This is a genomic window from Rhodococcus maanshanensis NBRC 100610, assembly GCF_001894865.1.
GTDB lineage: Bacteria > Actinomycetota > Actinomycetes > Mycobacteriales > Mycobacteriaceae > Rhodococcus_G > Rhodococcus_G maanshanensis.
In genome coordinates this window covers 111,604-158,270 of record NZ_BCXA01000017.1, presented here as the reverse complement: position 1 = coordinate 158,270, position 46,667 = coordinate 111,604, and the positions used below count along the sequence as shown (strand labels likewise).

Here is a 46,667-nt window from a genome sequence, read left to right as displayed (position 1 = left end):
CAGTTCATATCAGGGTGGCGGGGCCCTTCGCGTCCTACGGACCGGTCTGCCGGGTCAGGGGAGGCGTGCAATGCCCCGGAAACGGAAAACGCCCCCCGACCGGAGTCGGGGGGCGTTCCCTTCGGGTGACTGACGGGACTCGAACCCGCGACAGCCAGGATCACAACCTGGTGCTCTACCAACTGAACTACAGTCACCATCGCCGTCAGGTTTCACCCTCGCGGGCTGCTCCGTAGCGGCGTGCACGATATTAGCCTGACTCGTCGCCGGAATGCCAATCGATATCTATTCGGCGACCAGATCCTCGACGACCGCGGCGATATCGCCGGTAGAGGGACCGGGATCCGCGACGAACGCGGTCCGGCGGTAGTACTTGAGCTCGCGGATGGATTCCTGGATGTCCGCCAGCGCCCGGTGCGCGAGCCCCTTCTCCGGCTGGCCGAAGTAGATCCGGGGATACCAGCGGCGGCACAGCTCCTTGATCGAGCTGACGTCGATCATCCGGTAGTGCAGGTATTCGTCGAGCGCGGGCATGTCCCTGGCGAGGAAACCGCGGTCGGTGGCGATCGAGTTGCCCGCCAGCGGCGCGGTGCCTGCGGTGGGGATGTGCTCGCGGATGTAGGCGAGCACCTGCTGCTCGGCCTCCTCGAGTGTCACCGTGGACCGCCGCACCTCCTCCGTCAGCCCGGAGCGCTCGTGCATCTCCTTGACCACGTCGGGCATGTCGGCCAGCGCGGCGTCGTCGGCGTGGATGACGATGTCCACACCGTCTCCGAGCACGTTGAGATCGCTGTCGGTGACCAGCGCGGCCACCTCGATCAGCTTGTCCGTGCCGAGCCGCAGTCCGGTCATTTCGCAATCGATCCACACAAGTTTGTCCTGCACCAGGAACACAGTAGTCAGCCGATGGTCGGGTTAAGGTCAACTGGTCGCTTCGCGGGCCCACTCGGCTGGGCGGCGGCGGACACATCCGAAGACGTTTGTCGCTCCGAGGAGGGCATGAATGACGGTGGATCCAACCTCATCCGGCGAATCCGCTCCACAGGTGGACTCGGTATCGCTCGAGGAGAAGGCCAAGGCGGCCAAGGCCGCCGCCGAGGAGGCCGCCCGAGTTGCGGCGGAGGCGCTGGCGGCGGCGCAGGCCGCGGAGCAGGCAGCCGCCGAGGCCGCGCGGATCCATGCGGCGAAGACCCCGGCCAAGCCGGCGCCGGTCGAGGTCGCTCCTGCCGAGGCTCCTGCGGCCGACGCAGCACCCGCAGCTCCTGCTGCGGCCGAGACAGCGCCCGCACCGAATCCGGCGGCGCAGGAGATCGCCGCGGGCTATGCGTTCGAGGGCGCGGCGCTGGAGCTCGGCACGGTGATCATCGACGACGTCGTGGATCCCGCTGCGCGCGTCCGGATCCCGCTCGCCACGATCAACAGGCACGGACTGGTGGCGGGTGCGACCGGCACCGGCAAGACGAAGACGCTGCAGGGCATCTGCGAGCAGCTCTCGGCCGCGGGCGTGCCCGTGGTGATGGCCGACGTCAAGGGCGACGTGTCCGGGCTCTCCGCGCCGGGTGAGTCGAGCGAGAAGATGGTCGCGCGGGCCGTCTCGACCGGCATCTCGGACTGGGCGCCGACCGGGTTCCCTGTCGAGTTCCTCTCGCTCGGCACCGAGGGCATCGGTATCCCGGTGCGCGCCACCATCACCAGCTTCGGGCCGATCCTGCTGAGCAAGGTGTTGGGGCTCAACGAAACCCAGGAGTCCACGCTCGGGCTGATCTTCCACTGGGCGGACACCCAGGGCCTCGCGCTGCTCGACCTCAAGGACCTGCGCTCGGTCATCGCGCACCTGACCTCCGACGAGGGCAAGGCCGACCTCAAGGGCATCGGCGGGGTCTCCTCGGCGACCGCGGGCGTGATCCTGCGCGCGCTGGTCAACCTGGAGGCGGACGGCGGCGACACGTTCTTCGGCGAGCCGGAACTCGAGACCGAGGACCTGCTGCGGGTGGGCCCGGACGGCAAGGGCGTCATCACGCTCTTCGAGCTGGGTGCGCAGGCGGCCCGGCCGGTGATGTTCTCCACCTTCCTGATGTGGGTGCTCGCCGATCTGTTCCAGACGCTGCCCGAGGTCGGCGACGTGGACAAGCCCAAGCTCGTCTTCATCTTCGACGAGGCGCACCTGCTGTTCGCGGACGCGTCGAAGGCGTTCCTGCAGCAGGTGGAGCAGACCGTCAAGCTGATCCGCTCGAAGGGCGTCGGTGTCTTCTTCTGCACCCAGCTGCCAACGGACGTGCCCAACAACGTGCTCTCGCAGCTCGGTGCCCGGATCCAGCACGCGCTGCGTGCGTTCACCCCTGACGACCAGAAGGCGCTGAACAAGACGGTTCGCACCTACCCGAAGACGGAGCACTACGACCTGGAGAAGGCGCTGACCTCGCTCGGCATCGGAGAGGCGGTGGTGACCGTGCTGTCCGAGAAGGGCGCGCCGACGCCGGTGGCCTGGACGAAGATCCCGCCGCCTCGTTCGCTGATGGACACCATCGGCGAGCCGGCGATCAGGGCGGCGGCCGTCGCGAGCCCGCTGCACGCGAAGTATGGCCAGACCATCGACAGGGAATCCGCCTACGAGAAGCTGACGGCCAGCGTGTCCGGAGCGCCGAACGCGGACGGTATCGACCTGCCGCCCGCCCTGCCGGACCTGCCCGACCTGCCGCCCCCGCCGCCGGACGAGCCGAGCGCCGTGGAACGGATCATGGAGAACCAGGCGGTCAAGAGCTTCCTGCGCTCGGCGGCCACCGTTGCCGGCCGCGAGATCTCGCGCTCGATCTTCGGCACCGGTCGCCGCCGCAAGCGCTGACGCACCCGTGCGCGGTTGACGAGTCCAGGGACTCGTCAACCGCGCACAGGCGGCGCAGCCGCCTTAGCTCTTCGGGAGCAGGCGGGGGACCACCTTGCCCGCCGGGTTGCGGGGGAGCTCGTCGAGGAACGCGACCTCGCGCGGGACGCAGTGCCTGGCCAGGTGCGCCTTCACGTGCGACTTGATCCCGTCCTCGGTCAGGCCCGCGCCGTCGGGGTCGTCGGTGCGAACCACGTAGGCCGCCAGCCGCGCGCCGAACTCCGGATCGTCGATGCCGACGACCGCGTTCTCCAGCACCCCTGGGAGCTCGCTGAGCAGGTTCTCCACCTCGCGTGGGTAGACGTTCTCGCCGCCCGAGACGATCATGTCGTCGCTGCGGCCGTCGAGGAACAGCAGGCCGCTCGGGTCGAAGTGCCCCAGGTCGCCGGTGGACATCAGTCCGCCGCTGATCTCCTTCTCGCTCCCGCTGCGGGTATAGCCCTCGAACAGCATCCCGTTGCCGACGAACACGCGGCCGACGGTGCCGTGCGGCACCTCGTTGCCGCGATCGTCGAGGATCCGCACGACGGTCCCGAGCGGGGGACGACCGGCGGTGGTGGGGTGCGCACGCAGCTCGTGCGGTTGCGCGATCGACGCCCAGCTCACCTCGGTGGAGCCGTAGAAGTTGTACAGCACGGACCCGAACACCTCGAAGGTCTTGTGCACCACCCCGGTCGGGATCGCCGAGCCGCTGGCGGCGATCACCCGCAGCGTGGAGAGATCGGCGTCCCGGTCGCCTGCCGGCAGGTCGGTGATCCGCTGCAACATCGTCGGCACCACCCACAGCGCGGCGGCGCGGTGCTCGGCGATCTGGGCGACGGTGGCGGCCGGGTCGAACCGGCGGGCGAGCACCATGGTCGAGCGCAGGGCCAGGCCCACCTGGGCGGCGGCCAGGCCCCAGGTGTGGAAGATCGGCGATGCGACGACGGTCGTCTCGGCACTGCGCAGGGGGAGCCGGGAGAGCAGCGCGGACGCGGGCATCCAGCTGCGCGGTTCCGGCCGGTTCGCACCCTTCGGGGTGCCCGTCGTGCCGGAGGTGAGGACGACGATCCGGCCACGCCTCGGGCGGCGGGCCAGCGGCGCGGTGCTCCGCCGCCCGCCGGCGAGCAGATCCTCGAAGCCAACCCGGTCCGTGTCCGCGGGGGCCTCCGCGGGTTCCGCGTCGGCAAAGACCGCGACATCCGGGGCGGAGTCCGTCAGCAGCGGGGTGAACTCGGAGTCGACCAGCAGCCAGTCGATCTTCTGCTCCGCCAGCACCTCGGCGAGCTGGGTGGTCGACGCCCCGGTGTTCAGCAGCACCAGGTCGGTGCCGAGCCGGGCGGACGCGCCCATCGCGATCAGGAAGCCGCGGTGATTGCGGGCCAGGATGCCGATCCGTCCGCGTTCGCGCAGCCCACGCCCGTGCAGCGCGGCGGCGAGTGCGCGGGCGTCCTCGTCGAGCTGCCGGTAGCTGATCGGCCCGCGGTCGTCGATGACGGCGATGCGGTCGCCGTCGCGGCGTGCGGCCACCGCGAGCAGGCCACCCGCGGTGAAGTCCCACTGGAACCAGGCGGAGACCACGCCTGCGAGCCTGCTCGGGCCCATCGGGCCGACGATGCCTGCCTTGGTGACGGGGACGAGTCCCTTGAGTAGGTCGGTTGCTCCGGTAACGCTCGGCATCTCGGCGGGTCCTCCTGGCTCTGGGGTGTATGGCGGCGGCCACAGCCCCCCGGTAACTTACTCGGCGGTAAGGATGATGCCAATGGGTACCCGACGGCTCACGCCGGTGATCGATGACCGGCGGGTGGACACCGGCTGGGGCATGGCCGACCATGGGGCGATGACACTCAGTGCCGATGAGGCCGATCTGTTCGAGGGCTTCAGGGGTCGTCTGGAGGCGATCGCCTACCGGATGCTGGGGTCCGCAGGGGATGCCGAGGACGCGGTGCAGGATGTGTTCCTGCGCTGGCATGCCGCGGACCGGGAATGGATCGAGACGCCCGAGGCCTGGCTGACGAAGGTGCTCACTAATCTCTGCCTCAATCAGCTCACCTCGGCGCGGGCCAGGCGGGAAACCTATGTGGGGCAGTGGCTTCCGGAGCCGGTCCTGGGCGGGGACCGGATGCTCGGTCCGGCCGACACCGCCGAGCAGCGCGAGTCGGTCTCCCTCGCGATGCTCACGCTCATGGAGCGGCTCTCGCCCAACGAGCGCGTGGTCTACGTGCTGCGCGAGGCGTTCGGCTACCCGCATCGCGAGATCGCCGAGATCCTCGACCTCAGCGAGTCGAACTGTCAGCAGATCTACCGGCGGGCCAAGCAGCACGTCGCCGGGCGTGCCCGCACCACGGTCGACGCGGTCGCCGCGCGGCGGATCGTCGAGGAATTCCTCGCCGCGGTCCTCAGTGGTGACACCGACCCGCTGATCCGTCTGCTCGCCGACGACGCGGTCGCCGTCGCCGACGGCGGAGGCCGGATCCCGGCCCGCAAGACGCCGGTCCTCGGTGCGTTCGACATCGCGCGCTACCTGAGCCATGTGTTCCACCTGACCGATGCCAAGCGCCGCTACGTCGGTGGCGATCCGGTGTTCTACGCCTGCACGGTCAACGGTGGTCCCGGCGTGCTGGCGCAGGTCGGTGAGCGGGTCATCGCCGTCCTCGACCTCGAAGCGACGCAGGACGGCATCGCGGCGGTCCACATCCAGGTCAACCCCGAGAAGCTGGATCGCATCACCCGCCAGTGGCTGGCCGAGGGCCCGCACAGCCCCCTCGATGTGACGCGGTGACCCACATCACACACGCTTCGTGTCAGGGATGGCGCGCCTGTCCGGTTCAGGAGGTGAGTCCACACCGATAGGAGCGAGCCATGAAGCACCGCATTGTCGTCCTCGGAGCCGGGTACGCCGGAGCCACCGCCGCCGGTCGTCTTGCGAAGCGGCTGCACCGCGACGACGTCCAGATCACCCTCGTCAACGCCGACCCCGAGTTCGTCGAACGGGTGCGCATGCACCAGCTCGCGAGCGGCCAGGAGCTGCGCCCCCGCCCGCTGCGCGAGGTCTTCGCGGGCACCGGTGTGCAGGTCAGGATCGCGCGGGTCGCCGCGGTCGACGTCGGTCGCAAGACCGTCGATCTCGGCGGCGACGAGACCCTCGGCTACGACAGCCTCGTCTACGCCCTCGGGAGCACCGGTGCCGACCACGGCGTCCCCGGTGTCGCCGAGTACGCGCACAGTGTCGCGGGAAAGCAGGCCGCGTTGCGGCTGCGGGCGCGGTTGAGCGAACTGGCGCCCGGTGCAACGGTTGTGGTCGTCGGAGGCGGCCTGACCGGTATCGAAGCGGCCACCGAGATCGCCGAGTCCCGCCCGGATCTCGCGGTCTCGATCGCCGCCAGAGGAGGCGTCGGCGACTGGCTGAGCGAGAAGGCCCAGCGTCACCTGAACGGTACCCTCGACCGGCTCGGTATCACGGTCCACGAGCACCTCGACGTCACGCGGGTCACCGCGAGCGCCGTGATCGACGGCGCCGCAAGGGAGATCCCGGCCGAGCTGACCGTGTGGACCGCGGGCTTCGCCGTGCACCCGATCGCGGCCGCCACCGAGCTGACGGTCTCCGATGCCGGGCAGATCGTCGTCGACGCCAGCATGCGCTCGATCTCGCACCCCGAGGTGTACGCCGTCGGCGACGCCGCGCTCGCCGAGGGTGCCGGCGGCAAACCGCTGCGGATGTCCTGTGCCTCGGGCGGACCGATGGCGTGGCAGGCCGCGGATGCCCTCGCCGCACGTCTGACCGGTCGCAAGGTTCCCGAGACCACGATCGGCTACAACTTCCAGTGCATCAGCCTGGGGCGCCGTGATGGGATCATCCAGCTCGTGACCCCCGACGATCAGGCCAAGTCCACCGCCGTCACGGGCAGGGCCGCCGCGCGCATCAAGGAACTCGTCTGCGCAGGCGCGGCCTGGAGCATCGGCCACCCGACCATGCTGATGCCGAGCCGCCGCCGACACGTCGTGGCAACCGGCGAAGTGGAGACCGACCTCGTCACCCCGCGACGCGGCTAGAGCGAGGATTCCCTTCGGAGCAGGTCGTCGATGGTCTCGCGACGGATCAGTTCGCGGGCCGAGCCGTTGCACACCGCGATGATCGGCGGCCTGCCAACCGAGTTGTAGCTGGACGCGAGGCCGTGGTGGTAGGCGCCGGTGCCGGGGATCGCCAGCACATCGCCGGGACGCACGTCCGCGGGCAGCGGCACGTCGACCGCCAGTTCGTCACCCGATTCGCAATGCCGTCCCGCGACGGTGACCGGGACCTGGGCGCCAACCGGATGCCGGTTGGCCAGGGCAACGCTGTACCTGGCCGCGTAGAGGCAGACTCGGGGGTTGTCGCTCATGCCGCCGTCGACGCAGACGAAGGTGCGCCCGCCCTCGATGTGCTTGACGGACACGACCCGGTACACCGTCACCCCCGACCTGGCGACGATGGCGCGGCCCGGTTCGAGGGTGATCTTCGGCCGCGGGAACCGGTGCCGCGCGCAGGCCTCGTCGAGCGCGTCCTCGACGGTCGAGGCCAGCTGGGTGAGGTCCAGTGGCACGTCGTCGAACCCGTACGAGACCGCATGGCCGCCACCGAGATTGAGCTCGGTCAGGATCAGTCCGTGATCGTGGTACACCTGCGCCATCTGGGCGATCATCCGGTGCACCGCGGCGCCGAAGTGCTCGGGATCGGTGATCTGCGACCCCAGGTGGCAGTGCAGCCCGATCAGGTTCAGGTGCGGCTGGTCGAGCACCCGCTTGATCGCGGCATCCGCCTGGCCGTGGTCGATGGGGAACCCGAACTTCTGGTCCGCGACGCCGGTCCGGACCGCGCGGTGACCGTGCACGTCGATGTCCGGGGTCACGCGGACCAGGACGTCCTGCTTGTGGTCGAGCGCCGAGCCGAGGACCACGATCTCGGTGTACGAGTCGATGACGATGCGGCCGACGCCCGCGTCGATCGCGGCGGTGAGTTCGGCGGGGGTCTTGGCGTTGCCGTGCATGATGATTCGGCGCGGGTCGACGCCCGCCGAGAGGGCGATGGTCAGTTCCCCTGCCGAGCACACGTCGAGGGCCAGCCCCTCCTGGCTCACCCAGGAGGCGAGCGCCCGGGTCATCAACGCCTTTCCGGCGTACGCGATCTCGGCCTCGGGGAAGATCTCGCGGTAGGTGCGACAGCGGTGCCGGACATCCAGTTCGTCGATCACGTAGCTCGGTGTTCCGTACTGGTCGGCGACATCGGACAACGCGACGCCGCCGACGGTGATCCGTCCGTGCTCGTCGTGGTGGGTGTTGATCGGCCATACCGCGGGATCGAGCCGCGGGGACATGGCCGAGCGGAGCGACGGGAAGATGTCGAGAAGGGTCACCGGGTTCTCCTAGGGGTGATGGTTCACCCTCCGGAGTACTCGCGTTCCGGCGCCGTGCCGCGGCCCCTGACGCGACCTTGACGCCGATCGGTCGTGGCTTGACGTCATGCTGACGAATCGAACTTTGCGGGCAGCCTGACCACCTGTGCGGCGTAGGACAGCCCGGCCCCGAACGCGATCAGCAGCGCCGTGCCGCCGGCGGGGGCCTCGCCGGTTCGGAGCAGTGTGTCCATCGCCAGGGGGACCGAGGCCGCCGACGTGTTGCCTGCGTCGACGATGTCGCGCGCGACGGCGGCATCGGGCGAGAGCGCCAGCCGCTTGGCGATGATGTCGGTGATCCGGAGGTTCGCCTGGTGTGGGATGAAGGCGTCCAGCTGCTCGGGTGGGACGCCCGCCCGGTCCAACGCGGCCCCTGCCACCTTCTCCATCTCGAATGCCGCCCAACGGAACACGGCCCTTCCGTCGAACTTGACGGTCGGCCGCGGCCCGGTCGGATCGTCGCGGTAGACATCCCAGGACGGGGCCTGGCAGATCGCGTTCGACTGTGACCCGTCCGAGCCCCACTCGACCGGTCCGATCCCCGGGCTCTGCGACGGTCCCACCACCACTGCCCCCGCGCCGTCGGCGAAGATGAACGCGGTTGTCCTGTCGGTCATGTCGAGGCACTCGCTCATCCGCTCGACGCCGATTACCAGTACGTGCTCCGCGCTGCCGCCCCGGACCATGTCGGAGGCGACGGCCAGGGCATGGCAGAAGCCGGCGCACCCGGCCGAGACGTCGAACGCGGCGCCGTAGATGCCGAGTCGGTGGGCGATCTGCGGGGCGGCGGCGGGGGACTGGTAGAGGTAGGTCGACGTCGCGACGATCACGCAGCCGATCTGCTCGGCCGCCACCGCGGACGACGCCAGCGCTCGGTGGCCCGCCGCGACGGACATCTCGAGGATCGACTCCTCCGGCCCGGCGAACCGCCTGGCCTTGATCCCGGAGCGGGTCTGGATCCACTCGTCGGTGGAGTCGATACTCCGGCAGATCTCGGCGTTGTCGACGACGCGGGACGGGCGGTACACCCCCAGACCGACGATCGCGCTGTGCGGTGAGCCGGTGGTGGCGGTGATCGGGGCGGCCATCGTTCATCTCCTGAGGCGGCGGATGTTCCTTGCCGCTCCAGCGTCGGTCCTGGCCGGGCCCGACGATAGGCACCCTAGGGTGCGGCGACCACCCCCTGGTGCGACAGATGCGTCGACCGGATTCGGCTCGCGGGTATCGAGCCGAATCCGGTCGTGGGCTCACCAGCCGGAGCCGGAACCTCCCGATCCGGTGTTGGCGAGGATGGTGCCGATGACCATCTGTGCGATACCGGCGACAGAGCCAACAAATTCCACGGTGTCCTCCGACTTTCGTCATCGCCGATTGTCCGGCGTAATCGTGAACTTAGCCGAACTATCTTCTGAAGCGGTGTGTTTCCGGAGTTCCCGGCGCAGGGTGGAAGGAGCGTCGGCCGTGGGGGGCCGCTAGCCCCCCAGCTTCTTGTAGAAGGTGCCGACGATCGGCGCGACCACCGCGCGCGGGCTGTACTGGCCCGCCACCGACATGCCCTTGCTCAGGATGCCCGGCACCACGCGCATCTTGTTCTTCGCGAGCGAGTCCAGCGACAGCTTGGCGGTGTACTCGCTGGAGATCCAGAAGAAATCGGGAACCAGCTTGTCGACGATGGACGCCTCCGCCGGGTCCGGGATCTCCGTGCGGACCGGGCCGGGGGCGAGCAGGGTGACGTGCACGCCGGTGCCGGTGAGTTCACCGCGCAGCGACTCCGAGAAGGTGTTCACGAACGCCTTGGTGGCCGCGTAGGTGGCGTTGTTCGGGATCGGCATGTTGCCAGCCGCCGATCCGACCATCAGGATGCCGCCGGAGTCCCGTGCGATCATCCCGGGCAGCACGGCCAGCGTGAGGTCGTGCACCGCAACGGCATTGAGCTCGACCTGGGCCCGCTCGTAGGCGGGGTCCAGCTCGGACACCGGGCCGAACGTGGCGATCCCGGCGTTGTTGCACAGGATGCTGATCGGGCGCCCGGCGAGCTCGTCGACCAGGGTGCCGCGCTGATCTCGATCGGACAGGTCGACCGCGCGGACCTCGACCTCGACGCCGTGCGCCGCGGTCAGCTTCGCCGCCAGCGCCTCGAGCAGGTCGCCGCGCCGGGCCACCAGGATCAGCGAGTGGCCGCGCGCGGCCAGGTCGGTGGCCAGCGCCTCACCGATGCCGGAGGAGGCGCCGGTCACGACCGCGCGGGAATCAGGGGTGGGGGTAGGCAGGCTCACGGGCTCAGGCTAGCGGGTCAGATCGCCGCCGCGAGCCGGGTGCCCTGCTCGATGGCCCGCTTGGCGTCCAGTTCGGCCGCGACATCGGCGCCGCCGATCACGTGCGTCGTCACCCCGGCCGAGGCCAGGTCGCCTGCGAGCTCACGCACCGATTCCTGACCCGCGCAGATCACCACGTTGTCGACGGCGAGCACCTGCGGTCGTTCGCGCTTCTCGCCGAAGGTGATGTGCAGCCCGTCGTCGTCGATCCGCTCGTAGTTCACACCCGAGATCTGATGCACGCCCTTCTTCTTCAGGGCGGCCCGGTGCACCCAGCCCGAGGTCTTGCCGAGTCGCGCGCCGATCTGGCCGGGCTTGCGCTGGAGCAGGTACACCTCGCGAGGCGACTGCTCGGTCACGGGTGCGGTGAGCGAGCCTGCGGCGGTGTCGGAATCGGTGACGCCCCACTCGCGCTTCCATTCCTCCAGGTCGAGCGTGGGGGAGCTGGCGTGGGTGAGGTACTCGGAGACGTCGACGCCGATGCCGCCCGCGCCGATCACCGCGACGCGCTCGCCCACGGGCCTGCCGTCGCGAACGAGCTCGGCGTACGAGAGCACGCTGGCGTGGTCGATACCGGGGATGCTCGGAATCCGCGGGGTCACGCCGGTGGCGAGGACCACCTCGTCGTACCCGCCGTCGACGAGCCGGCCGGCATCGACCCTGGTGCCCAGGTGCACCTTCACCCCGGTCAGCTCCAGCTGGCGGGTGTAGTAGCGGATCGTCTCGGCGAACTCCTCCTTGCCGGGGATCCGGCGGGCGATGCCGAACTGGCCACCGATCTCGTCGCCCGCCTCGAAGAGCTCGACGGTGTGGCCGCGCTGGGCGAGGCCAAGGGCCGCGGACAGGCCGGCGGGCCCTGCTCCGACGACGGCCACGTTCTTGGCCCGCCTGGTCGGTGCCAGCACCAGCTCGGTCTCGCGGCCGGCACGCGGGTTGAGCAGGCAGGAGACGTTCTTGCGGACGAACGCGTGATCGAGACAGGCCTGGTTGCAGGCGATGCAGGTGTTGATCTCGTCGCTGCGGTCGGTCTGGGCCTTGTTGACCCACTCGGGGTCGGCGAGCATCGGCCGGGCCATCGAGATCAGCTCGGCGTCGCCGCGGGCGAGGATCTCCTCGGCGACCTCCGGCATGTTGATCCGGTTCGACGCGCAGACCGGGATCGACACGGCCGCGGCGACCTTGGCGGTGAACTCGACGAACGCGGCCCGCGGCACGGAGGTGACGATCGTGGGCACCCGCGACTCGTGCCAGCCGATGTCCGTGTTGATGATCGTGGTGCCGGCGTCCTCGAGTTCGGTCGCCAGCGCGGAGATCTCGTCCCAGGTCTGGCCCTTCTCCACGAGATCGGCCATGGACAGCCGGAAGACGATGATGAAGTCGGGCCCGACCGCCGCGCGGGTGCGGCGCACGATCTCGCCCGCCAACCGGCGCCGGTTCTCGGCGCTGCCGCCCCACTTGTCCTTGCGCTTGTTGGTGCGGGCCGCGAGGAACTGGTTGATGAAGTAGCCCTCCCCGCCCATGATCTCGACGCCGTCGTAGCCGGCGGACTGCGCGAGCTGCGCGCAGCGCACGTAGTCGTCGATGGTGCTCTCGACGCCGCGGCCGGTCAGCGCCCGGGGCCGGAAGGGGTTGATGGGGGCCTTGATCGAGGAGGCCGACACGCTCAGCGGCTGGTAGGAGTACCGGCCCGCGTGCAGGATCTGCAGGGCGATCTTGCCGCCCTCGGCGTGCACGGCGTCGGTGACCTCGCGGTGCAGCTTCGCCGCCTTGCGGGTGGTGAGCTTGGCCCCGAGGGGCAGCAGCCAGCCGGTGCGGTTCGGTGCGTAGCCGCCGGTGATGATGAGGCCGACGCCGCCGCGGGCACGCTCGGCGAAATAGGCGGCGAGCTTCGGGATGTCACGAGTGCGGTCCTCGAGCCCGGTGTGCATCGAGCCCATCACCACGCGGTTGCGGAGCGTGGTGAAGCCCAGGTCCAACGGGGACAACAGGTTCGGGTACGGGTTGCTCACGTGGGCGGCCTTTCGGATCGGACTCGGGCTGGAGTGGTTGGGTCGGCGTGCAGCGCATCGAGCACCTCCTGGCACCAGGCGGTGAAGCCCTCCTCGACGCGGATGCCGCCGCGCAGGACCAGGTACTGGTGCAGTTCGGTGCCGGACAGCCGGTCGGGCACGGGGAAGTCGCGCTTCTCGATCAGCCGGTAGACCTCGAGCCGCCTGGCGTGGTCGTCGCGGTGCCTGCCGACCTCGGCGCGGACATCGTTGATGTCGCCGAAGGACGCGGCGCGGATCTTCACGGCCAGTTCGTCGCGCAGGTGCCCGGCTTCGGTCGGCTCCGCGATCCACCGCCGCAGCTCGGCCCGGCCTGCGTCGCTGACGCGGTAGACCCGCTTGTCCGGGCGGCCGTCCTGGCCGACGGTCTCGCCGTCCACCCAGCCGGCCTCGTCCATGCGCTTGAGCACGCGGTAGATCTGCTGGTGGCTGGCGCTCCAGAAGAAGCCGATGGACTTGTCGAATCGGCGCGCGAGCTCGTACCCCGACCCGGAGTGTTCGGAGAGCGAGACCAACAGCGCGTGTTCGAGTGCCACGAGGTCGAGTATCTATGCAACGAGGCGACTATGCAACTGAGTTCATATCTGCGCGGTTTCCTCTCGCCGCGAACGCGGGGCCGGGGCGCTCAGAAGGCCCAGCGGAGCGCGGCCACGATCTCCTCGGGGCTCGAGTCGGCGAAGCGCGCCACCTCGGCGCGTCGGAGGTCGACGACGGTGGCCGCGAGCTCCGGCCCGAACGCCGCGCCGAGCACGGTGTCGGCCTCGAACGCGTCGGTGGTCTCGGCGAGGGTGTCCGGCAGCGCACGGATCCCGCGCCTGGCCCGCTCGTCCTCGCTCAGGCCCGCGGGGTCGACGTCGACCAGCGCGGGCAGGCGGGACCGCTCGGCGAGGCCCGCGAGCCCGGCGAAGATCAGCCCGGCGATGCACAGGTACGGGTTGGCGGACTGGTCGAGGACCTTGACCTCCAGGTTGGCCGAGCGGCCCTCGTCGCCGCGGCTGCCCGTGATCAGGCGCAGGGCGGTCTCGCGGTTCTCGTGTCCACACGCCTGGTACGGCGCCGCCCAGTGGCCGGGGACGAGCCGCAGGTAGCTCGCGACCGAGGGAGCGCCGACGGCGAGCAGGGCGGGCAGCCGGTGCAGGATGCCCGCCGCGAAGGACTCCGCGGCGTCGGTCATGCCGCAGGGACCGTCGCCGCCGTCGTGCAGGTTCACCCCGCCGCGCCAGATGGACAGGTGCACGTGGCCGCCGTTCCCGACGCCGTCGGCGACCACCTTCGGGGAGAAGGAGGCGCGCAGGCCCCTGTCGGCGCTCAGCGCCCGAATCGTCTCGCGTACCAGCACGAAGGTGTCTGCGGCGCCGATCGGATCCTCGGCGGCGACGGACAGTTCGTACTGTCCGGCCGCGTATTCGGGGTGGATCTGTTCCACCGCGACGCCCTGTTCGCGCAGCGCGGCGAGCAGGTCCGCCAGGTAGTCCGAGTGTTCGACGAGCCGGGTGAACCCGTAGGCGGGCCCGCGGGTGGCGGGCACGAAGTCGTCCCCGCCCCGCCCGAGGGTCCACTCCACCTCGATACCGGCCTTCGCGGTCAGGCCGGCGTCGGCCAGTGCCGCGACCGCGCGGCGGGTGACGTCCCTCGCGTCCTGCGGGTGCCGCGTCCCCTCCTGCGTGTAGCGGTCGGCTGGCGCCCACGCCCAGCCCGGCTGCGCGGCGAGGGCGACGATCCGGTTCAGGTCCGGCAGCAGCCGCAGGTCGCCGACGGGCCCACCCGCGCAGCGGCCCGCGATGATCGAATCGTCGGTCGCGAAGGCGTCGAACACCGGCGACGCGCCGACGCCCCACGCCGCGGCGTTCGCAAGCCGATCGACCGGGACCGCCTTCATCCGGGTGATCCCGCTGTTGTCGACCCATGTCAGCGCCACGCCGACCACACCCTGATCGGCGAGCCGGGCCGCCACCGGGCCGGCCTCCGCGGCCAGCCGCTCACGCTCGTCCCGGTCCATTGCGGCTCCTTCGCGCATCTCTGATCAGCGGCGATCGTCTTTCAGCGGCAGAATGGCGGTCATGGCACGATCCTCAGACGATACGTCTGCGCGGCCCTCGAGGTCGGGCGAACGGCGCCTGGAGGAACTGGTCGGGCAGATCGCGTTCGTCGACCACCACTGCCACGGGATCGTGCGCGGCCCCCTCGACCGGACGGGGTTCGAATCGCTGCTCTGCGAGGCCGACGCGCCCGGCCGCTGGCACGGGACGCTCTTCGACACCCAGGTCGGGCTCGCGGTCCGGCGCCTGTGCAGCCCGCTGCTCGGCCTGGCGCCGCACGCGCCCGCCGAGGACTACCTCGCGCGGCGGGCCGAGCTCGGCTCCGACGAGGTGGCCCGGCGGCTGTTGGGCGGCGCCGGGATCTCCGAGTTCTTCGTGGACACGGGCTTTCGGCCCGATCGACTGACCTCACCGGACGAGCTGGCCGCCTGTGCCGCGGCGTCGGCATGGGAGATCGCCCGGCTCGAGCCGGTGGCGGAGGAGGTGATCGCCACCCACCGCGCGGACGACTTCGTGGAGGCCTGCCTGGACCGCCTGACGTCCGCGGCGGTGACCGCGATCGCGTTCAAATCGATCGCCGCGTACCGGGTCGGCCTCGACCTGGCCCCGGATCGTCCGCCGGCCGACGAGGTGGCCGCCGCGGCCACGCGGTGGGCGGCCGCGATCGAACGGGGAGCGCCGATCCGGCTGGCCGACGAGACCCTGATCCGGTTCCTGATCTGGACCGCCGTCGACCTCGGTCTGCCGATCCAGTTCCACACCGGATTCGGCGACGCCGATGCGGATCTCGGCCGATGCGATCCGCTGCTGCTGGCGCCGCTGCTGCGCGCGACGGCCGGTGGCGGGGTACCGATCATGTTGCTGCACACCTACCCCTTCCATCGGCACGCGGGCTGCCTGGCGCAGGTGTTCGACCATGTCTTCGTCGACGTCGGCCTCGCGGTGCAGAACGTCGGGAGCCGGGCGGGCCAGGTGGTGGCCGAACTGCTCGAACTCGCGCCCTTCGGGTCGGTGCTGTTCTCCTCCGACGGCTACGGGCTGCCGGAGCTGTTCCACGTCAGCGCCACGCTGTTCCGCCGTGCGCTGTCGGATTTCCTGGACGAGGGAGTCGAGGACGATGCCTGGTCCGAGCGGGACGCCGTGCGGATCGCGCACCTGATCGCCGCGGAGAACGCCCGCCGCGCATACGGTCTCGACGACGGGGGAGCCGGACGCGGTTCGCTCGCCTAGGCTCGCGGTCATGGGCCAAGCGGCGATCGGCACCGGCGTCACCCGTAGGCAGGTCTTCGCGTGGGGACTGTGGGACTGGGGTTCGGCCGCGTTCAACGCCGTGATCGTGACGTTCGTCTTCTCCGTCTACCTCACCGACGCGGTCGGCGACGACCTGCCGGGCTCGATCTCGGCGAGCACGTGGCTCGGCTGGTCGCTCGGCGCCTCCGGCCTGCTGATCGCGGTCCTGGCGCCGGTCACCGGGCAGCGCTCGGACGCGACCGGGCACCGGCGGCGCTCACTCACCCTCCTCACGGCGGCGGTGGTGGTCGTGATGGCGGCGATGTTCCTGGTCGAGGACAGGTACGAATTCCTGTGGGCGGGGTTGGCCCTGCTCGGCATCGGCTCGGTCCTGTTCACGCTCGCCGAGGTGCCCTACAGCGCGATGCTGCGCCAGGTGTCCACGCCGGAGAACGTCGGCAGGGTGTCCGGGTTCGGGTGGGCGATGGGCTATTTCGGCGGCATCGTGCTGCTTCTGGTCTGCTACTTCGGGTTCATCGCCGGCGACGGCGACACCCGAGGACTGCTGGGTCTGAGCACCGACGGGGGATTCAACATCCGGATGGTGGCGCTGGTGGCGGCACTGTGGTTCGCGGCGTTCGCGATTCCCGTGTTGGTCACGGTGCCGGAGCTGCCCCGCGCGGAGGCGGATCCGGCGGCCGCCCGAGCGGGGTTCTTCGCCTCCTACGGTGTGCTCTGGCGCGACCTCAGGGAGCTGTGGGCGGCGGATCGACGCACCGTCGGGTTCCTGCTCGCCAGTGCGCTCTTCCGCGACGGGCTGGCCGGGGTGTTCACCTTCGGAGCGGTCCTGGCGGTCAACGTTTACGGCATCGCGGCGTCCGACGTGCTGCTCTTCGGCGTGGCCGCCAACGTGGTCTCCGGTGTCGCGGCTCTGGCGGCCGGGCGGTTCGACGACACCCTCGGGCCGAAGACGGTCATCGTCGCCTCGCTCGCCGCGATGCTGGTGGCCGGCACGATCCTGCTGGTGGTCTCGGGTCCGGTGGCGTTCTGGGTGTTCGGGCTGCTGCTGTGCGTCTTCGTCGGCCCCGCGCAGTCGGCGTCGAGGACCTTCCTCGTGCGGATCACCCCGAACGGCAGGGAGGGGCAGATGTTCGGCCTGTACGCGACCACGGGCCGGGCGGTCTCGTTCCTGGCACCGACCCTGTTCGGGCTGTTCGCGTGGGCCTTCGCCAGCGACCGGGCCGGCATCGTCGGCCTGCTCGTGGTGCTCGGACTCGGGCTGGCGGCGGTACTGCCGGTGCGGGCGCCCGAGCGCGACTACCGGCGGGAACCCTCGTCGGTCTGAATCCCGAGCTTCTCGGGGAACAGGCGCCGCTGCACGATCCAGCCGGCCACCGAGAGTGCGATCCACAGCAGGGTCGAGGTCACCTGCTCCCAACCCGGGTTCGGTTGGTGCAGGAACGCGAGGGCGTCGGTGGTGCGCCCCAGGCCGGCCAGGATCATGCTCGCGCCGCCGATCGAGGTGAGCCACAGCAGCGCCCTGGCGCGGTACTTGTCGGCGAGGAAGGCGGCGGCGACCGCGACCGCGATGATCACGATCGCGCTGACAGCCCAGTTGTTGTCGCCGCGCTGCACCACCTCCGCGAGTTTCGCGCCCGCCATCGCGCCGGTCAGGCCGCCGATGAAGTAGGCGGAGAACTTGAAGACCAACGTGGTGACCACCCACGAGATGAGCGCGCCGACGAGCGCGAACAGGAACAGCGTCGCCAGCGAGGCGTGGAACAGGTCCGCGATCAGCCAGCCGAGGCCGAAGCCGGCGGCGAGCACCGCGAGGTGCAGTGATCGGATGCCGTAGAAGCACAACAGCGCACCGACCAGCAGTACTGCGATCCCGCTCATCTCTCGTTCCCTTCGATTCGCGCGAGGACCGCTTCGGCCAGCGCATCGGGTGCTTGTTCCGGTATCCAGTGGCCGACGCCGTCGAGCTCGACGAAACGGTAAGGGGCATCGACGAACTCGCCGCACCGTTGCGCGCCCGCGCGGCCGAGCGCCTCGTCCTCGGAGCCCCAGACGTAGGTGGCGGGCACCCGGACCGATGGGATGCCGCCGAAGTCGGAGCGCATGGCGCGGTACCAGGACAGCGCGGCGGTGAGCGCGCCCGGCTCGGTGAACGCCCGCACGTACTCGGAGACCTGGTCGGGGTCGAGGTCGCCGTACACCGCGCGCAGGCGCTTGGCGTCGTTGTCGAGCAGCAGCTTCTCCGCCACCTGACCGTCCCGGAAGACACCGATGTAGCGCGACCGCTTCTGCTGGTCGGCGTCCTCGCGCAGCGCCCAGCCGAACGCGGAGGGGTGCGGAACGGACACCGCGGTCAGGGTCTCGGCGCGTTCGGGGTGGTACGCGGCGATCCACCAGGCGACCACCGCGCCCCAGTCGTGCCCGACCAGGTGCGCCGACGCGATCCCGGTGGCGTCCATCAGGGCCAGCACGTCGGCGCCGAGCAGCTCGAGCGCGTAGTGCTCGACGCCGACCGGTCGCGCGCCGGGGGAGTAGCCACGCTGCGACGGCGCGATCACCCGGAGGCCGGCCGCGGTCAGCAGCGGCGTCAGCGGGCGCCAGCAGGCCGAGGTCTCCGGGAAGCCGTGCAACAGCACGACCGGGGATCCACCGACGGGACCGGATTCCTCGACCTCGAAGGTGAGCCCGCCGACGGTCACTGCGGAGTGAGTACGATCGTCCACGGAATCCATTTGTCCCTCAACGCTCGTCGTTGCATGCCCGGTATGGGCAGAGATTACCGCTCGGGCCTCGAAAAGGGCGACATTCGTGGTGGCCCCGGTCGTGACCCCTCGGCCGTGGAGCCCGGGGTTTGTGACGATGAGGTGAGCGCATCGGCCGATCCGGTTCGTCCCGTTCCGGAAGCATGCTAAGTATCAGTTGGTACCAGGTGACCCGGCGTGGTACCGAGGGGATATCGGGGAGTGAACTGTGACGATTGCCAATGGTGGGGTCCGCGATGACGAGCCCCTGCGAATCGCCGGTCGGTCGGTGGCGAACTGGCTGGACGCCGCAGCGACCGACCTGACCGCCGCGGTGATCGAGCGCCTCGTCGACGACCTGCCGATCTACAAGCAGCTGCCGCAGGAGGTGGTGCAGGGCGAGATCGCGGTCATCGTGCACCACAACATGGAGTTGTTCGCGACGCTCGTCCGTGAGCGCCGCCCCGGGCGCAAGGCCGAGTTCGTCGAGCAGCGGAACTCCTCGGCCAGGCGCGCGGAGGAGGGCGTCCCCCTCGATGCCGTGCTGCACGCGTACCACGTCGGGATCGGGATGGCGGCCCAGGAGCTGTTCGCCGACGCGGAACCCGGCGACATCGGCGACGTGCAGACGATCATGGTGATGGTGCTCGATTTCCTGCGTCAGCTGACCCTCGAGGTGAGTTCGTCGTACCTCGAGGAGCGCCAGATCATGGACAGTCAGGAGAACTCCGGTCGCCGTTCGCTGATGGCCGCGCTGGTCGCGGGGGAGCCCCTCGACGCGATCGCGCAGCGGACCGGGCTCCGCCTCGCCCCGCACTATCTCGCGATGAGCCTGTCGATCGGGGAGCATGCCGACGAGCGCGGCGAGGGCGTCAGCGGCACGGTGGCGGGCAGGCGAAAGCTGCGCAGGCTGCAGGCCGAGCTGGACCGGATCACCGGGGAGCCGGCGCTCACCGTCATCGACAGCGGCGGCGGAACGGCCCTGATCCCGTGCCAGGGGAACCCGCCGGAATGGGACGCGCTGCAACGGATGATCTCGCGAACACAGGCGGTGGTCGGCACCGAGATCCGGGCCGCCGCGCTGGTCGCGACGCCGGCCGAGGTGCCGGCGGCGGTTGAACAGACGGCCGAGATCATCGCGCTCATCTCGCGGTCGGGTCGCCCGCCCGGGCTGTACCGGCTGCGCGACGTGTTGCTCGAGTATCAGCTCAGCAGGCCCAGCCCCGCACACCCCGAACTGGCGGGCCTGCTCGAGCCGCTGGTCGCGCGGCCCGAGCTGATGCAGACGCTCGAGGCCTATGTGGCCAGCGGACTGAACCGCCGCGCCACGGCAACGGCGCTGCAGGTACACGCCAACACCGTCGACTACCGCATGCGGCGCGTCGCCGAGCTGACGGGGCTGAACCCGGCTGACCCCGCCGACCTCCCGCACGTGGGGGCGGCGCTGGCGGCGCGAAGGGCGCTCGGCTGAGCGGAGAGCCCTGCGGTCCGCCTCGGGCATAGTGGAGGGCTCGGCGGCGATCCGGCGCCGCGACCTCGAGGGGGATTCGATGCGGTGGGTTCGGTGGGCGGCGACGGCACTCGGATGGGCGGCGGTGCTGGCGGCCGCGGTGGGCGTCCTCGCGCACCACCTGGGCTCGACGATCACCGTGCTCGTCGTGCTGGCGTCGTTCGCGCCGTTCCTGATGGTGTGCGGGGTGGTCGGCCTCGTCGCGCTCGCCTGCGCCCGCCGGTGGGTCGGGACCGCGGTCGCGGCGGTGGTGGTGGTTGCCGCGGCGTGGACGCAGCTGCCGCTGTACCTGGGCGACCGTGCCCAGGGCGGAGACCCCGAGCTGACCGTGATGCAGGCGAACATCCTGTTCGGTCAGGGTGATCCGGAAGCCCTTGTCGCGCAGGTCCGCTCGCGTCGCGTCGATGTGCTGACGGTCAACGAGCTGACCGACGGTGCGATCCCACGGCTCGGCGCCGCCGGCCTGGACGAGGAGCTGCCGTACCGGTACCTGCGACCGATGGAGTGGGGCGGCGGCGGGACCGGGATCTGGAGCCGTCACCCGATCACCGAGGAGACCGAGCACATGGGCTTCGTGCTGAACATGGTCTCCGTTCGGGTGCACGAGCCCGAGCAGCGGCCCTTCGTGGCGGTCGCGGCGCACCCGCTGCCGCCGTGGCCCCGGCCGCAGACGACGACGTGGTCCGAGGAGATGGGACAGGTACGCGACATCCTGCAGGATCTCCGCGGGCGCGGCGAACCGGTGATCATGGGCGCCGATCTCAACGCTACCTACGATCACGCGCAGTTCCGCGCGCTGATCGGCGACGGGTACAGCGACGCGGCGGAGCAGTCCGGTGCCGGTGTCCTGCGCACCTATCCGGCGGACCGCTGGTGGCCCCCGGTGCTGGGGATCGACCACATCCTGGTCACGGGGGCGGTCGCGGTGAACGCGGAGGCGGTGGACCTGCCGGGGTCGGATCACCGGGGCGTGGTCGCGGAGATCGATCTGCGCGAGCCCGACGATCACTCCGGTTCCGACTGACCCGGTTTCGACCCCGTCCGTTCGCGGATGAGGACCGCGACGCCGTCGAGGATGCGGCCGAGCCCGAATCGGAGCGCGTGAACCGGATCGCCGGTGGACTCGAACTCGGTCCCGGCCGCCTCACCCACCCGCCCGGACACCGGGAACTCCGCGGGATCCATCAGGCGTTCGAGGGTCGGCGAGACGATGTCCCACCACTGCGCGTCGGTCAGCCCGGATCTCTCCGCGGTCGCGGCGACGCTGACGAGCAGGCGGGCGGTCCCGACCACATGGGTCAGCACCAGCGTCAGGACCGAGTCCATCTCGATGTCGGAGAGGCCGATCCCGTCCAGCGGTCGCAGCTCGGCCTCGTACTTGCGGACGGTGTTCGGGCCGAGGACCGGACGCATCCCGACCAGCTGGAGCATCCAGGGGTGGCGCTGGTAGAGGTCCCAGTTGCGCGCCGCGATGAACTCGAGGCCGCCGCGCCATCCGCCCTCGGCCCTTGCTGGTTCGTCGAGGTCCGCGTAGAGGCCGCCGAGCACGTTGTCGTGCATCAGGTCGACCAGGTCGTCCTTGCCCGGTACGTGCGTGTACAGCGACATGGCGCCGGAACCGAGCCGGTCGGCGACGCGTCTCATCGAGACCCCGTCCAGGCCCTCGGCGTCCGCGAGCTCGATGCCCGTGGCCACGATCGCCTCGACGGTGAGGCCCTTACGCCCTGCCTTCCCGCCCAACCCCCACAGCAGGTCGAGGGTGCGGGCCGGATCGGAGGGCCCCTCCTTTTTTGACGTCACGGGGACATTCTCCTCGCTTGCCCGTCAGCTCGGTCCGCGGCGCCGGTCGTTCGGGGCCGCCAGCTGGGCGGCGCAGGATTCGAGGTAGCGCTGTTCGGGGACGCTGAGGGTGTGCTTGGCCGCCGACAGGTAGTGCGTCCTGGCGCCTGCGTGGTCACCGGCCATTCTCAGCAGGTGTCCACGGACCGCATCTATGCGGTAGTGGCCCGCGATGCGTTTGTCGGTGTCGAGTTCGGCGAGGAGGGCGAGGCCCGCCTGCGGACCGTGGACCATCGCGGTCGCAACGGCACGGTTGAGGGTCGCCATCGGGTTCGGTGCGACCCGGTCGAGGATCTTGTACAGGATGAGGATCTGGTGCCAGTCCGTCCGTGCCGTGTCGGGGGCCTCCGCGTGCACCGCGGCGATGGCCGCCTGGAGCTGATAGGCCCCCACGGTGGAGTGCGCCAGTGTCTCGCTGATCAGTGCCACACCCTCGTCGATGAGGGCGTGGTCCCACAGCGTTCGATCCTGGTCGGCCAGCGGGATCATGGCGCCGGTTCCAGTGGTGCGAGCACCGCGGCGGGAGTCGGTGAGCAACATCAGCGCGAGCAACCCGGCGACCTCGCCGCCGTCGGGGCGGAGGGCGCGCACCAGGCGGGTGAGCCGGATCGCCTCGGTCGCAAGGGTTTCGCACTGCAGATCGCCGCCCGAGGTCGCGGTGTATCCCTCGTTGAAGATCAGGTAGAGCACGTGCAGGACCACCTCCAGGCGTCCCGATCTCTCGGGCTCGGGCGGCATCGAGAGCTCGGCGCCTGCCTTGGTGATCTGCTGCTTGGCCCGGCTGATCCGTTGTGCCATGGTCGCTTCGGGGACGAGGAACGCGCGGGCGATCTGCGCGGTCGTGAGTCCGCCGACCGCGCGGAGCGTGAGCGCGATCTGCGACGGTGACGACAGGCGCGGGTGGCAACACAGGAAGAAGAGCGAGAGCGTGTCGTCCGAGTGCCCCGGTGTGCCTTGGCTCGCGTCGGGAGCCGTCCGTTGGTGGTCCGGCGTCTGCGCGGCGGCGAGTTCCTCGCGCGCCCGCCGCGCGTGCTCGCTTCGCCACGAGTCGATCAGCCGACGTCGTGCGACGGTGTGTAGCCAGCCGGTCGGATCCAGCGGAACACCCTCGAGTGGCCACTGAGCGGCGGCCGCGAGGAGCGCGTCCTGCACGGCCTCCTCGCACGCATCGAACTGGCCGTGCCTGCGGACGAGCCGCGCGAGGACCTGCGGCGCACTGCGGCGCAGCAGGTCCTCGAACGCGGTGATGTCGGTCGTCACATGTCCGGCCCGCCCGAGAACATGACAGGGCGAACCTCGATGGCGAGGCCGTCGATCTTCGTGTCGGGGATCTGCATGGCGAGTTCGATCGCGCGCTCCTTGTTCTCCACGTCCACCATGTAATACCCGCCCATGTACTCCTTGGCCTCGAGATACGGGCCGTCGGTCACGGCAGGAACGCCGTCGCGGGTGCGGACGACGGTGCTGTTCGCGGGGTCCGCGAGGGCCTGGGTGATGACCATCTCGCCGGACTGCTGGATCGTCTTGATGAACTCGCCGTGTCCGGTCATGATCGCGTTCCGGTCGTCCTCGGACAGCGCCGCCATCACCTCGGGGTCGATCTGCATGATCAGCAGGTACTTCACGGAGCCTTCTCCTTCGTTCGGGTGCCCCGGTTGGCACGTCTCGCATACAGGTCGTCGCGGGTTGCCGTTTCTCTACATCGGCCCGACACCTCTTCTTTCGAGAGCCGATGTAGAGATCCGACCGCCGGTCACGACCTACCTGCGAAGGACACCGGGCCTTGCGAGCCCGGCATCGACAGGGATCAGTAGCGGAGGACCAATTGGGTGCAGCAACACCGACAGTAGTGACGGAGCGCGCGGGACGGAGGCAATGGCTGGGGTTGGCGTTGTTGGCACTGCCGACTCTGGTTGTCGCCCTGGACATCAACGCGCTGTTCCTGGCGTTGCCACAGCTGACCGCAGACCTGGGCGCGAGCGGCGTCCAGCAACTGTGGATCGCCGACATCTACGGCTTCATGGTGGCCGGCCTGGTGATCACGATGGGCACGCTCGGTGACCGGATCGGCAGGCGCAGGCTGCTTTTCATCGGAAGTGTTGGCTTCGCGATCGCCTCGACGCTGGCGGCCTACTCCACCGGTCCCGAGATGCTCATCGCGTCAAGAGTGCTGTTGGGGATCGCGGGCGCGACCATGATGCCGTCCACCCTTGCGCTGATCACGAACATGTTCCGCGACGGCAGGCAACGCGGGACGGCAATCGCCATCTGGTCCACCTGCACGTTCACCGGCGCCGCCCTCGGACCGGTCGTCGGCGGGCTGCTCCTCGCGCATTTCTGGTGGGGCGCGGTGTTCCTGATGGCGGTGCCTGCGGTCGCGGTCCTCATGATCGCGGGGCCCTTTGTGCTGCCCGAGTTCAGGAACCCGGACGCCGCACGCCTGGATCTGCCGAGTGTCGCGTTGTCGATGCTGGCGATCCTGCCGCTCGTGTACGGGGTGAAGAGGCTGACCGCCGACACGACGCCGTCGACCGTTGCGGTGTCGGCGCTGGTTCTCGGCGGCGTGTTCGCGGTCGCGTTCGTGGTGCGTCAGCTGCGGCTGGACGACCCCCTGCTGGATCTGCGGTTGTTGGGCGGCGGTTCCTTCCGGCTGATTCTGCTGGCGTTGACCCTCGCCGGGGTGGTGATGGCGGGAACGGGCCTGCTGGTGACCCAGTACCTCCAGTCGGTGCTCGGCCATTCGCCCGTCTCGGCCGCACTCTGGTTCGCGCCCATGGGATTGGCGGTGGCCCTGGGCACCACGCTCTCACCCGCGATCGCGCGGCGCGTCGAGCCGGTGACGGCGATCGCCGCGGGGCTGGCACTGTCGGCGATCGGTGCGGCGATGCTGGCCCTCGTCGGGCCCGAATCCGGTCTCGGCACGGTGATCGCGGGCATCGCGATCCTTGCGTTGGGGACGGGTCCGCTGTTCGCGCTCGGTACGGGAATCGTCATGGGCTCGGTGCCGCCCGAACGAGCCGGCTCCGCGGCATCGGTGGCGGAAACGAGCAACTATCTCGGCGGGACCCTTGGCATCGCCATCCTCGGCAGCGTCGCCGCCGGCATCTACCAACACCGGATTGCGGGGTCGATTCCTGCGGGTGTTCCCGACGCGGCCGCGACCACGGCAGGGCAGACCGTTGCCGGGGCCGCCGCGGTCGCCGCAGACCTCCCACCGGCAGCGGGCGCGGAACTCCTCGCCTCGGCACAAGCCGCGTTCACGAGCGGTCTGCACGTCGTCGGACTGATCGGCGCGGTCGTGCTCGGCGTCCAGGCCTGGCTGCTGTGGCGGGCCCGGATCGGGTAGCGGAGGGAGCGGATTGCTCACCCTTGGGTGTGTTTCGGGAGGCGGCGCGGCGGGCGAGTCTTGAATTCCAACCCCGATACCGAACCGAACGGAGCGACATCCCATGCGCCAGACCACCATGACCCGCACAGTCCTCGCCTCAGCCGCGGCGGTGGCCGCCATCGCCCTCGCCGGGGTTGGTGCCGTGTCGATCGCATCGCACACCGACCCGGGAACGGCCACGAGCGTGGACTCCCCGGCCGGGCCAGGGGGCGCGGTCGTGCCGGGCGCGGACAAGGGCCGCGCCACGGGTGGTGGTGTGGAGCCGGGGGCCGTGGTGGCACCGGTCGAGGCGGCGACGGTCCCGGGTCCGGTCGGTCCCGCGGGCCCGAACCAGGGAGGCCCGGCCGGCCCGGCCGGCCCGGCTGCCCCGGCGGGCCCGAAGCCCGGCGTGCCGGTGGCCGATCCGGTGGTCCCGCCGCAGCCGGGACCGGTGGACCCCGGACCCGTGGACCCGGGTCCGAAGCCGGGCGGTCCCGTGGTGGATCCGGTGGATCCGCCACCTGCCGCGCCGGTGTCCGATCCCGTCGTTCGGGATCACCGTGGAGACGGGGTCGACCCGAACCCGCCCGGTGGCGTGATCGTCGGGCCCTCCGATGGATCCGGACCGATCGTCCGCGACCATCGCGACCAGTCCGGACCGATCGTCCGGGATCATCGCTAGCCGCGATGCACGTCGGGACCGCACCCGGTCCGTGATGTGGGTCAACAAAGGGGTCGGTCCCCGCGCGTCGCGCGGGGACCGACCCCTTTTGTGCGCCATACTGGGCGGCCCGCTCACGTCTCGAACAGGAGTTCCCCCTTGCGTTTTCGTTCGGCCACCCGTCCGCGTCTGTTCCTGATCGCCACCGCGGTGGCTGCGCTTGCCCTGACCGGCTGCTCTGCCCCTGCGGCGGAGGCGATGCCGACCGGGAGCGCAGGCGACTCCGGTAGCGCCCAGGCCGAAGGGGTGGCCGCCACCCTCGCCACGCTGGAGACGATCCCGGTCAAGGGCCGTGCACCCAAGACGGGGTACTCGCGCGATCTGTTCGGACAATCCTGGACCGACGATGTCACCGTCGCGGGCGGCAGGAACGGATGCGACACCCGCAACGACATCCTCGCCCGCGACCTCGTCGACACCACGGTCAAGCCAGGGACCAGGAACTGCATCGTGCTCACCGGCACCCTGCACGATCCGTACACCGGCAAGTCGATCGCCTTCACCCGCGGTACGGGCACCTCGAGCGCGGTCCAGATCGACCACGTGGTTGCGCTCAGCGACGCCTGGCAGAAGGGGGCTCAGCAACTCGACGAGCCGACCCGCAGGGACTTCGCCAACGATCCGCGGAATCTGCTCGCGGTCGACGGCCCGACGAACGCACAGAAGTCGGACGGCGACGCGGCGACGTGGCTTCCGCCTGCAAAGCCGTACCGGTGCACCTACGTCTCGAAGCAGGTCGAGGTCAAGGCCGCCTACCGGCTGTGGGTCACCCAGGCGGAGAAGGACGCGATCACCCGAGTGCTTCTGTCCTGCTAGGGGACTCGGGGTCGGTGGGTGACGACCGCGACCGCGACGCCCGCGGCGACTCCGACGAGGGTGGCGATAACCCGGGCCTCCAGGAGCGCCACCGGCTCTGTCGGGTCGGCCAGTTCGGTCATCAGCATTATCAACGGCGTGAAGAACCCGATGGCCAGGCCGTAGTTGCGCATCATGAACAGCTCGGTCGGGAACATCAGGGCGACCACCAGGAGGGCGAGCACGGTCGCAGGCAGGTCCGGTAGGAGCAGTGCGGCGGCAACGCCGAGTCCGGCGACCGTGCCCAGCACGCGGTGGATGCCGCGATAGACGCGGCTGCGCGCGTCGGTGGCGGCCAGAGGAACGGCGGCGCCCGCCAGCGCCCAGTTGAGGTGACCGATCCCAAGGAGAAGTCCCACCGCACCGGCGAGGGAGAGGGCCAGCGCGTAGCGTGCGGCCTGGACCAACGCGTCCGAGGCACGCAGGTCCTCGCCTGGGCTCATCCGTCGAACGGACGTGTCCCATCGGGGCGCCCGGACGCGAATCGAACCGGATTGGCCGACGGCGATGCAGAGCAGCGCCGTCGCGGCGCAGATCGACAGCGCCGCAGTCGGCGCGACGTGGCCTGCGGGCACGGTCGCGACGGCGCCGAGCGCGAAGATCCCGAAGAACGGGCCGGCGGGCCGGAGGCCGAATCGGTCCGTCACCAGCGATCCCACTGCGGCGAAGCCGACCTCGGTGACCACGAGGACCCACGGACGGGCGTGAAGGCCCGACAACAGGATCCCGATGCCGATACCGGTCAGCAGCACCGCGCTCGCCTGCACCTGATGTCTGAGTCGCTCGCGGTGGCATTCGGACCGTCCGTACATGCCGGTGAACGATCCGAAGACGGCGTAGATGATCAGGTCGGGGCGCCCGGCCGCCACCAGCACGAGTCCGGGAACGACCAGTCCGATCGCAACCCTGCCCGCGTGCAGGTGGTCGTTCTCGACGCGGACAACGCTGAGCAGTCGAGGTGCCGGTGCCGCGCGCAAGGATGTACTCCGATCCGAGACCGGCCGCGTGGCAGCTGTACTCGTCGCTGTTCGTCGTGTCGGAAAGCGATCTCAGTCTCGCGGGGCGGCGCCATGGGTGTCCAAGACACGTTTCCGAACGCTCGATAGGCGCGGCCGATCGAGAGGGCGTCAGTCGGTGGCAGGTCCGGGCGGTACGCGGAGCGAGGCGTCGACATCGACAGCCTGCGCGGTCCGTATCAGGGCACGGGTCAGCACAGAGCCGGGCTCCGCCGCGTCGGTGACCAGCGCGACCCGAGCCCTGATCGCCGGGCCATCCAGCGCCAGCACGCGAGCGCCCGCGGGTGGGACCAGGCTGCGAAGCCAGGCCTGAGGGATGATGCTCGCCCAGCGGCCGGTGCCGATGTGGGCGAGAAGCGTGACGGCGGAATCGGTTTCGAGCTGCGGTGACGCCGCGAGGCCGCGCGTGGCCAGCGCATCGTCGATGAGCTGGCGGCCACGCATGCCCGTGTTCAGCAGGCACATCGGGAGTTCCAGCGCGTCCTGCCAGCCGATGGTGCCCGATCGGCCGGTGGGCAGTTCGCTGCCCGCGACGAGGACGTGCAGCTCCTCGTACAATGGCGTGACGAGAAGGCCGGCGGTGTCCTCCCCGTCCGGGTGGACGAGTCCGGCGTCGAGCTCGAATCGTCGGATTCTGTCGAGGATCTCGGCCGACCGCAGGCCCGATTCGAGCTGTACGCGGACGAGCGGGTGCTCCGCGCAGAACGGGTCGGTGAGCAGCGCGACGGTCGTCGACGCGGCCGGGATCACCCCGAGCCGGAGCTCGCCGGAGAGGCCGGTCTGCAGCGCCGCGACTCCTGCTTGAGCAGATCGTGGTCGGCCAGGATGCGCCGCGCCCACGGCACCAGCCGTTCGCCCTCGGGGGTGAGGCCTTCGAAGGCACGCCCGCGGCGGACCAGCGGGACCTTCAGTTCGTGCTCGAGCTTGCGGATCGCTTCCGACAGCGCCGGTTGGGACACGTAGCAGGCGCTCGCGGCGCGAGCGAAGTGTCGCTCCCGGGCGAGCGCCACGAAGTACTCGAGCTGGCGGAACTGCATGGCCTATTCGACCACGCCCCGGTACACGGCCGGGCCCCGAATTCGGCCGCCGACGGTGTCACCGCGGCCCGGATCGCCAGCCGCCCATCCCGATCATGATCAGCCTCAGCTGACGTTCGGCGCGGGTGATCACCTCGCGCTCGTCGCGCTGGTCGACCTCGAGGACGCCAACGACGGTGGACATCATGGTGCCCACGATCAGGTCGGCGGCCATTTCGAGGTCCTCGACCTCCCAGCCGGACAGGCCCGGTACCCGGGACAGGTCGATGGTGAGTTCGCTTGCGAACAAACGTAATTCGGAGGCGATGGCCCGCCTGACCTCGGCGACGCCGCCGTAGCGTTCGCGACTGAGGAACCGGAACTGGCCCTCGTGCGTGTGCACCTGCCGCAGCAGGATCTCCAGCGACGCGCCCGCGTTCTTGGCACTCGGGTCGCGACGCGCCTCGCGCAGCATCCGGCGCAGCATGCGCATGCTGTCCTCGACAAGGGCGACGCCGAGGTCGTCCATCGACGCGAAGTGCCGGTAGAACGCGGTCGGGACGATCCCGGCCGACCGCGCGACCTCGCGCAGGCTCAGGTTCGCGAAACTGCGGTCCTCCAGTAGCTCGAGGGCTCCGTCGAGGAGTGCTGCCCTTGTGCGCTCCTTGCGTTCGGCCCTGGTCTCCGGTTCGGTCACGGCAATCAGTGTATGTGTGTTCACTTGTTCTGTGTACGGATGGTCTGTAATCGGCGTCACATCGCCGTTGGGGTTGACATCTACCTGGTACTTCCTGACACACTTGTTTGTGTACGAGTGTTCACTGAAACTCTCCGAAACTCTCACCAGGAGGCCGTGGTGACCTTGCAGACCCGAACCCGGACCCGACGGCTCTCGCTGATGTCGCTGTTCGAGGCGATGGCGAGCCCGCACCAGATCGACAGGTACCTCGAGCTCGTGAACCCGATGGCGACCGTGCGCGACCTGCGGGCCGAGGTCACCGAGGTGCGCCGCACGACCGCGGACACCGTCACCCTCACGCTGCGCCCCACCCGGCAGTGGCGGGGCTTCGAGGCCGGCCAGTTCGTCCAGATCGGGGTGGTGATCGACGGTGTCCGGCACACCCGGTGCTATTCACCCGCCTGCTCACAGCACCGTTCGGACGGACACATCGAGCTCACCGTCAAGGCGCACCCGCAGGGCCTGGTGTCGCAGTACCTGCACGCCAACGCCGAGCCGGGGCTCGTGGTGAGCCTGTCTCAGGCGGACGGTGTGTTCCGAATGCCCGCCCGCAGGCCCGAGAAGATCCTGCTCATCAGCGGTGGCAGCGGCATCACGCCGGTGCTGTCGATGCTGCGCACCCTCCTCGACGAGGGGCACGACGGCGAGATCACCTTCCTGCACTACGCCGACACCGAGCGGGGCGTGGCCCATCGCGTCGAGCTGGCCCAGCTTGCGGCGGACCACGACAACCTGCGGGTGGTGCTGGCCTACACGGGTCAGTCGGACGGCGGCGATCTGCACGGCTTCTTCGGGCAGGAGCACCTCGAGGCCGCGGCGCCCTGGCACGGCGAGGCCCAGACCTACCTGTGCGGCCCGCCCGGGCTGATGCGGGGGGTTCGCGAGCACTACGACCGGATCGGGCTCGCCGAGCGGCTGCACACCGAGGAGTTCACCGCGCCGGTGGCCGTCGCCGACTCCGATGCGACCGGCCTGCTCACGTTCACCGCGTCGGGGGTGACCGCGCAGAACTCGGGGGCGAGCCTGCTCGACCAGGCGGAGGCCGCCGGTCTGACTCCCGAATTCGGGTGCCGGATGGGGATCTGCTTCTCCTGCACCGCGGTCAAGACCTCCGGCTGCACCAGGAACCTGCGTACCGGCGAGACCGACTCCGACCCGGATCAGCCGATCCAGCTGTGCATCTCGGCTGCCGTCGGCGACGTCTCCGTCGACATCTGATCACCTTCGACCAAGGAGAACTCCCATGCTCGGTTTGTCCCTCCCGACGCTGCCGTTCCTCGGCGGCGCGAAGAACGAAGAGACCACAGCCCCGATCGTGCTCAGCTACGAGCAGGTCGAGGAGATCGGACGCGAACTCGACGAGTTGCGCGCCCGGATCGTCGCCGACCTCGGCGAACAGGACCGCGAGTACATCTACAAGATCATCAAGGCGCAGCGTGGCTTCGAGGTGGCCGGCCGCGGCCTGATGTACCTCGGGTTCCTGCCGCCCTTCTGGCTCGCCGGCGTCGGCGCCCTCGGCATCTCGAAGATCCTCGACAACATGGAGATCGGCCACAACGTCATGCACGGCCAGTACGACTGGATGCGTGAACCCGGCCTGAACTCGCGGGTCTTCGAATGGGACACCGTGTGCCCCGCGGACCAATGGCGGCACTCGCACAACTACATGCACCACACCTTCACCAATATCGTCGGCCGCGACCGCGACATCGGTTACGGCATCCTGCGGATGGACGAGGCCCAGAAGTGGAATCCGTACTACCTGGGCAACCCCGTCTACGCGTTCGCGCTCATGGTCTTCTTCGAGTGGGGTGTGATGCTGCACGACCTCGAGACCGAGAACATCGTCAAGGGCAAGCGCAAGTGGCACGACGTCAAGCCGCTGCTGCAGGGCATGTGGCGCAAGGCCGGTCGTCAGGTCCTCAAGGACTACCTCGTGTTCCCGGCCCTGACCGGCCCGCTGTTCGTGACCACCCTGCTCGGTAACGCGAGCGCCAACCTGGTCCGCAACCTGTGGACGTACTCGATCATCTTCTGCGGGCACTTCCCGACGGGAGTGCAGACCTTCAGCGAGGAGGAGACCGCGGAGGAGACCCAGGGGCAGTGGTATGTGCGCCAGATGCTCGGCAGCGCGAACATCGAGGGGAGTCCGCTGTTCCACATCATGTCCGGAAACCTCTCGCACCAGATCGAGCACCACCTGTTCCCCGACATCCCGGCGCACCGCTATCCCGAGATGGCGCCGCACGTGCGGGCGCTGTGCGAGAAGCACGGTCTGCCGTACAACACCGGTGGCTTCTTCAAGCAGATCGGATCGGTGTGGGGCAAGATCTTCAAGCTCGCGTTGCCGCCGTTCCTCACCCGATCCGAGTCGGCTCCCGGTGTTATCGTCGAACGTCAGAAGGCCACAGCGTGAGAGGTGACGCGTCCATGGTGAGCAAGTTCGAGCGACGCAAGGACACCGTGCAGGAGCTGACCGAGTCCGGGGCCACGCACGTCGGCAAGATCGCGATGATCATCGCAGGGGCGGTCCGGGACGTGACCCGCGAGATCGGGGACTGGATCACCGACGGCATCGAGATGCGCGAGGCGTCGAAGCGGGCGCAGGCGGACGCAGCCGACGAGGAACCGGACGTCCCGGCGGGCGAGGCGGACGTCGACGACGGCCCCGCAGGCAAGTAGTCGCCGCCCGTCTGCGGCACCCGGCACCCGGCGCGTGATAATTGATCCAGCTGATGATGATCGGCGGGACGATGACACGCGCCCGCCTGGAGTAGTGGATGCGGAGAACGGCGATGAGTGAGGCAGTTCAGGTCGGCGACCTGGTGCATATTTCGGATACCGCCGGCACCTGGGCGGTGGAGGAGATCCGGTCCGGGATCGCCCTGCTGCGCGGCAGCGACGACAAGCGGATCTCCTCACGCCTGCACAAGCTGACGGTGGTTCGCAAGGGCGCGACGAAGTAGGGACCTGGCTGGCGCCGACCTAGGGCGTCGCCATGAACTTGTCGAAGGCGGGCAGCACGTTCGGGTTGGAGTCCTTGATCCCGTTCATGGCACCCACGCCTGCGCCGATCACGCCGCCCACGATGCACCCGGCGATGAAGTTGGGAAAGATCGACAGGCAGCCGATGCCCGCGCCGACGCCGAGCCCGATGAGTGCGCCCTGCCCGCCGCCGTTGTTCCAGCCGACGGCGACCTCGGTTGCGAAGGCGTCGAAGGCGGATTGCTTGGTGGGATTGTCGGGCCAGATCGCGTCCGAGACGGCCTCGGCGCCGGGGGGTGGCGGCACCGCGGGTTCGGCGTAGGCGGTTCCGGCGCCGGCGCCGAGGGCGACGACCACGAGCGCAGACGCGGCAAGAGATTTGGTCGGATTCATTGCAGGACTCCAATACTGGTTTGGATGGCCATGATCCAATTCAGTCGCCGGAGTGTCGGCTGGTCTTGTCGGCGGCTGGGGGCGACGGACTTCGCGCAGGAACGAGAGCTCGGATCGCGCCGTACGGTGCGGCCACTTCCATAGCGCACCTCCACGGAGTCGCCAAGAGTCAGGTAAAAACACTAGCGCGGTGGTCGCCTGCCCACGACTGGAACAGCGGAGATCGCCTTCCGCCGACCGCGGCCACCAGCTCACTGTGACGAGAAAAGGCCCCCGACCCGTGGGTCGAGAGCCTTTCCTGCAGGAGGGTCGATCACGACCCGAGGCTGCCTCCGCCGAGGCTGCCGAGGGGGCCTGCGCCTCCTCCGCCGCCCTGCATGCCGCCCATCATGTCCATCACCTTGCTCATGAGATCGATCAGCTTCTCGAGCATTTCGAGGTCCATCTTTTGCCGCCTTCATGGGGTAGTTCGTGGTGTGAGCGGTGTGATCGCAACTGAACGCGAGGCGCACCAGTCGAGCAATTCCCGCCCACCGCTCGAGAGGACGGCAACGCCGTTCTGACTTCCGTCGATCGCGCGGGGCGATCCGGAATCCTTGGGCGCGATCAGGGAACGCGCGGTCGCGGCGGCGGTGGCGAGCGGCAGGTGGCCACCGCGAAATGCCCGCGGTCTGGTCCACTGCCCGCTCCGGCGCGCCGTGCGACGTCATTGTCCGTCATGGGGACTCACCTCAACCCTGTATATCGCCGGGTCTCGGTTCAATGTTGCAGGAATCCGCCACCGATTTTGGGTGATTGCGGTCGGCGGTGTGGCCGGGCCTCGGCGGTCACCCGTTTTGGGGGATGCCGTCCGCGCCGCGGGAGCCGAGGCTGGGAGCCGGACGACAACCCCAATGGAGGAACCCCATGGCCATGGACACATTCGCTCTGCTTGCGGCGGTCTACGACTCGGAGGACGCCGCGATCGCCGACTACGACGCCGTGCACGACCTCTATGTCGAGGCCCACCTGGTCGACACCTACGACGCGGCCGTCATCACGCGGACCGACAAGGGCAAGGTCAAGATCGTCAAGAAGCACGAGCAGCCGACCCGGCAGGGCGCCTGGGGCGGGCTCGGCATCGGCCTGGTCGGCGGCGCGCTGGTCGCCCTCTTCCCGGCCGTCGGGCTCGGGGCCGGGTTGTTGCTGGGCGGCGCGGGCGGCGCGGGCCTCGGGGCCCTCGGCGGGCACGTCGCGGCGGGGATGAGCCGCTCCGACCTCAAGGAGGTGGGTGAACTGCTCGACGAGGGTGAGAGCGGGCTGATCGTCGTTGCGGCGACGGATCTCGAGGCGCGCGTCGAGAGGGCGCTCAAACGCGCAGCCAAGGTGACCAAGAAGCAGCTCGAGGCGGATCTCGAGCAGGTCAGCAAGGAGATCGACGAGGCCTCCAAGTCCTGATCCGTTGCGCCGGTGTCGTCGTCCCGGCGTAACCATGAGTCCGTTGCGGGACCGATCCCTTTCTCGGGGTCGGTCCCGCGTTCGCGTTCAGAATGCCGACCGGTGACCGCACGGATCTCGACACTCACAGACAACGAGGCTTGACCCTGACACAGTGTCAAGGATTCGAATGGTCGACGAAGGAGGTGGTTGTCGTGTACACAACCAACCACGGTGGGCCGAATGCTCACTTCGTCGATGCTCTGGCCGCGGCCGACCCGTCGGTTCGGCTGCAGGCGGCGCTCGCCGCAGGCACGACCCCCGACCCCCGACTCGCGGACACTCTCGTGGCTCGGTGCGCCGTCGAGCCGGACTTCTTCGTCCGGGACATGCTGACCTGGGCCTTGTGCCGCCTGCCCGCCGAGATCACGGTGCCCGTGCTGATCGACGAGCTCGGATCCGACACCCCACAGGCCCGCAGTCAGGCGCTGCACACCCTGTCCAAGATCGGGGATCGGTTCGCCTGGCCTGCGGTGTCGGCGCTGCTGCACGACGAGCACGACGAGGTCGCGCGGAGCGCGTGGCGGGCGGCCGCGGTTCTCGTGCCCCCCGGCGACGAGGCAGGGCTGGCCGACGATCTGGCGACCGAGCTCGGACGGGGAGACCACCACATGCAGCTCAGTCTGAGCCGTGCGCTGGTGGCGCTCGGGGAGGGCGTCGTCCCGGTCCTCGCGGCGGCCGGGGCGAGTCCCGATCCGCGGATTCGTGCGCATGCGGGCGCCACGCAGCAGTTGATTCGCGACCCCGACAGCGGCTTCACCCTCGCTGTCGAGATGGCGAAGCGCGTCGCGGTCGCCGGCCCGGACACGTAGTGAGGAGGAGACGGGGATGTTGATCGGTGAGGTCTCCCGGCGTTGCGGTGTCAGCACTCGGATGCTGCGCCATTACGACACGTTGGGGCTGGTGACGCCAACGGGCCGCACGTCAGGCGGCTACCGCGAGTACTCCGCCGACGACATCCGCCGGCTCTTCCACGTCGAGAGCCTGAGGACCCTTGGGCTCTCGTTGAACGAGGCCAAGCGCGCACTGGACGAGCCGGACTTCGCGCCCGCCGACCTGGTGGGGGACCTCATCCGGCACACGCGCCAGCGGATCGCTGCCGAGGAGGAACTGCTCACGAAGCTCGAACACGTCGACGCCGCCGCACCGGCGGAATGGGACGACGCCCTGCACATCGTCACTTTGCTGCGCGCGCTCGAATCGGAGTCCGCGGCGCGCCGTCAACAGGCGATCCTGTCTCAGGGAGACAAGTCGTCGCTGCCCGTCGAAGCGCTGGTCGAGGCCTTGCTGTCGGAGGACGACCCCAATGTGGCCGGGGCGCTGCGGTGGTCGTTGGCGCGGGCCGCCGGTCCGGGGCTCACAGCTCTTGCCGTTGGTCTCGCCTCGGAGACGGTCGACGTCCGGCGCCGCGCGACCGCGGCCATAGCGGTAGTGCACACCGAGGAGGCGGCGGTACTCCTGAGACGAGCCCTCGATGATTCGGACGCCACGGTCCGCGGATACGCGGCCCTGGCTCTCGGCTCTCGCGGGAACGTCGATTCCGTGCCCGCCCTCCTCGAGATGGTTGTCGTGGGGCGGCGCGATGTCGAGGCTGCCGAGGTGTTGGGCCTGCTGGCCGAGCTGTCGCCCGCGGCAGACGACCTCGTCGAGGTCATGCAGGACCAGATCGACAAGACCGATGATGCGCCGACACGGTTGCGGATCACGCAGGCCCTTGCCGAGATTCCCGGCACGGCGGCACGGAGGGCCCTCACCCGACTGACCCGTGACGGCGACCGGACGATCGCGTCCACGGCGGCGGCGATCGTGAACACGCAGGACCGCAGTCGAAGACAGCGATCACCCAAAGTTGCTGAAAAGTAGCAACATTCGCATCGCCTCGAATCGGCGATGGACTTCCCACTGATCTGGTGGCTCATGCCCTAGGGGTTCATTCCGGGCGACGTCGGGCCGGTGACGCGATCAGGATCTGCCCTACCAGAGCTCCGGCGCGACAGACGCCAGCCAGTTCCGAATCTCTGCGGGCAGTTCTTCCAAGTATCACCACATCGAGATCGTCTCCAGACGGAACGCCAACGGGACGGGGCCGTGCTCGAAACCGGAAACAGGGTGTGACCTGAATCAAAGGTGTGCCCCCGGCAGGAATCGAACCTGCGACCTAGAGATTAGAAGGCTCTTGCTCTATCCAACTGAGCTACGGAGGCGTGATCCGTGACCGGATCGGCTCCGGAGTCTACCGGTAGGTCTGCGCAATATTCGATAGGTTCGCTTACGGGTCGGCGAACCTGGACGAACCCGGCAGGCGCGCGCCTCCTACCCTTGTTGGCATGGCATCACCCGAGCTCGCCCCCTCCGCCCCGTCGCCGATCCGAAGGGCGGGGGAGAACTCGGTACCTATCTTCGTGACGCTCGGGATCATCGCGGGGCTGGTCGCGGCGATCATCGTCGGGCTGTCCGCCTCGGACGCGCTGGTGCTGCTCGGCATCCCCGACCCGGGTCCCCTCACCACATACGGACTGCCCGCCGTGAAGGCTGCCGGTGAGGTCGCCGCCGTCCTGGCGATCGGGTCGTTGCTGCTCGCCGCGTTCCTGGTGCCGCCGCAGCGCAGCGGGGTGCTCGACGTCGACGGCTACCGGGCGGTGCGTACCGCGTCGAACGCCGCCATCGTCTGGGCTGCCTGTGCGCTGGCCCTGGTGCCGCTGACCGTCTCGGACACCTCCGGTCAGCCGCTGAGCGCGGCCATCCAGCCCGCCAACCTCTGGAAGGCGATCCCGCAGATCGAGCTCGCGGGGGCGTGGCGGTCGACCGCGATCCTGGCGGTGCTGCTCGCGGTGGCCACTCGACTGGTCCTGCGCTGGTCCTGGACCCCGGTGCTGCTGCTGCTCGGCATCGCCACCCTGATCCCGCTCGCGCTGACCGGGCACTCCTCCTCCGGCGGATCGCACGATCTGGCCACCAACAGCCTGCTCTGGCACCTGATCGCCGCGGCATTGTGGGCGGGCGGGCTGTTCGCGCTGCTCGCGCACGCGCGCAGGCGGGGCGCGTACACCGACGTCGCAACGCGCCGGTTCTCGAACGTCGCCACGGTGGCGTTTGTGGTGATGGCGATCTCCGGTGTCCTCAACGGACTGGTGCGGCTGCCGCTGCGCGAGCTGTTCACCAGCACCTACGGCTGGCTGCTCGTGGCCAAGACCGTCGCGCTGGTGGTCCTGGGCGTGTTCGGTTACCTGCAGCGGCGCAGCGCGCTGCCCGCCCTTGCCGCCGACCCGACGGCCCGCGGCCCGCTGATCCGCTTCGCAGGCGGCGAGGCGATCATCTTCGCCGCGACCATCGGCATCGCCGTCGGTCTCGGCCGGACCCCGCCCCCGGCCGAGAACATCAACCCGACCCCGACCGAGGTGCAGTTGGGCTACAACCTGGACGGCCCGCCGACCTTCGAACGGCTCGCGTTCGACTGGCGGTTCGACCTCGTCTTCGGCACCGCGGCCATCATCATGGCGGTGGTCTACCTGCTCGGCGTGCGACGGCTCCGCAAGCGCGGGGACACGTGGCCCGTCGGCCGCACCATCGCCTGGGTGCTGGGCTGCGCGACGCTGCTGGTCGCGACCTCCTCGGGCCTCGGCAGGTACTCGCCCGCGGTGTTCAGCGTGCACATGGGCGCACACATGGCGCTGTCGATGCTCGCACCGGTGCTGCTGGTGCTCGGCGGGCCGATGACCCTGGCGTTGCGCGCGTTGTCCCCGGCCGGGCCCAAGGGGGTGCCCGGTCCACGCGAGTGGCTGCTGGCCGCGCTGCACAGCCCCGTGTCCCGATTCCTGACCCACCCGCTGGTGGCCTCGGTGCTCTTCGTCGGCGGCTTCTACGCCCTGTACCTCGGCGGCATCTTCGGCGCGACGCTCGACTCGCACGGCGCGCACCTGCTGATGAACGTGCACTTCATCCTGAGTGGCTATCTCTTCTACTGGGTGGTGATCGGCATCGACCCGGCGCCGCGCAACCTGCAGCCGATCACCAAGCTGGCGATGGTCTTCGGGTCGTTGCCCTTCCACGCCTTCTTCGGCATCGCGCTGATGAGCATGGGCGAGGTGATGGGCGGCTGGTACTACCGGGCGCTGGGCCTGGACTGGAACTCGGACCTCATCGGTGATCAGCGGCTCGGTGGTGGCATCGCCTGGGCCACCGGCGAGATCCCGCTCGTGCTGGTGATGCTGGCGTTGCTGGTGCAGTGGTCGCGCAGCGACCAGAAGACGGCCAAGCGGGTCGACCGGGCGGCGGACCGCGATGACGACGCCGAGCTCGCGGCACACAACGCGATGTTCGCGGAGCTGGCGCGGCGCGACCACGAAGCCGGGCGGTGACCACACGCGAGGACGTGCTCGCCGCGCGGCGGCGGGTCGGTGCCCTTGTCCGGCGGACCCCGGTGCTCCGGGTGGTCCTGCCGACGCCGGGCGGGGACGTCCCGGTCGCGCTCAAGCTCGAGCACCTGCAGCTCGGCGGGTCGTTCAAGATCCGCGGCAGCCTCAACGCCATGCTGAACCGGGATGGCGCGCACCGTGATTCGCCGGTGGTGATCGCGTCCGGCGGGAATGCCGGGATCGCGGCCGCCACCGCGGCCGGGATGCTGGGAATCGCGTGCACGGTGGTCGTCCCGGCCTCGGCGCCCACGGTGAAGGTGGATCGGCTGCGTGCCCTCGGCGCCGATGTCGTGCTCGACGGCGAGCGCTACGCGGACGCCTACGTCCGGGCGTCGGCCATCGCCGCGCGGCAGGGCGCCCAGCAGTTGCACGCCTACGACCTGCCCGATGTGGTCGCGGGTGCGGGGACGATCGGGCTCGAGCTGGCCGAGGAGGTTCCCGATGCCACCACGGTGCTGGTCGCGGTGGGTGGCGGCGGCCTCGTCGCGGGGATCGCCGCGGCGCTGGCGGGGGAGAAGTCGGTCGTCGGGGTGGAGCCGAGCGGCGCCCCGACCCTGCACGCGGCGCTCGCCGCCGGCGCCCCGGTGGACGTGGCGGTGGACAGCATCGCGGCCGATGCGCTCGGCGCGACCCGCCTCGGTGACATCGCCATGGATGTCGCCCGCCGGACCGGGATCGGCTCGGTGCTGGTCGAGGACGAGGCGATCGCCCTGGCGCGGAGCCTGCTGTGGCGCGATTTCCGGCTGGCGGTGGAGCATGCGGCCGCGGCGCCGATCGCCGCCCTGCTCAGCGGCGCCTACGCGCCTGCCGAGGGGGAGCGGATCGCCGCCGTGATCTGTGGCGCCAACACGGACCCGACGACGCTGCCCACGGACTAGCCCTACGCGGGTCGCCCGGCCCGAGCGCCGTGGATCGCACGCGCCGCCGACGGGGTGACGGTCTCCGCACGTACCGGCGGCGCCCCGTTGAAGTGCTGGTCGAGGACCGAATGGGTCATCGGGAGCAGGCGCTTGACGACGGCCAGCTCGGTTCTCGGGCTGCTCGTGGCGCGGACGGCGGCCCGGGCGAGCGGCGTGACGACCCGGTCGACCACCGCGGGCTGATCGAAGTCGCCTAGCTCCCGCATCCACCTCGGCAGGGTGGCGATCGTCGCGGGCGCCATCAGCCGACTCATCGCCCACAGCGCGAGCCGGCCCTTCCCGAACCGGGTGCGCAGCAGGTAGTGCATGCCCTCGACGGCCCGCTCGGAGGTGCACAATCGTGGCCGCACCGCGGAGAAGTACTCACGCACCTCGGCACGCGAGCGCGGGATGTCCGCCGGCTTGCAGGTCTGCAACTCGGCGGCGACGGCGCACTCGGCCCAGTACCGGGTTTCCTCGTCCGGGCTCAGGGGGCCGGGGCCGAACACCTCGTAGCACTTGAGGACCGAGTGCCAGCCGGTGACGTGGATCCACAGCTGGCTGTCCGGGTTGTTGGCGCTGTATCGCTGCCCGCTGATCGGCTCGATCCCGGTGGCCTTCGCGTGCACCCGCATCAGCAGTTCGGACGTCTCGATCGCCGACCGGGCGTCGCCGACCGCCACGATCAGGAAGTAGGAGAGGGTGCCGTCGAGACGCCCCCTCGGGTCCAGGTAGATCCCTTGGGCGTCGGCGACCGCGGCCGTCAGGAAAGGGTCGAAGTGCTCGAGGGTGACCGACCGCTGGAACCCGAGCAGGGCGGTCGGGTTGGTCCAGACCTTCCACGTCGGCGATCCCGGCCCGAAGAATCCGTTGTCCTCGCGCCGCCGTGCGGGATCGAACGGCCAGCCTCGGTCGGCCAGCATGCGGGGTTCGCTCATCGTGTTCTCCTGCGGATGCTCGGGGCTGGTGGGTGGATTTCTGAATGCAACGCGACCGTAGCAATTGCCCTCGGTGAATACAACGGCTGCGTAGCATTGGCCCGGTGGGACATGAGCGCGAGCGGCGATCCCTAAGGTGGACGCGGAGGTGGGTCGATGACGAGAGCGCAGACGGCGGACGAGCGCCCGCGACGCAAGTACGCGCCGCGGCTGCCGCCGGCGGAGCGTCGTGACCAGGTGCTCGACGCCGCGGTCGAGGTGACCAGGCGGTCGGGCCTGCACGAGCTGAACATGGAGGCCGTCGCGGCAGAGGCCGGCGTCGGTAAACCCGTGCTCTACAACGTGTTCCGTACCCGTGCGGAGCTGGTCGCGGCGCTGCTCGAGCGTGAGCACCGGCGTGCGATCGAGCAGGTGATGGCAGCGATGCCGACCGACCTCACTGCGCTGGGTCCTGCCGCGGCCTACGCCGGAACGGTGTCCTCGTTCGTGCGGGTTGTGGTGGACAACCCCACCCGGTGGCGGCTGATCCTGACCGCGCCCGACCAGGCGCCTGCCGAGTATCAGGAGCACCTGCGTGCCTCCAGAGCGGCGGTGCTGACGAGGGCCGAGGAGCTGGCCAGGACGGGAATAGCGCTCGAGCCGGGACTGGCCGGTCTCGACCCGGTGCTGCTCGCTCACACGATGCTCTCCTTCGCCGAGATGCTCGGCAGGCTCGCGGTCAGTGACCCCGTCACCTATTCGGGTGAGCGACTGGTCACCTATGCGGCGGCGCTTGCCGCCGCGATCACCTCGGGCCGCCCTCTCGCGTAGCACGCCGCCCAGACGAACGGCGTTTCCCCGTAGCCGTTTACGCGGATCTGTGGACACCCGTTTCGTTCATCCACAGATTCGCCCGCAGCCACATTTCGGCGACCCACCGGGGGACGCTGGCATCGAGGGGCCGCGCGGCCCACGGATGCCAAGGGGGAGCGACATGTACGAGACACACACGGCGGTGGTCGGCACCGTGATCACCAATCCGGTCAAGCGGCCCACGAACTCGGGCGAGGAGGTGCTCAGCTTTCGGATGGCGAGCAATGTCAGGCGGCAGGACCGCTCGACCGGGGAGTGGACGGACGGCGGCACCCTCTATCTGACGGTGACCTGCTGGCGGCGGCTGGTGGCCGGTGTCGGCGCCTCGCTGATGAAGGGGGATCCGGTGATCGCCTGTGGGCAGCTGCGAACCAACGAATACACGACCAAGGACGGGGTGGACCGCGCCGACTTGGAGATGCGTGCCAGCGCGGTCGGACCCGACCTGGCCCGCTGCCGAGCCAGGCTCGACCGGGCGCCCAAGGCGGCGCAGTCGGCCGAACCGGATCCGGACCGGGGGCCGGGGGAGTCGGAGCGCGATCCAGGGGACCTCGTGGATGCCGGCCTCGATCCCGCTCTCCGGGCGAGCTGACCGAAACCGGGCATTTCGGTCACCGTGGCGGCATAGGCTGTGGGTCTTCCCGCGTGGTGAGGGGGTGCCCCGCATGGCACGCCTGAGGTTGTTCTTCGTGGTCCTGATCGTCGCCGCGATGGCCGCTGCGTCGGTGGCAGTCGGCACGGCGGTGGCGGCGCAGGCACGGCCAGGATCGGTGATCGCGGCGCAGGACATGCCGAGGGAACTCTGGATCCCGGGGACCGGGCGGGCCTACCGGCTCACCTACGCGACCACCGACCATTCGGGTGCCCCTGCCATCAGCACCGGGGCGGTGTACCTCCCTCCGGGGCCTGCCCCCGAGGGAGGCTGGCCGGTGGTCTCCTATGCGCACGGTACGATCGGGGTGTCCGATCAGTGCGCGCCCTCGATGACCGGGTTGCAGGGCATCGAGTCCGCCTATCTCGAGGACTGGCTGGCGCGTGGGTACGCGGTGGTCGCGACGGATTATCTCGGTCTCGGCACGCCCGGCGTGCTGCCGTATCTCGACGGGAAAGCCGCGGCGCACAGCGTGATCGACGTGGTGCGGGCGGCCAGGACGATCGATGCGGGGGTCTCGCCGAGGTGGGTGGTGATCGGGCTCTCGGAGGGTGGGCACGCCGCACTGGCCACCGCGCACGAGGCGACGAGGTACGCACCCGACCTGGACTACCGCGGTGCGGTCGCAATCGGTGCGCCGTCGAGCCTCGAACAGCTGTTTCCGCTCGGAGGTCCGGGCTTTCCGAACCTCGGCCTGCGGGGGCTGACGACGTTCTCCCTGTTCGCCATCGTCGGGCTGCGGTCGGCTCGACCCGACCTCGACCTCGACAGCTACCTGTCGCCGCGCGGACGCGAACTGGCGGGGCTGGCAGAGCGGCTGTGCTCTCCCGAGCTGGCCGGTCAGGTCGCGGGGACGCAGGTGGGCGAGCTGTTCTCCCGGCCGCTCGGCGACGACGAGGTCCGATCGGCGCTCGCCGACTATCTGGGGGTGCCGACCAGTGGGTACGACCGGCCGCTGTTCATCGGGCACGGCACCGCCGACGTCGTGGTGCCGATCGTGCTGACGCTGAAGCTGGTCGCGGACCTGCAACGCGCCGGTACGGACGTGCGGTTCGCCGCGTACCCGGGTGCCGGGCACGGCGAGTCCCTCGCCGCCTCGTCGGCCGACTCCATTTCCTTCGTCGAGCCGCTGATCCGGTGACCGGCCGGCCGCGAGAGGGCATCGCGGCCAAACGGACTGGACGAGTGTCCTGTCTTTTCGAGTCGTGACCGGGCCGGGGTATTACGCTGCACCGAGTCCAGAGCTTCCTGATGGTCGGCGTCGACCGCCGTCTAGCGTGCGACCTGGCGGGACCGCACAGACAACAACCAAGGGTGGGGAACACGATGAAGTTCGTATTCGGTCGCGCACAGGGGCATCGCCTCGGCCTGCGCGCTGGCGCGACCGTGCTGGCGCTGCTGGTCCTGGCGGTCCCGGCCGCCGGGCAGGCCGCGGCGGATCCGGTCCGCGAACCCGGAACGGTGGTGGCCGACAAGGCCCTGCCGGTGGCGGCGGAGATCGGCGGGGCAGCGACTGGATCGCGCCAACTCACGTACTGGACCGAGGGTCCGACCGGTGCGCCCGCGCTCAGCACCGGAGCCGTGTACCTGCCAAAGGGGACCGCGCCCGCAGGCGGCTGGCCGGTGGTGTCCTGGGCGCACGGCACCAACGGTGTCGGTGACGACTGCGCGCCCTCGCACGGGTTCGATGTCACCTCCCTGACCAGGGACTACGTCTCGGCCTGGCTGACGCAGGGCTATGCGGTGGTGGCCAGTGACTTCGTCGGGCTCGGCACCGAGGGCGTGCACGCCTACCTGCACGGCCGCAGCGAGGGGCGCGCGGTGATCGACATGGTCCGGGCGGCCCGCAAGGTGACGCCGGAGCTGTCGCCCCGCTGGGTGGCCGTGGGGCACTCGCAGGGCGGTCACGCCGCCATGTTCGCCGCGCACGAGGCGACTCGGTATGCCCCGGAGCTGGACTACCGCGGTGCGGTCGCCACCGGTACCCCGGCGAACCTGGAGCTGCTCTTCCCGCTCGGCGGTCCCGGCTTCCCGAACCTCGGCCTGAACGGGCTGACCGCGTTCGCCGGCTACGTGATCGCGGGGCTGCAGGTCGCGCGCCCGGACCTGCCGATCGACGAGTACCTCACCCCGCGCGGCCGTGAGCTCGTCGAGACCGCGAAGTCCATGTGCTTCCTCCCGCTGCACAAGTACGCCGCCCCGATCGGTGTCGGCGAACTGTTCAGCCGACCGCTCGGCGACGAGAGGATCCGCTCGGCGCTGCGCGACTACCTCGCGGTCCCCACGACGGGCTACGACCGGCCCGTGTTCATCGGGCAAGGACTGCGCGACCAGACGGTGCCGTTTCCGCTGAGTACCAAGCTCGCGGCTGACATGCAGTTGGCCGGCCAGCCCGTGACATACCGGTCCTACGATGCCTTCCACGGCTCGTCGGTGTTCGAGGCACTGCCGGATACGACCGCCTTCGTTCGGTCGCTGTTCGGCACCGCCTGAACCCCCGAGCTGACCTGCGGCGGGCGGCGACTCGGTCGTCGCCCGCCGCAGATCGGGCAGTAGCTCCGTGTGGATTGGGGCGTCGCCTGGTGTCCCGATACTCTGGTCGCCATGGCGGAGTTCATTTACACGATGAAGAAGGTGCGCAAGGCGCACGGCGACAAGGTCATCCTCGATGACGTCACGATGAGCTTCTACCCGGGCGCGAAGATCGGTGTCGTCGGCCCGAACGGCGCGGGTAAGTCCTCCATCCTCAAGATCATGGCCGGACTCGACCAGCCGGGCAACGGCGAGGCGTTCCTGGCGCCGGGCGCCACCGTCGGCATCCTGATGCAGGAGCCGCACCTCGACGAGACCAAGACGGTGCGCGAGAACGTCGAGGAGGGCCTCGGCGAGACGATGGTGCAGCTCAAGCGCTACAACGAGATCGCAGAGCTGATGGCCACCGACTACTCCGACGAGCTCATGGAGGAGATGGGCGAGCTCCAGGAGAAGCTCGACCACGCCGACGCCTGGGAGATCGACTCCCAGCTCGAGCAGGCGATGGACGCGCTGCGCTGCCCGCCGGCGGACGAGCCCGTCACCCACCTCTCCGGTGGCGAGAAGCGCCGCGTCGCGCTGTGCAAGCTGCTGCTGAGCAAGCCCGACCTGCTGCTGCTCGATGAGCCCACCAACCACCTCGACGCCGAGTCCGTGTTGTGGCTCGAGCAGCACCTGGCCGCCTACCCGGGCGCCATCCTCGCCGTCACCCACGACCGTTACTTCCTCGATCACGTCGCGCAGTGGATCTGTGAGGTCGACCGCGGCCGGCTCTACCCGTACGAGGGCAACTACTCCACCTACCTCGAGCAGAAGGCCGCGCGACTCGAGGTCCAGGGTAAGAAGGACCAGAAGCTGCAGAAGCGCCTCAAGGAGGAGCTCGCCTGGGTCCGCTCGGGTGCGAAGGCCCGCCAGGCCAAGAACAAGGCCCGCCTCGACCGCTACGACGAGATGGTCGCGGAGTCCGAGAAGCACCGCAAGCTGGACTTCGAGGAGATCCAGATCCCGACCCCGCCGCGCCTCGGCAACGTGGTGGTCGAGGTGGAGAACCTCGACAAGGGCTTCGACGGCCGGCTGCTGATCAAGGACCTGTCCTTCACGCTGCCGCGTAACGGCATCGTCGGCGTGATCGGTCCCAACGGTGTCGGTAAGACCACGCTGTTCAAGACCATCGTCGGTCTCGAGGAGCCGGACTCGGGCACCGTCAAGGTGGGCGAGACGGTCAAGCTCAGCTACGTCGACCAGACCCGCGCCAACATCGATCCGACCAAGACGGTGTGGGAGGTCGTCTCCGACGGCCTCGACTACATCGAGGTCGGTCAGAACGAGATGCCCTCGCGCGCGTACGTCAGCGCGTTCGGGTTCAAGGGCCCGGATCAGCAGAAGCCGTCGGGCGTGCTCTCCGGTGGTGAGCGCAACCGGCTGAACCTGGCGCTGACCCTCAAGGAGGGCGGCAACCTGATCCTGCTCGACGAGCCGACCAACGACCTCGACGTCGAGACCCTCAGCTCGCTCGAGAACGCGCTGCAGGAATTCCCCGGCTGTGCCGTCGTGATCTCGCACGACCGCTGGTTCCTGGACCGGACCTGCACGCACATCCTGGCCTGGGAAGGTGCCTTCGGCGACAACGAGGCGGCCTGGTACTGGTTCGAGGGCAACTTCGAGGCGTACGAGGAGAACAAGGTCGCGCGGCTCGGTGCCGATGCGGCCCGCCCGCACCGGGTCACCCACCGCAAGCTCACCCGGGGCTAGGACGTGCCGAACAAGGTCTACACCTGC

Annotated in this window: 43 protein-coding genes, 2 tRNA genes and 1 pseudogene (1 of these 46 running past the window's edge); 25 read left to right on the top strand and 21 right to left on the bottom strand. The window is 69.8% G+C overall.

Annotated features, from left to right (window positions below):
• Positions 1-124 precede the first annotated feature (124 nt).
• Together RM1_RS09880 and orn are read right to left on the bottom strand one after the other, a co-directional pair.
• A tRNA-His gene (locus tag RM1_RS09880) sits at positions 125-197 on the bottom strand.
• Positions 198-285: 88 nt separating this feature from the next.
• Positions 286-885: an oligoribonuclease gene (gene orn, locus RM1_RS09875; protein ID WP_072751134.1), complete on the bottom strand. Its 600-nt coding sequence runs from the start codon at positions 883-885 to the stop codon at positions 286-288.
• Between the two features lie 118 nt (positions 886-1,003).
• Between orn and RM1_RS09870 the strand changes: the two genes are divergently transcribed.
• On the top strand, positions 1,004-2,842 hold the full coding sequence (locus RM1_RS09870; protein ID WP_072751111.1) for a helicase HerA-like domain-containing protein: 1,839 nt from the start codon (positions 1,004-1,006) through the stop codon (positions 2,840-2,842).
• A gap of 63 nt (positions 2,843-2,905) precedes the next feature.
• On the opposite strand, the gene RM1_RS09865 is transcribed toward RM1_RS09870, so the two are convergent.
• Entirely contained in the window at positions 2,906-4,540 is a 1,635-nt protein-coding gene (locus tag RM1_RS09865) for an AMP-binding protein (RefSeq protein WP_072751110.1), read from the bottom strand.
• Between the two features lie 160 nt (positions 4,541-4,700).
• On the opposite strand from RM1_RS09865, the gene sigJ reads away from it, so the two are divergent.
• A complete protein-coding gene (gene sigJ, locus RM1_RS09860) occupies positions 4,701-5,642 on the top strand; it encodes an RNA polymerase sigma factor SigJ (protein WP_072751133.1) in 942 nt (313 codons plus the stop codon).
• Between the two features lie 80 nt (positions 5,643-5,722).
• Positions 5,723-6,913, top strand: a complete 1,191-nt coding sequence (locus RM1_RS09855; protein WP_072751109.1) for an NAD(P)/FAD-dependent oxidoreductase — start codon at positions 5,723-5,725, stop codon at positions 6,911-6,913.
• Here RM1_RS09855 and lysA read toward each other — a convergent pair.
• The 6 genes from lysA to RM1_RS09825 all read right to left on the bottom strand — a co-directional run bounded on the left by lysA (position 6,910) and on the right by RM1_RS09825 (position 14,654).
• On the bottom strand, positions 6,910-8,253 hold the full coding sequence (gene lysA, locus RM1_RS09850) for a diaminopimelate decarboxylase (protein WP_072751108.1): 1,344 nt from the start codon (positions 8,251-8,253) through the stop codon (positions 6,910-6,912). The genes RM1_RS09855 and lysA overlap by 4 nt on opposite strands.
• A gap of 104 nt (positions 8,254-8,357) precedes the next feature.
• Positions 8,358-9,380, bottom strand: coding sequence for a beta-ketoacyl-ACP synthase III (locus RM1_RS09845; RefSeq protein WP_072751107.1), 1,023 nt, complete (start codon positions 9,378-9,380; stop codon positions 8,358-8,360).
• 384 nt (positions 9,381-9,764) lie between these two features.
• Positions 9,765-10,568, bottom strand: coding sequence for a mycolate reductase (cmrA, locus tag RM1_RS09840; protein WP_072751106.1), 804 nt, complete (start codon positions 10,566-10,568; stop codon positions 9,765-9,767).
• A 17-nt stretch (positions 10,569-10,585) separates the two neighbouring features.
• Complete coding sequence (locus RM1_RS09835; RefSeq protein ID WP_072751105.1) at positions 10,586-12,616, bottom strand: NADPH-dependent 2,4-dienoyl-CoA reductase; 2,031 nt, start codon at positions 12,614-12,616, stop codon at positions 10,586-10,588.
• Positions 12,613-13,191, bottom strand: a complete 579-nt coding sequence (locus RM1_RS09830; protein ID WP_072751104.1) for a PadR family transcriptional regulator — start codon at positions 13,189-13,191, stop codon at positions 12,613-12,615. The genes RM1_RS09835 and RM1_RS09830 overlap by 4 nt, the downstream gene beginning before the upstream one ends.
• Positions 13,192-13,280: 89 nt before the next feature.
• Positions 13,281-14,654: a glutamine synthetase family protein gene (locus tag RM1_RS09825; RefSeq protein ID WP_072751103.1), complete on the bottom strand. Its 1,374-nt coding sequence runs from the start codon at positions 14,652-14,654 to the stop codon at positions 13,281-13,283.
• Between the two features lie 61 nt (positions 14,655-14,715).
• Between RM1_RS09825 and RM1_RS09820 the strand changes: the two genes are divergently transcribed.
• Together RM1_RS09820 and RM1_RS09815 are read left to right on the top strand one after the other, a co-directional pair.
• The gene (locus tag RM1_RS09820; protein WP_072751132.1) at positions 14,716-15,924 is read left to right on the top strand and encodes an amidohydrolase family protein; all 1,209 of its coding nucleotides are present in this window, start codon (positions 14,716-14,718) and stop codon (positions 15,922-15,924) included.
• Between the two features lie 10 nt (positions 15,925-15,934).
• Positions 15,935-17,269: an MFS transporter gene (locus RM1_RS09815; protein WP_072751102.1), complete on the top strand. Its 1,335-nt coding sequence runs from the start codon at positions 15,935-15,937 to the stop codon at positions 17,267-17,269.
• On the opposite strand, the gene RM1_RS09810 is transcribed toward RM1_RS09815, so the two are convergent.
• Complete coding sequence (locus tag RM1_RS09810; protein ID WP_027499821.1) at positions 17,242-17,823, bottom strand: DUF4203 domain-containing protein; 582 nt, start codon at positions 17,821-17,823, stop codon at positions 17,242-17,244. The genes RM1_RS09815 and RM1_RS09810 overlap by 28 nt on opposite strands.
• On the bottom strand, positions 17,820-18,665 hold the full coding sequence (locus RM1_RS09805; protein ID WP_425528701.1) for an alpha/beta fold hydrolase: 846 nt from the start codon (positions 18,663-18,665) through the stop codon (positions 17,820-17,822). Before RM1_RS09805 ends, RM1_RS09810 begins: the two co-directional genes overlap by 4 nt.
• A gap of 247 nt (positions 18,666-18,912) precedes the next feature.
• Between RM1_RS09805 and RM1_RS09800 the strand changes: the two genes are divergently transcribed.
• Both RM1_RS09800 and RM1_RS09795 read left to right on the top strand, forming a co-directional pair.
• Entirely contained in the window at positions 18,913-20,154 is a 1,242-nt protein-coding gene (locus tag RM1_RS09800; protein WP_218019689.1) for a PucR family transcriptional regulator, read from the top strand.
• A 79-nt stretch (positions 20,155-20,233) separates the two neighbouring features.
• A complete protein-coding gene (locus tag RM1_RS09795; protein ID WP_072751130.1) occupies positions 20,234-21,217 on the top strand; it encodes an endonuclease/exonuclease/phosphatase family protein in 984 nt (327 codons plus the stop codon).
• On the opposite strand, the gene RM1_RS09790 is transcribed toward RM1_RS09795, so the two are convergent.
• The 3 genes from RM1_RS09790 to RM1_RS09780 are packed head-to-tail and all read right to left on the bottom strand — an operon-like array spanning position 21,199 to position 23,657.
• Positions 21,199-21,993 (bottom strand): TetR/AcrR family transcriptional regulator, encoded by a 795-nt coding sequence (locus tag RM1_RS09790; RefSeq protein WP_072751100.1) that lies wholly within the window; start codon positions 21,991-21,993, stop codon positions 21,199-21,201. The genes RM1_RS09795 and RM1_RS09790 overlap by 19 nt on opposite strands.
• 24 nt (positions 21,994-22,017) lie before the next feature.
• Complete coding sequence (locus RM1_RS09785) at positions 22,018-23,292, bottom strand: RNA polymerase sigma factor (RefSeq protein ID WP_092667844.1); 1,275 nt, start codon at positions 23,290-23,292, stop codon at positions 22,018-22,020.
• Positions 23,289-23,657, bottom strand: a complete 369-nt coding sequence (locus RM1_RS09780) for a YciI family protein (RefSeq protein ID WP_027499826.1) — start codon at positions 23,655-23,657, stop codon at positions 23,289-23,291. The genes RM1_RS09785 and RM1_RS09780 overlap by 4 nt, the downstream gene beginning before the upstream one ends.
• Positions 23,658-23,926: 269 nt before the next feature.
• On the opposite strand from RM1_RS09780, the gene RM1_RS09775 reads away from it, so the two are divergent.
• The 3 genes from RM1_RS09775 to RM1_RS09765 all read left to right on the top strand — a co-directional run bounded on the left by RM1_RS09775 (position 23,927) and on the right by RM1_RS09765 (position 26,936).
• Positions 23,927-25,378, top strand: a complete 1,452-nt coding sequence (locus tag RM1_RS09775) for an MFS transporter (protein ID WP_218019688.1) — start codon at positions 23,927-23,929, stop codon at positions 25,376-25,378.
• 103 nt (positions 25,379-25,481) lie between these two features.
• Entirely contained in the window at positions 25,482-26,081 is a 600-nt protein-coding gene (locus RM1_RS26565) for a hypothetical protein (protein WP_072751098.1), read from the top strand.
• Positions 26,082-26,219: 138 nt separating this feature from the next.
• Complete coding sequence (locus tag RM1_RS09765; protein WP_072751097.1) at positions 26,220-26,936, top strand: HNH endonuclease family protein; 717 nt, start codon at positions 26,220-26,222, stop codon at positions 26,934-26,936.
• Here the strand turns inward: RM1_RS09765 and RM1_RS09760 are convergent.
• The 3 genes and pseudogenes from RM1_RS09760 to RM1_RS09750 form a co-directional block, all read right to left on the bottom strand.
• The gene (locus RM1_RS09760; RefSeq protein ID WP_072751096.1) at positions 26,933-27,952 is read right to left on the bottom strand and encodes an FUSC family protein; all 1,020 of its coding nucleotides are present in this window, start codon (positions 27,950-27,952) and stop codon (positions 26,933-26,935) included. The two genes, RM1_RS09765 and RM1_RS09760, sit on opposite strands and share 4 nt — an antisense overlap.
• Positions 27,953-28,102: 150 nt before the next feature.
• Positions 28,103-29,028, bottom strand: a pseudogene (locus RM1_RS09755) (LysR family transcriptional regulator).
• Positions 29,029-29,086: 58 nt separating this feature from the next.
• Positions 29,087-29,704, bottom strand: a complete 618-nt coding sequence (locus tag RM1_RS09750) for a TetR family transcriptional regulator (RefSeq protein WP_083576623.1) — start codon at positions 29,702-29,704, stop codon at positions 29,087-29,089.
• 201 nt (positions 29,705-29,905) lie between these two features.
• Here RM1_RS09750 and RM1_RS09745 point away from each other — a divergent pair, with 201 nt between their 5' ends.
• From RM1_RS09745 to RM1_RS26385, 4 genes are all read left to right on the top strand, one after another.
• A complete protein-coding gene (locus tag RM1_RS09745; RefSeq protein ID WP_245816188.1) occupies positions 29,906-30,964 on the top strand; it encodes a ferredoxin reductase in 1,059 nt (352 codons plus the stop codon).
• A 25-nt stretch (positions 30,965-30,989) separates the two neighbouring features.
• Positions 30,990-32,162, top strand: a complete 1,173-nt coding sequence (locus RM1_RS09740) for a fatty acid desaturase family protein (protein ID WP_072751094.1) — start codon at positions 30,990-30,992, stop codon at positions 32,160-32,162.
• A 14-nt stretch (positions 32,163-32,176) separates the two neighbouring features.
• On the top strand, positions 32,177-32,428 hold the full coding sequence (locus tag RM1_RS09735) for a hypothetical protein (RefSeq protein WP_072751093.1): 252 nt from the start codon (positions 32,177-32,179) through the stop codon (positions 32,426-32,428).
• Positions 32,429-32,541: 113 nt separating this feature from the next.
• A complete protein-coding gene (locus RM1_RS26385; protein ID WP_169310514.1) occupies positions 32,542-32,712 on the top strand; it encodes a hypothetical protein in 171 nt (56 codons plus the stop codon).
• Positions 32,713-32,731: 19 nt separating this feature from the next.
• Here the strand turns inward: RM1_RS26385 and RM1_RS09730 are convergent, their stop codons facing one another.
• Positions 32,732-33,124, bottom strand: a complete 393-nt coding sequence (locus RM1_RS09730; RefSeq protein ID WP_027499836.1) for a hypothetical protein — start codon at positions 33,122-33,124, stop codon at positions 32,732-32,734.
• Between the two features lie 313 nt (positions 33,125-33,437).
• Positions 33,438-33,569 carry a hypothetical protein gene (locus RM1_RS27025; RefSeq protein WP_269321294.1) on the bottom strand — a complete coding sequence of 44 codons (132 nt, stop codon included), beginning with the start codon at positions 33,567-33,569 and terminating at the stop codon, positions 33,438-33,440.
• A 461-nt stretch (positions 33,570-34,030) separates the two neighbouring features.
• On the opposite strand from RM1_RS27025, the gene RM1_RS09725 reads away from it, so the two are divergent.
• From RM1_RS09725 to RM1_RS09715, 3 genes are all read left to right on the top strand, one after another.
• Positions 34,031-34,561: a DUF1269 domain-containing protein gene (locus RM1_RS09725; protein WP_072751092.1), complete on the top strand. Its 531-nt coding sequence runs from the start codon at positions 34,031-34,033 to the stop codon at positions 34,559-34,561.
• 185 nt (positions 34,562-34,746) lie between these two features.
• The gene (locus tag RM1_RS09720; protein ID WP_072751091.1) at positions 34,747-35,412 is read left to right on the top strand and encodes a HEAT repeat domain-containing protein; all 666 of its coding nucleotides are present in this window, start codon (positions 34,747-34,749) and stop codon (positions 35,410-35,412) included.
• 16 nt (positions 35,413-35,428) lie between these two features.
• Entirely contained in the window at positions 35,429-36,463 is a 1,035-nt protein-coding gene (locus RM1_RS09715; protein ID WP_072751090.1) for a MerR family transcriptional regulator, read from the top strand.
• A gap of 267 nt (positions 36,464-36,730) precedes the next feature.
• Here the strand turns inward: RM1_RS09715 and RM1_RS09710 are convergent.
• A tRNA-Arg gene (locus RM1_RS09710) sits at positions 36,731-36,804 on the bottom strand.
• 123 nt (positions 36,805-36,927) lie between these two features.
• On the opposite strand from RM1_RS09710, the gene RM1_RS09705 reads away from it, so the two are divergent.
• Positions 36,928-38,958: a bifunctional copper resistance protein CopD/cytochrome c oxidase assembly protein gene (locus tag RM1_RS09705; RefSeq protein ID WP_072751089.1), complete on the top strand. Its 2,031-nt coding sequence runs from the start codon at positions 36,928-36,930 to the stop codon at positions 38,956-38,958.
• On the top strand, positions 38,955-39,893 hold the full coding sequence (locus RM1_RS09700; protein WP_072751088.1) for a serine/threonine dehydratase: 939 nt from the start codon (positions 38,955-38,957) through the stop codon (positions 39,891-39,893). The genes RM1_RS09705 and RM1_RS09700 overlap by 4 nt, the downstream gene beginning before the upstream one ends.
• Before the next feature lie 2 nt (positions 39,894-39,895).
• On the opposite strand, the gene RM1_RS09695 is transcribed toward RM1_RS09700, so the two are convergent.
• Entirely contained in the window at positions 39,896-40,852 is a 957-nt protein-coding gene (locus tag RM1_RS09695; RefSeq protein WP_083576622.1) for an oxygenase MpaB family protein, read from the bottom strand.
• A 156-nt stretch (positions 40,853-41,008) separates the two neighbouring features.
• Here RM1_RS09695 and RM1_RS09690 point away from each other — a divergent pair, with 156 nt between their 5' ends.
• From RM1_RS09690 to RM1_RS09665, 6 genes are all read left to right on the top strand, one after another.
• A complete protein-coding gene (locus RM1_RS09690) occupies positions 41,009-41,662 on the top strand; it encodes a TetR/AcrR family transcriptional regulator (RefSeq protein WP_072751086.1) in 654 nt (217 codons plus the stop codon).
• Between the two features lie 163 nt (positions 41,663-41,825).
• Entirely contained in the window at positions 41,826-42,296 is a 471-nt protein-coding gene (locus RM1_RS09685) for a single-stranded DNA-binding protein (RefSeq protein WP_083576621.1), read from the top strand.
• A 73-nt stretch (positions 42,297-42,369) separates the two neighbouring features.
• On the top strand, positions 42,370-43,497 hold the full coding sequence (locus RM1_RS09680) for an alpha/beta hydrolase family protein (RefSeq protein WP_072751085.1): 1,128 nt from the start codon (positions 42,370-42,372) through the stop codon (positions 43,495-43,497).
• Between the two features lie 185 nt (positions 43,498-43,682).
• Entirely contained in the window at positions 43,683-44,849 is a 1,167-nt protein-coding gene (locus RM1_RS09675) for a lipase family protein (protein ID WP_072751084.1), read from the top strand.
• 111 nt (positions 44,850-44,960) lie between these two features.
• On the top strand, positions 44,961-46,640 hold the full coding sequence (ettA, locus tag RM1_RS09670) for an energy-dependent translational throttle protein EttA (RefSeq protein WP_072751083.1): 1,680 nt from the start codon (positions 44,961-44,963) through the stop codon (positions 46,638-46,640).
• A 3-nt stretch (positions 46,641-46,643) separates the two neighbouring features.
• A protein-coding gene (locus RM1_RS09665) for an acyl-CoA thioesterase (protein ID WP_072751082.1) crosses the window boundary here: on the top strand, positions 46,644-46,667 show its start. The gene runs 399 nt beyond the window's last position; only the first 24 of its 423 coding nucleotides appear in the window; the start codon lies at positions 46,644-46,646; the stop codon falls past the right edge of the window.

What these genes read in the sequence shown, in the direction of transcription:
- RM1_RS09870 (WP_072751111.1), top strand. Translation starts at nt 1,004, where the DNA reads ATGACGGTGGATCCAACCTCATCCGGCGAATCCGCTCCACAGGTGGAC.
- RM1_RS09865 (WP_072751110.1), bottom strand. Translation starts at nt 4,540, where the DNA reads ATGCCGAGCGTTACCGGAGCAACCGACCTACTCAAGGGACTCGTCCCC.
- sigJ (WP_072751133.1), top strand. Translation starts at nt 4,701, where the DNA reads ATGACACTCAGTGCCGATGAGGCCGATCTGTTCGAGGGCTTCAGGGGT.
- RM1_RS09855 (WP_072751109.1), top strand. Translation starts at nt 5,723, where the DNA reads ATGAAGCACCGCATTGTCGTCCTCGGAGCCGGGTACGCCGGAGCCACC.
- RM1_RS09845 (WP_072751107.1), bottom strand. Translation starts at nt 9,380, where the DNA reads ATGGCCGCCCCGATCACCGCCACCACCGGCTCACCGCACAGCGCGATC.
- RM1_RS09825 (WP_072751103.1), bottom strand. Translation starts at nt 14,654, where the DNA reads ATGGACCGGGACGAGCGTGAGCGGCTGGCCGCGGAGGCCGGCCCGGTG.
- RM1_RS09820 (WP_072751132.1), top strand. Translation starts at nt 14,716, where the DNA reads ATGGCACGATCCTCAGACGATACGTCTGCGCGGCCCTCGAGGTCGGGC.
- RM1_RS09815 (WP_072751102.1), top strand. Translation starts at nt 15,935, where the DNA reads ATGGGCCAAGCGGCGATCGGCACCGGCGTCACCCGTAGGCAGGTCTTC.
- RM1_RS09810 (WP_027499821.1), bottom strand. Translation starts at nt 17,823, where the DNA reads ATGAGCGGGATCGCAGTACTGCTGGTCGGTGCGCTGTTGTGCTTCTAC.
- RM1_RS09795 (WP_072751130.1), top strand. Translation starts at nt 20,234, where the DNA reads ATGCGGTGGGTTCGGTGGGCGGCGACGGCACTCGGATGGGCGGCGGTG.
- RM1_RS26565 (WP_072751098.1), top strand. Translation starts at nt 25,482, where the DNA reads ATGCGCCAGACCACCATGACCCGCACAGTCCTCGCCTCAGCCGCGGCG.
- RM1_RS09745 (WP_245816188.1), top strand. Translation starts at nt 29,906, where the DNA reads ATGTCGCTGTTCGAGGCGATGGCGAGCCCGCACCAGATCGACAGGTAC.
- RM1_RS09740 (WP_072751094.1), top strand. Translation starts at nt 30,990, where the DNA reads ATGCTCGGTTTGTCCCTCCCGACGCTGCCGTTCCTCGGCGGCGCGAAG.
- RM1_RS09735 (WP_072751093.1), top strand. Translation starts at nt 32,177, where the DNA reads ATGGTGAGCAAGTTCGAGCGACGCAAGGACACCGTGCAGGAGCTGACC.
- RM1_RS26385 (WP_169310514.1), top strand. Translation starts at nt 32,542, where the DNA reads ATGAGTGAGGCAGTTCAGGTCGGCGACCTGGTGCATATTTCGGATACC.
- RM1_RS09730 (WP_027499836.1), bottom strand. Translation starts at nt 33,124, where the DNA reads ATGAATCCGACCAAATCTCTTGCCGCGTCTGCGCTCGTGGTCGTCGCC.
- RM1_RS27025 (WP_269321294.1), bottom strand. Translation starts at nt 33,569, where the DNA reads ATGGACCTCGAAATGCTCGAGAAGCTGATCGATCTCATGAGCAAGGTG.
- RM1_RS09725 (WP_072751092.1), top strand. Translation starts at nt 34,031, where the DNA reads ATGGCCATGGACACATTCGCTCTGCTTGCGGCGGTCTACGACTCGGAG.
- RM1_RS09715 (WP_072751090.1), top strand. Translation starts at nt 35,429, where the DNA reads ATGTTGATCGGTGAGGTCTCCCGGCGTTGCGGTGTCAGCACTCGGATG.
- RM1_RS09705 (WP_072751089.1), top strand. Translation starts at nt 36,928, where the DNA reads ATGGCATCACCCGAGCTCGCCCCCTCCGCCCCGTCGCCGATCCGAAGG.
- RM1_RS09695 (WP_083576622.1), bottom strand. Translation starts at nt 40,852, where the DNA reads ATGAGCGAACCCCGCATGCTGGCCGACCGAGGCTGGCCGTTCGATCCC.
- RM1_RS09690 (WP_072751086.1), top strand. Translation starts at nt 41,009, where the DNA reads ATGACGAGAGCGCAGACGGCGGACGAGCGCCCGCGACGCAAGTACGCG.
- RM1_RS09685 (WP_083576621.1), top strand. Translation starts at nt 41,826, where the DNA reads ATGTACGAGACACACACGGCGGTGGTCGGCACCGTGATCACCAATCCG.
- RM1_RS09680 (WP_072751085.1), top strand. Translation starts at nt 42,370, where the DNA reads ATGGCACGCCTGAGGTTGTTCTTCGTGGTCCTGATCGTCGCCGCGATG.
- RM1_RS09675 (WP_072751084.1), top strand. Translation starts at nt 43,683, where the DNA reads ATGAAGTTCGTATTCGGTCGCGCACAGGGGCATCGCCTCGGCCTGCGC.
- ettA (WP_072751083.1), top strand. Translation starts at nt 44,961, where the DNA reads ATGGCGGAGTTCATTTACACGATGAAGAAGGTGCGCAAGGCGCACGGC.